This window comes from Shewanella violacea DSS12 (assembly GCF_000091325.1).
Lineage (GTDB): Bacteria > Pseudomonadota > Gammaproteobacteria > Enterobacterales > Shewanellaceae > Shewanella > Shewanella violacea.
The window spans coordinates 4,844,404-4,901,684 of record NC_014012.1 but is presented as its reverse complement, the minus strand read 5'-3'; the positions used below and the strand labels follow the sequence as shown (position 1 = coordinate 4,901,684).

56 protein-coding genes and 1 riboswitch (2 of these 57 only partly in view) are annotated in these 57,281 nt (G+C 46.1%); of the genes, 33 read left to right on the top strand and 23 right to left on the bottom strand.

Going from position 1 to position 57,281, the window contains the following annotated elements:
- Positions 1-927: the 3' portion of a methyl-accepting chemotaxis protein gene (locus tag SVI_RS20375; RefSeq protein ID WP_041420138.1), read on the top strand. Its footprint begins 732 nt before the window's first position; 927 of the gene's 1,659 nt are visible here — the last part of the coding sequence; its start codon lies off the left edge, out of view; it ends in the stop codon at positions 925-927.
- A gap of 24 nt (positions 928-951) precedes the next feature.
- Here SVI_RS20375 and SVI_RS20370 read toward each other — a convergent pair whose 3' ends face one another.
- Positions 952-1,131: a hypothetical protein gene (locus SVI_RS20370; protein ID WP_013053552.1), complete on the bottom strand. Its 180-nt coding sequence runs from the start codon at positions 1,129-1,131 to the stop codon at positions 952-954.
- 288 nt (positions 1,132-1,419) lie between these two features.
- On the opposite strand from SVI_RS20370, the gene SVI_RS20365 reads away from it, so the two are divergent.
- Together SVI_RS20365 and SVI_RS20360 are read left to right on the top strand one after the other, a co-directional pair.
- The gene (locus SVI_RS20365) at positions 1,420-2,433 is read left to right on the top strand and encodes a GlxA family transcriptional regulator (protein ID WP_013053551.1); all 1,014 of its coding nucleotides are present in this window, start codon (positions 1,420-1,422) and stop codon (positions 2,431-2,433) included.
- Between the two features lie 154 nt (positions 2,434-2,587).
- Positions 2,588-4,072: a hypothetical protein gene (locus SVI_RS20360; RefSeq protein ID WP_013053550.1), complete on the top strand. Its 1,485-nt coding sequence runs from the start codon at positions 2,588-2,590 to the stop codon at positions 4,070-4,072.
- 131 nt (positions 4,073-4,203) lie between these two features.
- Here the strand turns inward: SVI_RS20360 and SVI_RS20355 are convergent, their stop codons facing one another.
- The 3 genes from SVI_RS20355 to SVI_RS20345 all read right to left on the bottom strand — a co-directional run bounded on the left by SVI_RS20355 (position 4,204) and on the right by SVI_RS20345 (position 7,790).
- Positions 4,204-5,364, bottom strand: a complete 1,161-nt coding sequence (locus SVI_RS20355) for an ABC transporter permease (protein ID WP_041420494.1) — start codon at positions 5,362-5,364, stop codon at positions 4,204-4,206.
- Positions 5,365-5,443: 79 nt separating this feature from the next.
- Positions 5,444-6,178: an ABC transporter ATP-binding protein gene (locus SVI_RS20350; protein ID WP_013053548.1), complete on the bottom strand. Its 735-nt coding sequence runs from the start codon at positions 6,176-6,178 to the stop codon at positions 5,444-5,446.
- Positions 6,171-7,790, bottom strand: a complete 1,620-nt coding sequence (locus SVI_RS20345; protein ID WP_013053547.1) for an alpha/beta hydrolase — start codon at positions 7,788-7,790, stop codon at positions 6,171-6,173. Before SVI_RS20345 ends, SVI_RS20350 begins: the two co-directional genes overlap by 8 nt.
- Before the next feature lie 87 nt (positions 7,791-7,877).
- On the opposite strand from SVI_RS20345, the gene SVI_RS20340 reads away from it, so the two are divergent.
- From SVI_RS20340 to SVI_RS20325, 4 genes are all read left to right on the top strand, one after another.
- Entirely contained in the window at positions 7,878-8,246 is a 369-nt protein-coding gene (locus SVI_RS20340; RefSeq protein ID WP_013053546.1) for a GntR family transcriptional regulator, read from the top strand.
- Positions 8,247-8,286: 40 nt separating this feature from the next.
- Positions 8,287-9,144, top strand: a complete 858-nt coding sequence (locus tag SVI_RS20335; protein ID WP_013053545.1) for an ABC transporter ATP-binding protein — start codon at positions 8,287-8,289, stop codon at positions 9,142-9,144.
- Entirely contained in the window at positions 9,141-10,463 is a 1,323-nt protein-coding gene (locus SVI_RS20330; protein WP_013053544.1) for a hypothetical protein, read from the top strand. Before SVI_RS20335 ends, SVI_RS20330 begins: the two co-directional genes overlap by 4 nt.
- Positions 10,464-10,591: 128 nt before the next feature.
- On the top strand, positions 10,592-12,388 hold the full coding sequence (locus SVI_RS20325) for an AMP-dependent synthetase/ligase (protein WP_013053543.1): 1,797 nt from the start codon (positions 10,592-10,594) through the stop codon (positions 12,386-12,388).
- A gap of 2 nt (positions 12,389-12,390) precedes the next feature.
- Here the strand turns inward: SVI_RS20325 and SVI_RS21725 are convergent, their stop codons facing one another.
- Positions 12,391-12,576: a hypothetical protein gene (locus SVI_RS21725; protein WP_013053542.1), complete on the bottom strand. Its 186-nt coding sequence runs from the start codon at positions 12,574-12,576 to the stop codon at positions 12,391-12,393.
- A 114-nt stretch (positions 12,577-12,690) separates the two neighbouring features.
- On the opposite strand from SVI_RS21725, the gene SVI_RS20315 reads away from it, so the two are divergent.
- Positions 12,691-13,095: an acyl-CoA thioesterase gene (locus SVI_RS20315; RefSeq protein WP_013053541.1), complete on the top strand. Its 405-nt coding sequence runs from the start codon at positions 12,691-12,693 to the stop codon at positions 13,093-13,095.
- 159 nt (positions 13,096-13,254) lie between these two features.
- Here the strand turns inward: SVI_RS20315 and SVI_RS20310 are convergent, their stop codons facing one another.
- Positions 13,255-13,686 (bottom strand): acyl-CoA thioesterase, encoded by a 432-nt coding sequence (locus SVI_RS20310; RefSeq protein ID WP_013053540.1) that lies wholly within the window; start codon positions 13,684-13,686, stop codon positions 13,255-13,257.
- A gap of 127 nt (positions 13,687-13,813) precedes the next feature.
- On the bottom strand, positions 13,814-14,491 hold the full coding sequence (mtnC, locus tag SVI_RS20305) for an acireductone synthase (RefSeq protein ID WP_013053539.1): 678 nt from the start codon (positions 14,489-14,491) through the stop codon (positions 13,814-13,816).
- A 285-nt stretch (positions 14,492-14,776) separates the two neighbouring features.
- Here mtnC and SVI_RS20300 point away from each other — a divergent pair, with 285 nt between their 5' ends.
- Together SVI_RS20300 and SVI_RS20295 are read left to right on the top strand one after the other, a co-directional pair.
- A complete protein-coding gene (locus SVI_RS20300) occupies positions 14,777-15,961 on the top strand; it encodes an alpha/beta hydrolase-fold protein (protein WP_013053538.1) in 1,185 nt (394 codons plus the stop codon).
- A 684-nt stretch (positions 15,962-16,645) separates the two neighbouring features.
- Complete coding sequence (locus SVI_RS20295) at positions 16,646-18,772, top strand: TonB-dependent receptor family protein (RefSeq protein ID WP_013053536.1); 2,127 nt, start codon at positions 16,646-16,648, stop codon at positions 18,770-18,772.
- A 241-nt stretch (positions 18,773-19,013) separates the two neighbouring features.
- On the opposite strand, the gene SVI_RS20290 is transcribed toward SVI_RS20295, so the two are convergent.
- The 4 genes from SVI_RS20290 to hutI all read right to left on the bottom strand — a co-directional run bounded on the left by SVI_RS20290 (position 19,014) and on the right by hutI (position 22,572).
- On the bottom strand, positions 19,014-19,739 hold the full coding sequence (locus SVI_RS20290; RefSeq protein WP_013053535.1) for an AraC family transcriptional regulator: 726 nt from the start codon (positions 19,737-19,739) through the stop codon (positions 19,014-19,016).
- 155 nt (positions 19,740-19,894) lie between these two features.
- Complete coding sequence (locus SVI_RS21650) at positions 19,895-20,074, bottom strand: hypothetical protein (protein WP_013053534.1); 180 nt, start codon at positions 20,072-20,074, stop codon at positions 19,895-19,897.
- Positions 20,075-20,212: 138 nt separating this feature from the next.
- Positions 20,213-20,701 (bottom strand): nuclear transport factor 2 family protein, encoded by a 489-nt coding sequence (locus tag SVI_RS20285; RefSeq protein WP_041420137.1) that lies wholly within the window; start codon positions 20,699-20,701, stop codon positions 20,213-20,215.
- A gap of 644 nt (positions 20,702-21,345) precedes the next feature.
- Positions 21,346-22,572, bottom strand: a complete 1,227-nt coding sequence (gene hutI / locus SVI_RS20280; protein ID WP_013053531.1) for an imidazolonepropionase — start codon at positions 22,570-22,572, stop codon at positions 21,346-21,348.
- Positions 22,573-22,782: 210 nt separating this feature from the next.
- Here hutI and hutC point away from each other — a divergent pair, with 210 nt between their 5' ends.
- From hutC to hutH, 3 genes are all read left to right on the top strand, one after another.
- A complete protein-coding gene (gene hutC / locus SVI_RS20275; RefSeq protein WP_013053530.1) occupies positions 22,783-23,484 on the top strand; it encodes a histidine utilization repressor in 702 nt (233 codons plus the stop codon).
- Between the two features lie 135 nt (positions 23,485-23,619).
- On the top strand, positions 23,620-25,305 hold the full coding sequence (gene hutU / locus SVI_RS20270) for a urocanate hydratase (RefSeq protein WP_013053529.1): 1,686 nt from the start codon (positions 23,620-23,622) through the stop codon (positions 25,303-25,305).
- Between the two features lie 2 nt (positions 25,306-25,307).
- Positions 25,308-26,840 (top strand): histidine ammonia-lyase, encoded by a 1,533-nt coding sequence (hutH, locus tag SVI_RS20265; RefSeq protein WP_013053528.1) that lies wholly within the window; start codon positions 25,308-25,310, stop codon positions 26,838-26,840.
- A 140-nt stretch (positions 26,841-26,980) separates the two neighbouring features.
- On the opposite strand, the gene SVI_RS22025 is transcribed toward hutH, so the two are convergent.
- From SVI_RS22025 to SVI_RS20255, 3 genes are all read right to left on the bottom strand, one after another.
- Entirely contained in the window at positions 26,981-27,103 is a 123-nt protein-coding gene (locus SVI_RS22025) for a hypothetical protein (RefSeq protein ID WP_013053527.1), read from the bottom strand.
- 169 nt (positions 27,104-27,272) lie between these two features.
- The gene (locus SVI_RS20260) at positions 27,273-27,932 is read right to left on the bottom strand and encodes a DUF3157 family protein (RefSeq protein ID WP_013053526.1); all 660 of its coding nucleotides are present in this window, start codon (positions 27,930-27,932) and stop codon (positions 27,273-27,275) included.
- A gap of 212 nt (positions 27,933-28,144) precedes the next feature.
- Entirely contained in the window at positions 28,145-28,681 is a 537-nt protein-coding gene (locus SVI_RS20255) for an outer membrane beta-barrel protein (protein WP_013053525.1), read from the bottom strand.
- Between the two features lie 219 nt (positions 28,682-28,900).
- Here SVI_RS20255 and SVI_RS20250 point away from each other — a divergent pair, with 219 nt between their 5' ends.
- Positions 28,901-30,160, top strand: coding sequence for a mechanosensitive ion channel family protein (locus SVI_RS20250; RefSeq protein ID WP_041420136.1), 1,260 nt, complete (start codon positions 28,901-28,903; stop codon positions 30,158-30,160).
- Positions 30,161-30,434: 274 nt separating this feature from the next.
- Here SVI_RS20250 and SVI_RS20245 read toward each other — a convergent pair whose 3' ends face one another.
- Together SVI_RS20245 and SVI_RS20240 are read right to left on the bottom strand one after the other, a co-directional pair.
- Positions 30,435-31,061: a LysE family translocator gene (locus SVI_RS20245; protein ID WP_013053523.1), complete on the bottom strand. Its 627-nt coding sequence runs from the start codon at positions 31,059-31,061 to the stop codon at positions 30,435-30,437.
- 77 nt (positions 31,062-31,138) lie between these two features.
- Entirely contained in the window at positions 31,139-31,690 is a 552-nt protein-coding gene (locus SVI_RS20240) for a 1-acyl-sn-glycerol-3-phosphate acyltransferase (protein WP_013053522.1), read from the bottom strand.
- A gap of 182 nt (positions 31,691-31,872) precedes the next feature.
- On the opposite strand from SVI_RS20240, the gene SVI_RS20235 reads away from it, so the two are divergent.
- Positions 31,873-32,295: a YybH family protein gene (locus SVI_RS20235; RefSeq protein WP_013053521.1), complete on the top strand. Its 423-nt coding sequence runs from the start codon at positions 31,873-31,875 to the stop codon at positions 32,293-32,295.
- A gap of 87 nt (positions 32,296-32,382) precedes the next feature.
- Here SVI_RS20235 and SVI_RS20230 read toward each other — a convergent pair whose 3' ends face one another.
- The 3 genes from SVI_RS20230 to SVI_RS20220 form a co-directional block, all read right to left on the bottom strand.
- On the bottom strand, positions 32,383-32,805 hold the full coding sequence (locus SVI_RS20230; RefSeq protein ID WP_013053520.1) for a cystatin domain-containing protein: 423 nt from the start codon (positions 32,803-32,805) through the stop codon (positions 32,383-32,385).
- A gap of 84 nt (positions 32,806-32,889) precedes the next feature.
- Entirely contained in the window at positions 32,890-33,648 is a 759-nt protein-coding gene (locus tag SVI_RS20225) for an NRDE family protein (protein ID WP_013053519.1), read from the bottom strand.
- Positions 33,649-34,068: 420 nt separating this feature from the next.
- On the bottom strand, positions 34,069-35,619 hold the full coding sequence (locus SVI_RS20220) for a hypothetical protein (protein ID WP_013053518.1): 1,551 nt from the start codon (positions 35,617-35,619) through the stop codon (positions 34,069-34,071).
- A 294-nt stretch (positions 35,620-35,913) separates the two neighbouring features.
- On the opposite strand from SVI_RS20220, the gene SVI_RS20215 reads away from it, so the two are divergent.
- The 4 genes from SVI_RS20215 to SVI_RS20200 all read left to right on the top strand — a co-directional run bounded on the left by SVI_RS20215 (position 35,914) and on the right by SVI_RS20200 (position 42,132).
- Entirely contained in the window at positions 35,914-36,519 is a 606-nt protein-coding gene (locus SVI_RS20215) for a YhgN family NAAT transporter (RefSeq protein ID WP_013053517.1), read from the top strand.
- Between the two features lie 195 nt (positions 36,520-36,714).
- Positions 36,715-38,868 (top strand): MGH1-like glycoside hydrolase domain-containing protein, encoded by a 2,154-nt coding sequence (locus SVI_RS20210; protein ID WP_013053516.1) that lies wholly within the window; start codon positions 36,715-36,717, stop codon positions 38,866-38,868.
- 193 nt (positions 38,869-39,061) lie between these two features.
- Positions 39,062-39,454, top strand: coding sequence for a hypothetical protein (locus SVI_RS20850; protein ID WP_013053515.1), 393 nt, complete (start codon positions 39,062-39,064; stop codon positions 39,452-39,454).
- Complete coding sequence (locus tag SVI_RS20200) at positions 39,451-42,132, top strand: immune inhibitor A domain-containing protein (protein ID WP_041420135.1); 2,682 nt, start codon at positions 39,451-39,453, stop codon at positions 42,130-42,132. The genes SVI_RS20850 and SVI_RS20200 overlap by 4 nt, the downstream gene beginning before the upstream one ends.
- A 96-nt stretch (positions 42,133-42,228) precedes the next feature.
- Here SVI_RS20200 and SVI_RS20195 read toward each other — a convergent pair whose 3' ends face one another.
- Positions 42,229-42,792: a chorismate--pyruvate lyase family protein gene (locus tag SVI_RS20195; protein WP_013053513.1), complete on the bottom strand. Its 564-nt coding sequence runs from the start codon at positions 42,790-42,792 to the stop codon at positions 42,229-42,231.
- A gap of 98 nt (positions 42,793-42,890) precedes the next feature.
- Here SVI_RS20195 and SVI_RS20190 point away from each other — a divergent pair, with 98 nt between their 5' ends.
- Together SVI_RS20190 and rlmF are read left to right on the top strand one after the other, a co-directional pair.
- Positions 42,891-43,328 (top strand): flagellar basal body-associated protein FliL, encoded by a 438-nt coding sequence (locus SVI_RS20190; protein ID WP_172634448.1) that lies wholly within the window; start codon positions 42,891-42,893, stop codon positions 43,326-43,328.
- 64 nt (positions 43,329-43,392) lie between these two features.
- A complete protein-coding gene (rlmF, locus tag SVI_RS20185) occupies positions 43,393-44,613 on the top strand; it encodes a 23S rRNA (adenine(1618)-N(6))-methyltransferase RlmF (protein WP_013053511.1) in 1,221 nt (406 codons plus the stop codon).
- 53 nt (positions 44,614-44,666) lie between these two features.
- Here the strand turns inward: rlmF and SVI_RS20180 are convergent, their stop codons facing one another.
- Positions 44,667-44,849, bottom strand: a complete 183-nt coding sequence (locus tag SVI_RS20180; RefSeq protein WP_013053510.1) for a hypothetical protein — start codon at positions 44,847-44,849, stop codon at positions 44,667-44,669.
- A gap of 334 nt (positions 44,850-45,183) precedes the next feature.
- Here SVI_RS20180 and SVI_RS20175 point away from each other — a divergent pair, with 334 nt between their 5' ends.
- From SVI_RS20175 to SVI_RS20150, 6 genes are all read left to right on the top strand, one after another.
- Entirely contained in the window at positions 45,184-45,486 is a 303-nt protein-coding gene (locus tag SVI_RS20175) for a putative quinol monooxygenase (protein WP_013053509.1), read from the top strand.
- Positions 45,487-45,523: 37 nt separating this feature from the next.
- Positions 45,524-46,075 (top strand): GNAT family N-acetyltransferase, encoded by a 552-nt coding sequence (locus SVI_RS20170; RefSeq protein ID WP_013053508.1) that lies wholly within the window; start codon positions 45,524-45,526, stop codon positions 46,073-46,075.
- Positions 46,075-46,509, top strand: coding sequence for a GNAT family N-acetyltransferase (locus tag SVI_RS20165; protein ID WP_013053507.1), 435 nt, complete (start codon positions 46,075-46,077; stop codon positions 46,507-46,509). The genes SVI_RS20170 and SVI_RS20165 overlap by 1 nt, the downstream gene beginning before the upstream one ends.
- 95 nt (positions 46,510-46,604) lie before the next feature.
- A complete protein-coding gene (locus SVI_RS20160; protein ID WP_013053506.1) occupies positions 46,605-47,441 on the top strand; it encodes a PfkB family carbohydrate kinase in 837 nt (278 codons plus the stop codon).
- Between the two features lie 562 nt (positions 47,442-48,003).
- Positions 48,004-48,696 carry an MOSC domain-containing protein gene (locus SVI_RS20155; protein WP_013053505.1) on the top strand — a complete coding sequence of 231 codons (693 nt, stop codon included), beginning with the start codon at positions 48,004-48,006 and terminating at the stop codon, positions 48,694-48,696.
- A 105-nt stretch (positions 48,697-48,801) separates the two neighbouring features.
- Positions 48,802-49,128: a DUF4870 domain-containing protein gene (locus SVI_RS20150; protein WP_083779952.1), complete on the top strand. Its 327-nt coding sequence runs from the start codon at positions 48,802-48,804 to the stop codon at positions 49,126-49,128.
- A gap of 52 nt (positions 49,129-49,180) precedes the next feature.
- Here the strand turns inward: SVI_RS20150 and SVI_RS20145 are convergent, their stop codons facing one another.
- Positions 49,181-51,079 (bottom strand): methyl-accepting chemotaxis protein, encoded by a 1,899-nt coding sequence (locus SVI_RS20145; RefSeq protein ID WP_013053503.1) that lies wholly within the window; start codon positions 51,077-51,079, stop codon positions 49,181-49,183.
- Between the two features lie 300 nt (positions 51,080-51,379).
- Positions 51,380-53,029 carry an electron transfer flavoprotein-ubiquinone oxidoreductase gene (locus tag SVI_RS20140; protein ID WP_013053502.1) on the bottom strand — a complete coding sequence of 550 codons (1,650 nt, stop codon included), beginning with the start codon at positions 53,027-53,029 and terminating at the stop codon, positions 51,380-51,382.
- A gap of 224 nt (positions 53,030-53,253) precedes the next feature.
- Positions 53,254-53,388, top strand: a riboswitch (molybdenum cofactor riboswitch).
- Here SVI_RS20140 and moaA point away from each other — a divergent pair.
- From moaA to modB, 6 genes are all read left to right on the top strand, one after another.
- Positions 53,376-54,356: a GTP 3',8-cyclase MoaA gene (gene moaA, locus SVI_RS20135; protein ID WP_013053501.1), complete on the top strand. Its 981-nt coding sequence runs from the start codon at positions 53,376-53,378 to the stop codon at positions 54,354-54,356. (Overlaps the previous riboswitch by 13 nt.)
- Positions 54,357-54,532: 176 nt before the next feature.
- Positions 54,533-55,018 carry a cyclic pyranopterin monophosphate synthase MoaC gene (gene moaC / locus SVI_RS20130; protein ID WP_013053500.1) on the top strand — a complete coding sequence of 162 codons (486 nt, stop codon included), beginning with the start codon at positions 54,533-54,535 and terminating at the stop codon, positions 55,016-55,018.
- A gap of 19 nt (positions 55,019-55,037) precedes the next feature.
- Complete coding sequence (moaD, locus tag SVI_RS20125) at positions 55,038-55,289, top strand: molybdopterin synthase sulfur carrier subunit (RefSeq protein WP_013053499.1); 252 nt, start codon at positions 55,038-55,040, stop codon at positions 55,287-55,289.
- 1 nt (position 55,290) lies between these two features.
- Positions 55,291-55,758, top strand: coding sequence for a molybdopterin synthase catalytic subunit MoaE (gene moaE, locus SVI_RS20120; protein ID WP_013053498.1), 468 nt, complete (start codon positions 55,291-55,293; stop codon positions 55,756-55,758).
- Between the two features lie 48 nt (positions 55,759-55,806).
- Positions 55,807-56,640 (top strand): molybdate ABC transporter substrate-binding protein, encoded by an 834-nt coding sequence (gene modA, locus SVI_RS20115; protein WP_013053497.1) that lies wholly within the window; start codon positions 55,807-55,809, stop codon positions 56,638-56,640.
- Between the two features lie 3 nt (positions 56,641-56,643).
- On the top strand, positions 56,644-57,281 hold the 5' portion of the coding sequence (gene modB, locus SVI_RS20110) for a molybdate ABC transporter permease subunit (RefSeq protein WP_013053496.1). It continues 43 nt past the right edge of the window; the window shows 638 of its 681 coding nt (coding positions 1-638); the start codon lies at positions 56,644-56,646; its stop codon lies off the right edge, out of view.

The following is a 57,281-nucleotide window of genomic DNA, read 5'->3' as shown; positions in this document are numbered from 1 at the left end:
ACTCGCCGCATAGAAATCCAAAGCAAGGACGAATTCGCCGCTCTTTCCAGGGCATTTAATCTGATGCTGGATAAATTTCAAAGCAGTATCATTAGCGTCTCGGATACCTCGAAACAACTGGCTCTGTCGGCACAAGGCATGGCGAAGGTTACCTCTGAGACAGCCGCTTCAGTTCAGGGGCAGAGACATGAGCTGGATATGGTTGCCACTGCGATGAATGAGATGACGGCAACGGTTGTTGAGGTGGCTAAGAATGCTAATGATGCCGCCGATGCTGCCAATCAGACCGATCTTCAATCTAAAGAGGGAATGCAAGTCGTCAACAATACCGTGGAAACCATAGTTGGCTTAGCCGCCGAGATAGAAAGCGCTGCCGAAGTGATACAAAGTTTAGAGAAAGACAGTAATCAAATAGGCACTATTCTCGATGTAATTAAAGGCATTGCCGAGCAGACCAACTTGCTTGCATTAAATGCGGCCATCGAGGCTGCTAGAGCGGGTGAGCAGGGAAGGGGCTTTGCCGTGGTTGCCGATGAAGTTCGTACTTTAGCTAGCCGTACCCAAGAGTCTACCGAAGAGATCCAGGCCATGATTGAGAAGCTGCAAGGCGGAGCTAAAACTGCCGTGAGTGTCATGTCGGATAGCCGAAAGTATGCCGATGACAGTGTGAGTCACGCTAAATCTGCCGGTGAGGCGTTGCAGATGATCACTCAATCTATCGGTACCATTACAGATATGAATACTCAGATAGCCACAGCGGCAGAGGAGCAATCGGCAGTATCTGAAGAGATTAACGCTAATATCGTTAATATCAATCATGCCGCCGAAGAAGCCGCCGAAGGTGCTAACTCAACCTCTACCGAGAGTGAGCGCTTAGCCGAGATGGCCAAAGAGCTGCAGCGTCTTGTTCAGCAGTTTAAAATCTAGTCTCCTAGGGAAAGTATTATTTCCCTAGGCTCCATTTTTATTGATTTGGTAAGCGCTATACCCGGTAAACATGAGTAAGCTGGGTATCGCCACCAAGTGAGCAAATATATTGGGCTCGGTGCTGAAATGTAGCCAAAATAGCAGTGCCCAGCTTATTCCAAGGTAACTTAGACTCATCACCAGCTGCTTATTCGATTGAGACATTATTTACTCCTGTTAATTAGGTCAATTCATCACATCTATTTATTACGCCAAAATGATAATTCTCACCAAGACCTAGGTGCTTCAATAGAAGCTTTCCTTGCAAGTTCTCAGTGTTATCTCAGTATAAAAACTAGACAAAGCCTTATAAAGTGTCATTATTGACAAAATAAAGGTTAAAAGTGACAGTTTGTATTTTTGGCATCGTCTTTTAGCGAGTGTTTCATGCTGTTTCTTCGTGACGATCTTTTGTTATTGCCGAGCGATGTTGTAATTTGAGGAGAAACTAAAATGAAGCAGATCACGATATTGGCTGCAGGTAATGTTGTTGCCGGTGGTATTTTCGGTTTTCTCGACGTGTTTAGTTTCTGCAATGCTTACTGGCGACGTATTAATCCAGATGCGAAGGAAGACCTGTTTCATTGTCATGTGGTTTCATATGATGGTCTGCCAGTGAATACTAATCAAAATATTCAGATCCCCACCATAGGCCTGGATAAAGCAGAAGATATTCTGCAAGCCGATGCGGTTATTCTTGCATCAGCCTTTGTGACCAGTAGAGAGGATTTTCAACTCTACCTTAATGAGTTTGAACCTCTATTTGAACCCTTGAGAGTGTTCGCAGCCAGTGGCAAACCCGTAGCGGCTTATTGCTCCGGCACCTTGATGTTAGCCGCTTCAGGTGTGCTCAATGGTCGTAGGGCTACCACGGTTTGGTGGTTAAAGGAGATGTTCCAGCGAAACTTTCCTGATGTTAATCTCTGTATGGATAAACTGGTCATCTCCGACGAGCACATTCATACCGCCGGAGCGACAACTTCGAACCTGAGTCTGGCACTTCACCTGATAGGCATTCTTGCCGGTGAGCAGATAGCCCATCAGATGGCCAAAATCTTACTGATAGATCCCAATCGAACCTCACAGCAGGCCTTCATGTCCATGGATCTATCCATTGGAGCTAATAATCACCAAGATGAGTTGGTGACTAAGATCCAAAATTGGATGCAGGCACATATAGGGCAGAGTTTATTGCTTGATGATATAGCCGATAAATTTGCTGTGGGTAAACGCACCATGATCAGGCGCTTCAAGAAGGCGATCAATGAGACGCCAGCCAGCTATATGCAGCGCTTACGCGTGGATGAGGCTAAACGATTACTCGAAACCACCGAACTTGCCCTAGAGCAGATAGTAGGCCGGGTTGGCTACGAAGATGTGAGTTCATTTAGAAAGCTGTTTATTCAGTTGACGAGTCTCAGTCCCAGAGCATACAGAGAGAAGTTTAATACCCATGCTTGCTGTTAACGTTGAGAGCAGAGCTAGGTAAGTTGTAAAGAAGGGAATGGAGTCACTTAGTTTAATAAATATTTCATTAATTAAAATTGCAAATTTCACGGTGATTTATTGAACTCTAGCCTAATCTACATCTATGTAATAAATCATATATTGGCGGCTTGGTATGCAAAGTATTACTCATCCATCTCCTGAGCTATTGGCCGCATTGGGTTCTATTAGTGACTTTAAAGTTGCGGCAGCCTTCGGTGTGCGCCCTTACCAAGTGCGTGATCTTCGCGTTATTCACAATATTCCTACTGTTTTGGCAGCAATTGAGCGGCAGAGTTTTGATTGGGGAGAAGAGTCTGATGGCTTGTTAGGCACTATGCCTGATACTAAATTGGCTAGGCTGATTGGCACGAGCCGTTCAATCGTTAACGCTCGTAGAGATAAATTAAAAATATCTGCTTTTGTACCGTTAATATTTGAGTTATCGCGATCAGGTAGCAAGCAACATTGCTGGTTACCGGAGGAAGACCTTCTCTTAGGTACTGATTTCGATAATATTATTGCAGATCAACTCAATCTTAATCAACTTCAGGTAACACACCGACGTTATCAATTAAGTGTCGACCCTTTCCGCCGTAGTGCCACTATTCAATGGACTGAGCATATGCTGGATAATTTAGGAGAGATCTCGGATAAGGATTTTGCAGAATATTTTGAAATCTGTGTTGCTTCGGTCTATTTGAAGCGACTGCTACTCTCGATTCCTGCATTAAATGCAATTGATCCGCCATCGCCGCCTTGTATACCTAAAGCGGCGATTAAATTGTTAGGCATCAAAACAGATGTCGAACTTACACATGAGTTCAGTATTGGTCGCTGGCCTATAAGAGTTAATCGGTTATTTCGGGGGCTGGCGCCAGCTCAACGGCTTCCTAGAAGTAATCAAATCGAATGGAAGTTAGAACAAGAAGCTATGTTAGGTAAGGTGAGTGATCTCGATTTAGGTAAAATAATGAAGGTGAGTGCTTCGAGTGTGAAATATCGTCGAGAAGCCTTGCATATAAAGCCTTATGTGCGAGTAAAAGAGGTTGATTGGAATGAGTTTAAATTGAAGGGATTAGGTCGTAGCGAAGATCTTGCCCTAGCTCAGGCATGGAACTGTGATGTTTCTAAGGTGAGAGATAAGCGTGAGTCGCTTCATATTCCAGAGCATCACGGTCCACGATGTTGGTTAAATAGTGAGTTAATTATGCTAGGCAGATTATCGGATCCTGAGACGGCAAGAAGACTAGGGGTGAGCTCTACTGTGGTACGTAACAAAAGAATTGAAATCAATATCAAGCCACTATTAAGTCAAAAGAAGTTTATTTGGACTAAAAAACGTTTAGCCTTGCTAGGTACAATGGCTGATGAGCGCCTGGCTTATCAATTAAAAGTGACGCCGAATGTGGTCTCAAAAAAACGTGTTCAGCTCAATATTCCTATCTGGTCGAGTCCTCACAAAGGCACTTGGTCTAATCCTAAGGCTATAGCTAAGCTGGGAACCATGTCAGATCCCGATTTAGCTAAATTTTTGGGAAATACTGCTTCAGCTGTATATCGTAAACGCAAGCAGATGGGAATACCTGCGTACGTCGCCAAGATTGCAATGTTAAGCTAGAAAGTAGAAATAAAACTTGGATGTTGAAACTTTTATTTGTCAGATATTAAAGAAGGGCACTCACTAGTACCCTTCTTCGCTATATCTTAAACTCGCGACTTTCTTGTGTCAGAACTAGAAGCCGCTATTCGCTACAAACCGAAGACTATCTTCTCGCTCTTGAGTGATCTCTCCATGGCGAAAGTCAGGCCTAAGGCGATGATTAAGGTCACTACCGAAGACAGCACTAGCTGTAACATGGGGATTTCTCGTCCTTTAATAAAGGCGATCAGTGCCTGTTGCTGCCCAGAGACGGGGAGCCACTGTAAGGTTTCCGGGGCTATATTGTAGCTGGCAGCCATAGATAGCATCATGGGAACTATGAGTACTAAGGTCAGATAGGACTGAGCCTCTTTAAAGCTCTTGGCCATAAAGGAGACGAAGAGTTGTAGGCTGGCGGCCATCATGGCTATGGGTAAGCCAATCAATAGCATGAGCAGGATGAAGTCTGTGCTTATGTTGACCGTAAATCCAAGCTCATGCCAGGGGACATAGGCATAGGATATTTTGGAGATGATCAGGGTTAACAGTAGACCCAACATGGCGAACACAGTAACAGCAAATACTTTGGCCAGAACTATGCTACGGGTCGATACCGGATGACTGAGTAGCAAGGCTAATGAATTACGCTCTCGCTCGCCGGCACTGGTATCTATGGCTAAGTTCATACCCGAGATAAATACCGCGTAGATCATGGTCATGGTAGCGACACCTAAGATGACTCCGCCCTTGGAATCTGCTGTGGCTTGATCTTCTATTTTCACCTTAATCGGCTGCACTACACGTGGATCTATGCCTCTGGCTATCAAGCGTAAGCTGCCCATTTCTGCGCTATAAGTCCGCAGGTTACGCTCGAGACGACGAATAGAGTTTTGCAGTTTTTCGTTAGAGTTATCGGCGATAAGTGTGACTTCTGCGCTGAGACCTTTAGCCATCTGTGCGGCATAATCTTCGCTGATCACCAGACGGATATCTTTCACATCCAGGGGCTCACCTTGGTCATCAGTACTGTGACTATCACCATGGGTGATACCTTGGCTGGATAGGTACTTGACGAGATCTGGGGCGTTATCAATATTGTCTATCTTGATGTTGAGATCTTTCGGGCTCGACATCTGGCCTATGAGTAGCATAAACATGCCACACATCATCAGAGGCGTACCGATAGCGTAATAGAGTCCGGCCATAACAGAGCGCTTGTCTCTGGCGGCATCGATAAGTTCCTTGCGAACCATGGTCATTATCTTGCTCATCATGCTGCGATCCCCTCATCTGTGCCGATAAGCTGGCATTGAAAGTGTGCATCCTGCTGGTTATTTATTACCAAGTTCATCATGCTGCGATTCCCTCATCTGTTCCAATAAGCTGGATAAACGCGTCTTCCAGAGAATCTTTACCTGTCTGTCGACACAGCTCATCTGGGCTACCTATGGCAACGACTTTACCGTCTGCCATTACAATAACCTGATCACAAAGTGCGGCAACTTCCTGCATCACATGGCTAGAGAACAAGACGCAGTGCCCATGCTCCTTAAGCTCTCTCAATAGATCTCTCAGTACTCGGGTACTCATCACATCTAAGCCCCGCGTAGGCTCGTCGAGTATGATGTTAGTTGGCTGGTGGACTATGGCCTGAGCCAATGCCGTCTTCATGCGTTGGCCTTGGGAGAAACCTTTACAGCGACGGTCGGCAATATCATCCATATGCAGCTGGCTGAGTACCTTAGCGGTGGCTGTCTTGGCGTCATTACGTGATAAGCCATTGAGCTCGGCAAAATAACTCACATACTCTCTCGGTGTCAGCCTTTCATAGAGCCCGAAGGGATCCGGAAATAGTCCTAACTGCTGTTTGGCTTCGATAGGATATTTAGCCACGTCGATGCCATCTATCTCGGCGATACCTTTATCGGCCTGGAGTAGACCGAAAATGGTTCTCAGGCAGGTAGTCTTGCCGGCACCATTAGGGCCAAGCAGTCCGGTTATTTGGCCATTTTTGGCCTCGAAGCTCAGATCATCCAATGCCTGAACCTCTCCGATATGCTTAGATAGATTAGATACTTTAATCATGGCTCGCTCCTTGGGCTATGGCTTGCTTTGGCTCTTGTATGGGATCTTGTTTATGTTCCGGGGCGGGGATGGCCTCGACTGTACTGGCATTGAGGTAAAAATTACGACTCACATCCTTGTTCAAGCATTCGCCGTCTAACTCCTGCACACTGCCAGTGTCGACTAGCTCTGCGATAAGCTCGTTACCACAAGATTGATGGGCGACTCCGTGGGTAGCGTAGGGAGCGATAAAGTGTTTGGCATTAGTGAGTTTTTCCATGGCTAATTCCCCCCAGCTCGGCGGCGTGGCTGGGTCTAGTTCTCCCGATAACACTAAGGTGGGGATGTCGCTGCTAATTGGGGCAGAAAAATCGGCATCCACGGCTGGCATGTTCCAGATGGCGCAGGATTGTTCGAATGTGGTCACCATCTCTCTGCCAAAATAGGTCTGGTTGGCGTCGTCTCGCTCGGCAGTTGTGAGGCGTTGCCAATCTTCACCACAAATAACCGAGGCATGCATGCCCATGGCGATACCTGTGCTATCAATTGTGAGCGAATACAGGCCTAAGATAGGTTGGAAATTATCTTTAGCTGCCTCACTGATTGCATGTGGGATAAGCGCACGAACATTTGGCATATACAGGGCCATTCTGATGGCTCCCATAAATTTGGCTCGTGTCATGGTGAGTTGGGTTGCCTCGCCAGTTAAGGGGTCACGAATCTGGCTGACGATTGGCGCCAGGGCCAGCTTGGCATCGATACGGCTTAAGTCTGCTTTTAGGTTGGGAAACTGAGCGCCGCAGAGCTTGTTGGTGTTGCAATCCTTGATTAATAAATCGAAGGCGCGGCTAATAGCATTGCCTATGGCCAGTACACTCTGTTGCATGGGCACTACGCCGTCTATGGTGACAGTCGATAGTACTTCAGGGTAGTAACGTAGATACAGCTGAGCCATGCGAGTGCCGTAGGATATGCCATATACATCTAGTTTCTTATAGCCGAGATGCTTACGCACGGCTTCGAAATCATCCAGCGCATTCAGGCTGCCATATTGAGTGACATCGGCGTCGAGTTCATCCAGGCAGGCCTGAGTCTCGGTGGCCACGTCGAAATCAGCTTCGTTAATGGCCAAGGCATTTTCTAAGCCGTCTCCTTGGCAATTTAAGATGTTAGAACGGCCGGTGCCACGCTGGTCTATGAGTAATATATCCCTATTCTGACGTATTTTTCTGAACATCTGGCTGAAGCCCGCGGCGTTATCTATGGCCGATTGACCTGGGCCCCCAGCGATGGCAAGAAAGGCTTGGGAATGATTATCGCTTTTTATCGCAGGCAGCACAGCATAGTGGATCTCTATCTGCTTACCATCTGGCTTAGTGGGATTCTCTGGCACTGTGATAAAACCGCAGCTAACTTGCTCAGACAGACCATCTAGGTAGCAGGTTTGCTCATTCTGGCTAGCTGGAGCCCCAGTGTTATTCTCGCTGTTATTAGTATCTGCAGAGGCGAAGGCGGGAAGGCTTAAAATCATGCTGCTGATAACAATTGTGCCAAGCAGCGCCATTAATGGCTTGCCCTTTATTATATCTACCGCCTCTCTTGTCTCAGAACTGTCTAGCTTTCCATGAAACATACTGGTTATTCCTTTCTTGAAAATTACTCAATCTATGCTAGATTACGTTTCGGTGTATCAATGTATTAATACAGTGTCTAAAGGCTAATGTTAGAACTAATAAATGTCAACCCCAGTAGTGGCGAACCCATATATCGACAGTTGAGCGAACAGATAGTACGTTTGATTGTGGGTGGCCAACTAGAAACAGAACAAGTGCTGCCTTCGGTGCGGAAGATGGCCGAGCACCTGTCGGTAAACCCTATGACGGTTTCCAGAGCGGTACAGCTTCTGGTCGAGCAGGGCTGGCTGGAGAGGCGTCGTGGTCAAGCAACTAGGGTGGCTAAACGTGAACATAGCGAGACAACCTCGAGTGCCCAGCTGCTTAAGCCTGAGGTCGATGAGCTAGTGTCCCTGGCCAAACAGTTAGGCATAGGTCGTGATGAGCTAATCAAGCTTATCGATAGCTGTTGGTAGTAATGGAAGAATCAAAAAATATGTACAAAGGATTGAACAGATGGATATGAATCAAGCGCCGATTCTTGAGTTTAACAAGGTCAGCAAACACTTTTCAGTTAAAGATGGAGTCGGTAAGATTGCAATTAATGGTCTCTCAATAAAATTGTTTCCCGGCATGCTTGTGGGTTTATTAGGGAAAAACGGCGCGGGAAAGTCGACCCTGATGCGCTGTGCGCTTGGGATCATAGAGCCAAGCTCTGGCGAGATCACCACCTTAGGTGAGCCGATTAACCAACTTAGCTCAGAGGCTAAGGCGCAGATAGGCTATGTGCCACAGCAGCCCTTCGGTTATGAAGGCTTTAGTGTCTCTAGGGCTCTGGAGCTACATAGAAGCTTCTATCCTGCCTGGGATAGGGAGCTTGAAAATACCTGGCTTGAGCGCTTCGATCTAGATTCTAAACAACAAGTTCAACGCATGTCTGTGGGTCAACGTCAGTCTCTGGCCTTGATAATGGCCATGGCTTATCGACCTAAGCTACTGATTCTGGATGAGCCCGTTGCTAGCCTAGATCCCATAGCCAGACGTAAATTTATGGCTGATCTGTTCGAGCTTGCCCTTGAATCGGGTTCAGCCGTGCTGTTCTCATCCCATATCACCTCAGATCTGGAACGTGTTGCCAGTCATCTGGCACTTATGAGGTCAGGAGAGCTGGTGCTGTTTAAGGAGATGGACAGTGTGCGCGAAGAGGTCAAGCTGCTTACCTTGGCAAACGGTGAAGATATCCCGACAGGGCTAAACGTGCTCAACCATCAGGGTAACAAGGTGCTGGTGGATAATTTCAGCGATGTGAAGTATCCAGATATGGCGGCTGAATCACTGAACCTAGAACGGCTGTTTATGGAGCTGCATAGATGAGTAGCGCTAACCCAGAGCTGATCCAGGCCAAGAGTGACAATGGGACTCGGTTGGGTGTGCTGCAACGTAGATTAGCTGGTGTGAGCCGTTTCTGGTTCTACGATCATGGTAGTGCTAGCTTTATGGGGGTCGCACTACTGGGTTTATTGATGCTGGTGCCACTTATAGCACTCGATAAGCTGGAGATAGTTCCCATGATACTAGGCATGATGCAGATCTCTGTATCGGCGGCGGTGGCCTGGCAGCTGATTCGGTTGGCGGCGACAGAGTGGTCGATACTGATCCCAGAATATAGACACAACATATTCTTTCAGTGTGGCTTGATGCTACTGAGCTCATTTACTATCGGCACTCTAGTCAGCATGCTGGTAGGCGTGGAGGGGGCATTTAGCTTATTACTGTTAGCAACGGGTTTAGGCTTGAGCTTTATCTATCTGTGCCTAGTAAAGAAGGGGGTCTTTTATCTGTCTATCTTGCTGTATTTATTTTTAATCTTCCTAGACTCAATTGACGAACATATCTCTCCTGTGGTGATGGCGGCTGTGGCGCTTGCTAACCTGGCTTTAGTCTGGGTTATATGGAAAAAATCTGCGGTGAGCGGTTGGCATCCGGATGCCAGATCTGTCTATCTCAACGCACTGGAGATGGGAGGGGTTTGGCTGCCTACTGCTAAGTCTTATCCCTTGTTGCGTAAGCTTGAAAAGTATCTTCATCCGGTTAATTTCTTTATGGGTCCCTTGCTGGCCCTGTTAATCATAACCATGCCGATAATCACACTCATAGTGGCGGCGTTCGCTCAGCTGGTGGGTTTACAGATCCCGGCTCTGTTTATGTTAGCGCAGTTTAGCTGCATGGCTTGCACTATAGTGCATTGGAGTCGTATTCAGCGTTGGCGTGGGGTAGAAACCTTGTTCATGCTGCCAGGGTTTAGTGGCAAGCAGGGAATGATAGACGCGTTTAATCGCTCTCAAACTCACTTGTTAATCTTATTCACCTTGATCATGGCAGTTACCGCAGCTCTGGTTTCCTTATTCAATCCAGCAATTACATTAGCCATCTGGTTCCATCTAGTTTTGAGCACTTTCTTTAGTTGTGGCTTTCTCTTGGGGCTTGGCTGCGCCTGTAAAACGGTACTACACTTGTCCATGATTATGCTGATATTTGTTGCGAATTCGGCTTGGGTTTCAAGCAGTTTTCGTGGATTTGTCGAAGAAACCGACGTTTGGCTATGGCTCGCGGGAGATCTGGCTCTAGTTGGCATATCAATTCTAACTATATGGTGGGGAAGCAAAAAGTTATGGAATGGCGATCTGGTCTAGCTGCACAGATTAGATAAATGTGTGGTCGAACTAACAAAATCCGAGCAATTGCTCTTATTTTTCTTAGGGCATTCGCGTAAAATGCCCCGAAACAGGAACACCTGTACGCTTAAAAAGGCCCCAAATATATGTCACTCGAGCAGTATCATTTAACACGTTTAATCAAGCAGCAGAGCCTGCAACTCGGCGATGCTATTGCACTCGAAGGATATGAAATGGCGGCCCCATGGTATCAGGTGAGCTGGAGAAATTTCGATAGCATTAGCACTCGGGTAGCCCAAGCCTTGATTCACTTTGGCTTCGAGGCTCAAGATCGCGTGGTCATACTTGCCCAGAACAGCCCTCAGTGGACCTGTGCCGATATTGGCAGCCTTAAGACTCGCGCCGTTGTGGTACCTATCTATCCGACAAGTACCTTTGGCCAGGCCAGTTATATTGTCGATGATGCCGAGGCGAAACTTATATTCGCTGGCGATCAAACTCATTATGAGATGGCCTGTAAACTGACCCAAGTCTGTAACAGCCTAGTACAGGTTGTGGTGTTCGATAAGAGTGTCACCCTAGAAGACAATGAAAACCATCATTACTTCGATGACCTTATTGCTGATACTTATCCGGAAAAGACGCTTATAGAGTTGGACAAGCGACTGGAGGCGGCCAACTTAGACGATCTGCTTACGCTGATCTATACCTCTGGAACGACAGGTGATCCAAAAGGCGTGATGTTGGATTATCGCAATATCGCCTCTATGGTGCGTCAGCACGATAACTTCCTGCCATTTACTCCCGGTGATGTGTCTCTGGCCTTCCTGCCTTTGAGCCATGTGTTTGAGCGCGGTTGGAGCTTCTATGTACTTTGTCGTGGCGGCCATAACGTCTATCTGAATAACCCTATGGCAGTAAAAGAAGCCATAGTCCAAGTGCGTCCACACACGCTTTGTGTGGTACCAAGATTTTTAGAGAAGGTGTATAGCGCGGTTCAGGATACAGTCTCTAAGGCGCCGAGTAGCCGTCAGAAGCTGTTTGCATGGGCCATGAATCTGGGTCATAGGCAATCTGAAGTGGGTCAGGGCCGTGAGAAGGCATCATTTTGTTTGAGCCTACAATGGAAATTGGCCGATAAACTAGTGTTTAGCAAGCTTAAGCAGGTATTGGGCGGACGTCTCAAGTTTATGCCTGTAGGTGGAGCGGCACTGGATCCTACCGTAAGCGCTTTCTTCCAGAGCATCGACGTACCTGTGTTGTGTGGTTATGGCATGACAGAAACGACGGCGACAGCCACCTGTAATACCTTAGCTAATCGCGTGCCTGGTTCTAACGGCAAGGTCATACCTGAGGTCGAGATAAAACTAGGTAAAGATAACGAGATTTTAGTGCGCGGCGATACTGTGATGCGTGGTTATTATAATCGCCCTCAAGAAACTGCCGATACCTTCGAAGATGGCTGGTTGAAGACCGGCGATGCAGGCCGTATAGATGAGCAAGGCAACCTGTTTATCACCGACCGCATTAAGGAGTTGATGAAGACCTCGAACGGTAAGTATATCGCTCCTCAGCGCGTCGAAGGTAAGTTGGCTTGTTGTCCTTTCATCGAGCAAGTAGCCATAGTGGCCGATGCTAAGAACTATGTCACCGCCTTGATCGTGCCAGCCTTTCAGCCGTTAGAGACTTGGGCTAAAGAGCAAGGGCTGCATTATGATTCGCCCATGGATCTGTTACGTCACAGCCAAGTTATTGAGCATTATGAGCAACGCCTCAAGATACTGCAGAGCGATCTAGCCGGCTTCGAGAAGATTAAGAAGTTTACTCTATTGCCGGAAGCCTTTTCTATGGAAGCGGGTCTTATCACGCCGACCATGAAGTTACGTCGTAAGGTGATTTATCATAAGTATGCCAGTGAAATCAGTGCCATGTATGGTCGATAAACTCAGGTTAAATCGATTCTAGTGATGATGAAGGGATGCTTAGGCATCCCTTTTTTGATTGAGAATTCTGAAGGATGCAGGGCTTCAAGTTTTAATTTTGTCCAGCATTCCGGCATTCCGGCATTCCAGCATTCCAGCATTCCAGCATTCCGGCATTCCAGCATTCCGGCATTCCAGCATTCCAGCATTCCAGCATTCCAGCATTCCAGCTTATAGCGGCCTATTGATTGAATCCTAATAAAAACTCAGTTAACGTCAGTGGGATAAAAATAATAACACCCCATTAAAATAGGATATTTATCGTGCCAGAGACCTTTTTCAGCTTAGATATTCAACCAAGATTCAACGAGACCGATGGTCTGGGCCATATCAATAACACAGTACTTCCTGTGTGGTTTGAGGCTGCACGTGAGCCGGTATTCGAGATCTTCAATCCAAGCCTGGACCTAAGTCAGTGGAACCTGATAGTGGCAGGTTTTACTATCGCTTATACTTCGCCGACGAATTATGGTTCTAGGGTATCGGTAAAAACTTGGATCAGCCGGGTGGGAAATTCTAGCTTCGAGGTGGCTCAGCAGAGCTGGCAGGGCGGTAAGATGACAGCAGAAGCTAAGACGACTCTGGTGCATTACGATTACGGCATAGAAAAGAGTCAGCCTATTTCAGCCGAGGTTAAATCTAAACTTGAAACGCTGACTGGAGAATAGTTAGCGCTCGTTGTTTATAGAAGCTTAGTTATTAACAAGAAGCTATAAAAAAATCATGTCCATACCAAGAGCTAGCCACTAGATCTAGGCTAGCTCACATCTAAGCCGCTTATCTAGCTGTTCGCCCCTAATTTAGGAATACTGGTGTCATTACTCTCGTTATGCCTCAGCATAGCTCCTGAGTGCATCGAGTAATTCAGGGGCCAGTGTCGCTTTCTTGCCTGTGTTGAAGTTAAACATCACCACTTGTGAGCTACCTAAGGTAGTTATTGCCGCTTGAGCCTTGCTGAAAACCGTGTAGTTCATCATGAAACGGTCGGCCTTGATATCGCTGATTTTAACACCGACTAACAAGGTGTCGGGAAAGGTGACGGGGCGTTTATAGCGGGCATTATTATCGCTCAGTACCGGACCGACTTGAGTGGCTTGCAGCTGGTCCATCAGGTTTATCTGGCTAAAAAAGTTGATCCTCGCTGTCTCAAAATATCTGAAATAGGCCACGTTATTCACGTGCTGCAAGGCATCCATTTCGCCCCAGGCGACGGTGATCTCTGTGTAGACAGGGTTCTCTGCAATAAACTTATCTAGCATGGTGCCTCTCGTTATTAAAACGCTTGTTTAACTTGAGAAGTAGCATAGCAGCATGTCAGGAAGCGAACAACAGGTGTAAAAAAGGGCACTCAAAGCTGAGTACCCTGTTTAAAGTTTATGCTGTTAATTAGAATTTGAGCTCAGCGAAGCTAGTGATCTGCTTGTGGCTGCCTGTACGCTGATCATCAGAGCGAACCATCTGAATAGTGCGCATACCTGCTTCTTCTGCCGCTTTAAGTTCTTCTACTACATCAGAGATATACAGAACCTGCTTAGGCGCTAAGCTGATGGTGTTGATTATGTTGCAGTAAGCCTGTTTGAACAGCTTGTTTCCAGTACGGGTATCGAAGTGACCATCAAACTTAGGAGTTAGGTCACCGCCATCACTGTGAGCAAACAGCAGCTTCTGGGCTTCAGCTGAGCCAGATGAGAAGCTGTAAATACGCATATTTTGCTGCTTAATGCCATCGATAGCCTGAATAAAATCAGGGAAGATATGACCGGTGAATTCTCCCTTGGCATAACCTTGCTTCCAGATTAAGCCTTGTAGTGTCTTAAGCGGCGTGGCTTTTCTGTCTTCGGCTACCCACTGCTGTAGGATTTCGACAACTCGCTCAAGTGAAGCATCAGGCTCTAGAGCGATATCTCTCACATCACAGATGCAGTTTTCTACTAAAACATTGTGTTGATTTTCTTTTAGAAAATCTGGGAGTGCCTTGGCTGAATAAGGAAAAAGCGTGTCCTTAATAAAGCTAAGATCGGTTGTTGTACCTGCTGTATCTACAATTATGGCTCTGATACCCATGATTACTCCACAATGTGTCCGGAATCGATGTTCCAGTAACTGATAATGTTATTTTCAACGTCGATCCTAAGCTGAAATCTTTGTTATTACTAGCCTAATAGGTGAACAAAATGTATTAAATTTACCAGATATGCCACATTAATTTGTATATAAAGCTTGATAGTGATCTATCAGTTACTTTGGCCCAGCATAAACTGGGATTTAACTGAGCTTGCTCAAGGAATAGTCAAAGACAAAAAAGGGTGTTAGCTTGGCTGCTTATCAAAAATCACAGGGATGAAAATAATGATAAAACAGCTGATATTAGCGCTGCCTCTATTCATTAGCTTGGTATTAAGCAGTGGAGCGAGTCTGGCTGATAACCTGGATAAGCAGTCACGGAACACGACTCTGGATGTCACCACTTCACTATCAGATAAGCCTATCTCTTTCACTGTAACCTTACCGCCAAGTTACTTTAAAAATACAGATAAGCGTTATCCGGTCATGTTCGACTTTCATCCCCGAAGCCAAGCATATCTCAATGGAATGCATGACTGGATGAGTCATAATGGCGACTGGCCCTGGCTAGAAACCATTATTGTGACCGCGCCCGACGACAATAAAATTTTAGGTGACTGGAAAAAATTAGCCATAGATGAACGAGGCGATACTAAGCTGCTGGATTTTATGCAGCAAGGGCTCCTTCCTGCTATCGACAAGCAATATAGAAGCAATGGCTTTCGCATCATGAATGGTTTTACCGGTAATGCGGGACTTGGCTTATATACCCTAATTAATCGTCCCGATTTGTTTAATGCCTACTTTGTCGCAAGCCCGGTATTGAGTGACGACTTCGCTTATGTCATCAAGGATGCACCAAAGAAGCTTGCCGCCATGAAGGGCAAGCCAAGATTCCTGTTTATGAGTACTAGTGATAGTGGCTTCGAGCAGAGACAGCTAGCCAGCTTCGCCGAGATGGAAAAGATAATAAAGGATAACGCCACGCCAACCTTGGATTATCGTATTAAACGCTTCGACGGTACTTATTATATGACTCAGCCGATTCTGGCGACGGCCTATGGCATAGAGCTGCTGTTCAACGACTATCACCAGGTGCTAAAACCAGACTCGCAGATATCACGTCAGGGGCCAGAGGCGATACTCGCTCATTACAAATACCTCTCACAAGAGAAGTATGGCTTCGAAGTGCCTGCAACCGATTCTTTGATAGCCTTAGCCAAGGCAGAGTCTGACAAGGGTACTAAAAAGGGAACTGATAAAGCCTTAGATATCTATCTGCTCGCAGTTAAATCATATCCGAATTCACATACTGCCCAAGACGCATTAGCGCTGGCGTATGCAGAGGAGGAAGAGTTTGACCTAGCCATACAGCATGAACAATTAGCCTTGGATAATACAGATCATCCATTTTGGACTAACAAGTATTCACAGAGTTTGGCGGCTTTTAAGGCTAATAAGCTGCTTTAAACAGGATGAGCGGGTTATCAGGGCATTCGATTGCAACTTAAGGCGACTCTTAGCTGGCATGATAGCTTTTAGTCGTCATGACAGCTTTGGTGCTTATACCTATTGGTATTAGGTTATTTGTCAGGAGTAAAACCATGTCACCTTTTAGGTATTCGCCTCCTAGGTAATCACTTATAGCAGTAAGATCCCCCTTGTTTTTTTAGTCATTGACTGCAATTTCGGCCCCTTCCTTTCCCATATCAAGATGAGTCACTGAAGAGCTTCCCTGGCTGCCTAAGATAGGGCATCTCCGAACACCTAGTAGAAAATCCGCCATAAGTGAGTAAGCAAGGTGACGGCCTAGAAACCTAAATAGCAATTATTCAGAATAACGCTCATTTACGTTCGTTAAGGTTTTGCTACGCAACTATAAAAGGGATTAAATATAGTTAGATACAAGTTTAATGACATGTAACATCCTGATAACCATAGGTAAATAAAATAGAAAAAACTTGACCGACCAACATAAATAATAACAATAACGATTATCGTTTAATTCGGTCTGGTAAATGTAGGCTTAAGCTTGGCTGGCATAGCTAAATTACTCGATGCCTGTGCCCTTGGGAGTCTTGTTTCTCGAGTGTCCAGATTGGAAATAGCCCGACAGGGCATTTAAACACTACGAGTTATATCAAGGAATAAACCATGTTCATGCCAAATCAGGGATTAAAATTAACCGCGCTTTCCGTGGCCATAACCGCCAGTATTGCCTGTCCTTTCGCCTTTGCCGATCAGGATGCACCCGCTATGGAAGTGATGCAGGTCAAGGGCAGTGTGCTGGGAAATTCGGAAATCGCCGATCTAAAAACCTATGCAGGTAACCGCAGTATCATTACCCATGACAAGATGGAACGTACCGCAGTGCGCTCCATAGATACCGCATTGCAGCAGATCCCGGGGATTAAAATTAAGGATGAAACAGGCACAGGCGTGTTACCTAATGTCTCGGTTCGTGGTTTAGATAGCAGTCGCAGTGGTTATGCTCAGTTCTTAATGGACGGCATTCCAATGACTCTAGCGCCTTATGGTCACACGGGGCAGTCGTTGTTTCCGGCAACCTTGTTTATGATCGATCGTATCGATGTGGCTCGCGGTGGTGCTTCGGTGCAATACGGCCCCAACAACGTAGGTGGGGTGATCAATCTGATATCAAAACCTATCTCCACCGATTGGGAGACCACGCTCAATGAGAAAATGACCTTTTTCGGTAGTGGTAAGAATCTTTACGACACTAACCTGAGTACTGGTGGTGCGGTTAATGATGATTTCTCCATGCGTTTTGACGCTAACTTCACTAAGGGTGAGTCATTCAGAGATCACTCTGACACAGATGTGAAGAACATCATGTTGAAAACCGTGTGGAACATAGACAGCAACAATAGTATCGATGCTAACTTCCAGTATTATGATGCGTTTTCTGAACTGCCTGGAGCCCTCAATACTCAGGCTTATGAAGATGACAGGACTCAATCTCTTAGGCCCAACGATGAATTTAATGCGGATACCAAACGTATCACGGTTAAGTACAGTCATACACTCGATGACTCGTCCCTATACGATTATGGCGAACTTGAATTGCTTACCTTCGGTAACAAGAGCTCACGTAATTTTCAGTGGGATTTCTATAACAAGAATAAAGACACTGATGGCGATTTAGGTAGTCATTGGGGTGACACCACTCAAACTGCTACAGATCTACGTAACTCCCCACGGGAATTCACCGTTTTTGGCATAGAGCCCAAGGCCAACATTTACATCGATGGTGACATCACTCAACACATAATCGCCGGTATTCGCTATGTTAACGAAGACATCAGTTATCAGCTCAATGAGACGGATAATACGACCTTAGTCACTACCAGTCCGAGAGACTGGCACATGGATACCAATGCCATGGCTTATTACATCAGTAATGAACTTGGGTTCTTCGATGACAAACTCACCTTAACGCCGGGCATTCGCTTAGAAGATGTGCGTATGGAGTTCACTAATCTGGGACAGGGCTACAGCCAAGATAACCATGTCACCGAATGGCTACCAGGTATCACCTTAGGCTATGAGTTTTCCGATTCATGGTTCGCCTATACCAACGCCCAGCGTTCACTGCGTACGCCACAGATATCACAACTATGGCCAGAAGGTCAGACGTTAGAGTCGGAGCTGGCATGGAACTATGAAGCCGGAGTGCGTTTCACTCCAACCGATACCAGCAGCCTGACCTTGGCCGCCTATCGCATCGATTTCGAGAATAAGGCCGAGTACGACAAGGATATCAGCTTGTTCGTAAACATAGGCGAGACCCGTAACCAAGGTATAGAGCTGGAAGGTACTTATTCGCCGGAGTCATTGCCGGATCTTAGTCTAACTGGTGCCTATAACTACCTGGATACGGAACAACTCGAGGGTGAGTTTGCCGGTAATCAGCTGCCTTATGTGTCTAAGCACCAGCTATCGGCCAGTGTGTTATACAGCTTTGACCAGGTTGATTTAGGCTTAATGGCCTATTACTACAGCAAGTCATTTGCAGATTTAGCTAACAGTGTCGAAGAGAATGATGCGGGTACAGCTGGGGAAATACCTGACTATACCGTGGTGAACTTCAACATAAGTACTGAGATATTCAAGCAGAATGATCAGGGATTAAAAGTAGGCTTATCGGTCAACAACCTGTTCGACAATGAATATTACTTCAGAGGATTAGACGTCTCTCCAGCAGGACGAGTAGCGGCTCCAGGACGCTCATTCAGCCTAGACTTAACCTATAATTTTTAAGTAACTTTACTCCATAAAAAATAGATAACCATGAAGTTATGGTTATCTATTTCCTGTGATAGCTTATTTATAGCACTAGTTGATAGACCCGTGCGATGGATCAACGCATAGCTGCTGCCATAGACAAACTTATTCCAAGTAATAATAATTTAGACATACTGATTTCCTCTCTATCAATAACAAACATGATAGCGAAATCAGCTAATACGCACCGTCACTTAAACGACATCAGCTTTAGAGTTTACGCCAAAGTCTCATCAGTAGTTCTACGGTAGGCATGAAATGCTGCGGAATATGCTGAGAGGCTGGCATAGCCCAACTCAAAAGCTATCTGAGTCGCCTTTTGCCCGTCTCGTTGTAATTGTTTGGCTTTTTCCATCACTACGCGACTTCTAACGTCACGGAATGAACATTGAAAGTGCTGTTTGAATAATCGATTTAAGGTACGCGTTGATGCTCCACAGGTTTCAGCATATTCATCAAGCTGGATCTTAATATTCGGAACCTTAGTTAAGGCATTAATCACTGGGAGTAAACGCCGGTCAAGCTCGCCTTTTGAGGCCATCATGCTGGCGGATGGAGAAGTTCGTGCAATTTGATCTTTAAGGACCCAGTCGTAATGCAACTGGGCCTGAGAGTCGTGCGGCAATAATCCATTTTTCTTCATCGACATGATTTGGATAATCAGTGGTGTCAGTTCAAGGCTGCAAATACTGTCACCCAAATTCATCATGTCAGCGTCTGTAGAATACATAAGAGACAGGGTCGAGTGTTTCAAGCCTTCCGCTTTATGCTCTACATTTGGGGGCAACCAAATTAATTGGCCCGCAAGAGCCAAGATACTGTTTGTTCGTGTATAAATCACTTGGCAGCCGATATGCACATAAACTAATTGGGCAGAATTATGGCAATGAAACGGTGCCTTTTCTTGTGCCCCAACAATTTGTAATGTATGAGAAAATAACATAGTGGTTAGCCCCTGTTTTTAGATGTTTTTGGGTTTCTCAAAATACACTTTTCGAATGTCATCGGAGACAGATCGTTATTACTAGCATGATTTCGTACAGGATTATAGAAATAGTCAATCTAGTTAATACTGATTTCAACGGGTATGTTGCACATTTAGGCACTGAAGATATTAGCGCCTTCTTTGTCAGGGAAGGCCTTCTTACTAGGCATAAGAAGGCATCTATCCAATGAGTCTATTTTAGGTGTGTTGTTCATTGACCAGCCATGGATATCAGTTAATGGAAATAGCCATTGGAGTGCCAATATTGTCGATGCCGCAGTGATAAAATCCAAGATGACCCGATCTGTTTTGGCGCGGGTCTATGCTAGATTTTGAATGGACTGAAATGTTTAAAAAGCATAGAGTCAGATGCTTGAACTCTTGTGGAATGGGCATAAGATAAAAAGCTTAGTGATTTACTCCGATGCTGACTATTCCGTCCTAGAGCCTAAGTCACTATCTTCACTGCTTCCTTTCACCAGAGTATTCAATTCATCAACCTTAGTTAATTTTCCATCCTTAAAATAGTAAAAGGCCAAGAATCTTAATACCGCTTCAGAGCCATCTTTCTTAGTTAAAGCAATGGTGTGAATTTCTGAAATAACACCATCGTTATCAACATTTACGTCTTCAAAATTTATCTTTGCACCTAATAGCGACTCAGTAAGAACTGTTGAGTGTGCTAAAAACTTATCTCTGTTATTTGTCCCGCCTGCAAAAACTTGCACAAAGTCATCAGAGAGCAGTCTATCTAATTCACTGGGGTTATTTAAAAAAATCTCAAATGTTTGTTTTAGAAATCGATTTGCTTCTGGGTGACTCAAATCATTGAATTTTATTTCGACAGGTATGGCCTGACTAAAAGCGCTAAATCCGAGTAATGATAAGCAGAATAATTTTGTATGCATAAACTTTTTCATGTCTATTCCTCTTTTAAAGTGTCTGCTTAATATATAAGTTAACTTGTCGTTAATCTTTCGAGATAACGCCACCTTATACAGGCCTTACGCCAAAATAATAAAGAGGAGGGGGTAACAGAAGAGGTAAATTATCCAGTGTAGATGGGGCTGCGAGCTTCCAAAACAGGGATGTTTTGGTAGAGCCTATAGGGACATATTTACGGCGTCTCGCAGAAGTATCTGCACATTAGGCGAACCGCAGGTTATAAATTACAGCAAAGTTATAGGCACCATAAAACTGCCAAGTACCCATATCGCCAGATGAATAAGTTAGCTATCCCCTTTGAAGCCAAATCGAAGATAAAATTATCCAATGTAGATGCGGTTGCGAGTTTCGGTTTCAGGGTGAGGTATCACGAAGTGATACTCTTCGAACGAGAGGCAGGGATGCCGAACTGGCTTTTAAACATGGAAGTTGTTTGAAATCACAGAGCCTACAGGGATTGTACTTCTTATGAAATCAAGAGCCGGCGTCTCGCAGAAGTATCTGCTGCAAGCAATTGATAACCATGAAGCTATGGTTATCAATCAAGCTGGCTAATTACCACAACCCTGTAGGGTTACAATAAAAACGATGAATCTGCCTCATCGCTCAGGCTGACAGTCTACTGGTGTACCAAATGTCCTGCCTTCACTACTTCAAGGCAAGCCCCAGCCCCATATGTGTAGGCTAACTCTGCCGGAGTGGTAATATCCCATAGACAGAAATCTGCCTGCATGCCGGCTTCGAGCACACCTACCTTATCCTCAATACCTAATGCCTTGGCGGCATTGCGCGTCATACCCGCAAGTGCTTCTTCGGGTGTCAGGCGGAACAGGGTGCAAGCCATGTTGAGCATCAAGAGGCTAGAGCAAAGTGGAGACGACCCTGGGTTATAGTCGCTGGCTATCACTATAGGGACCTTATGTTTGCGCAGCAGCTCTATAGGTGGCATCTGAGTTTCACGTAGGAAGTAGAAAGCGCCGGGTAGCAAGGTGGCGCAGGTGCCGCTTTTACTCATGGCGATAATGCCGTCTTCGTCCAGGTACTCGATATGATCCACCGACTTGGCGCCTAGCTTAGCTGCCATGGCAGAGCCGCCTAAGTTAGACAGTTGCTCGGCATGGAGCTTGATATCTAGGCCCGCTTTTTTAGCGGCGCTCAGCACCCGCTCAGTTTGTTCGACGCTGAAAGCAATATTCTCACAAAAGACATCGGCAGCATCGGCCAAGCCTTCTGCCATGACCGCAGGCAACATCTCATTGATGACCAGATCCACATAGCCATCAACATCATCTTTATATTCAGGGGGGATGGCGTGTGCACCGAGAAAGGTAGTCTTCACATCTACGTGATGATGCTTGCCCAGTTCTCGGGCCACACGCAGTAGTTTGAGCTCTGTCTCGGTATCTAGGCCATAGCCAGATTTTATTTCTATGGTGGTGACTCCCTCTTTTGCGAGGGCATTGAGGCGCTTACGACCCAGCTCAAATAATTCGGCTTCACTGGCTTCACGGCAGGCTTTAACGGTCGAGATGATACCACCGCCGCTGCGGGCTATCTCTTCATAGCTAGCCCCTTGTAGGCGGAGCTCGAATTCGTTGGCTCGGCTACCAGCGAACACTAGATGAGTGTGTGCGTCGATAAGACCTGGGGTTATCCAGCCACCCTTGCCTCTGTAAACCGGCGTTGACAAAACATCAAACTCAGGCAGTTCGGAACGTGGGCCAACCCAGACAATCTTGCCCTCTTTTACTGCAATGGCTGCATCTGTTATCGCTCCATAAGGTGCTGAAACAGAAGGTGACATAGTCGCTACGTTGACGTCAATCCAGACCTGATCCCAAGACATATTTTTTCCTCACTTTTGCAGTGTTGTTATTTTTGCTGAAATAAAAGTGTGATCCAGCTTGTATTTACTTGTATATACAAGCTAGGATTATAGCGGTAATTTTAATCGTTTGAAAAGCATTATTAATACCGAGTTTACGTTTATAGGCATTAGCTTCCAAGTGCTAAATTCTAGGTTCTCATAACGAAAAATTCAAATATAAGGACATGTATGGCGACGCCCAAGTTTGCAGAGATTAAACAGTATATTTTAGCCCGCATCGAATCCGGTGAGTGGGAGGAGCATAGCCGTGTTCCTTCGGAGAACCAGATGGCTGAACTGTTTGAGTGTAGCCGCATGACGGCGCGCCGAGCATTGACTGAGCTCACCGACGATGGCGTACTCGAGCGCTCTCAGGGGTTAGGCACCTTCGTTGCCGAACTTAAGTCCCAGTCTTCCATGATGGCGATTCGTAATATTGCCGATGAGATCAAAGACAGGGGCCATGGTTACAGCGTCAAGCAGCTGGTACTCACCGAGATCCAAGCCATAGCGCCTATTGCCATCGCCTTGGGCTTAGAAACCGGCAGTCCTGTCTACTACTCGGTATTAGTACATTGCGAGCAGGATATTCCCTTACAGCTTGAGGAACGTTTCGTTAACCCTAAGCTTATTCCGGATTATCTACTCCAGGACTTCTCTGTTCAGACCCCCCACGAATACCTGTCTTTGGTGGCACCGCTCACCGAGGCGAGACATACATTAGAGGCTGTGGTAGCCAATAAACATAACCAGCAGCAGCTGCAGATTGAGGCGAGTGAGCCCTGTTTACAGATCTTGCGTCGTACCTGGTCACGCAAAGGTGTGGTGAGCTATGCCAGATTAATTCATCCGGGCAGCAGATTTAGATTAGGTGGTCACCTAACCTTTTAAAGCGCCGTAAATCAGGGCTTTAATTACTGCTGCACGGTAAAGCGAAAATATGTAAATACAATAAGAAACACCATAAAAATAACTAAGTAAAAATAACTTCAGCAACACAAGCAAATTGAAAAGAGGTTTTTTAAGATGGATAAGAGACACGACCCAAGCCGTCGCATAATCGCTCCTCACGGCAGCAAGCTAAGTTGTAAGAGCTGGATGACAGAAGCGCCTATGCGCATGTTGATGAACAACTTGCATCCAGATGTTGCCGAGCGTCCGGAAGATCTAGTGGTCTACGGCGGTATCGGCCGAGCAGCTCGTGATTGGCAGAGCTATGACAAGATCATCGAAGTATTACAGCGTCTGGAAGAAGACGAGACCCTGATGGTGCAGTCAGGCAAGCCTGTTGGCGTGTTCAAGACCCATAGCAATGCACCGCGCGTGATCATTGCTAACTCTAACCTAGTACCACACTGGGCAAACTGGGAGCACTTCAACGAGCTGGATAAGAAAGGTTTGGCCATGTATGGCCAGATGACGGCGGGTTCTTGGATCTATATCGGTTCTCAGGGCATAGTTCAGGGCACCTACGAGACCTTCGTTGCCATGGCTAAGCAACACTTCGGCGGTTCATCGGCGGGTAAGTGGATCTTGACCGGTGGCCTAGGTGGTATGGGCGGCGCTCAACCGTTAGCCGGCACTATGGCTGGTTATTCGGTATTGACCTGTGAAGTCGATGAGACCCGTATCGATTTCCGTATGCGTACTAAATATGTGGATAAGAAAGCCAGCTCTCTCGATGAAGCATTAGCCATGATCGATGCGGCTAAGGCGAGCGGTAAGCCGGTCTCTGTTGGTCTTCTCGGTAATGCGGCGGATGTGTTCGCCGAGCTGGTGGAACGTGGTATTACCCCAGATGTGGTTACCGACCAAACCTCGGCACATGATCCGTTAAACGGCTATTTGCCTCAGGGCTGGACCCTAGAACAAGCTATCGAGATGCGCAAGAAAGATGAAGCGGCTGTAGTGAAGGCGGCTAAGCAGTCTATGGCGGTTCAGGTTCGCGCCATGCTTGCCCTACAGGCGGCGGGTGCTGCGACTACCGATTACGGCAACAACATACGCCAGATGGCTTTCGAAGAAGGCGTGGAAAACGCATTCGACTTCCCGGGTTTCGTGCCTGCCTATGTTCGACCTCTGTTCTGTGAGGGCATAGGTCCTTTCCGTTGGGTGGCTCTATCCGGCGATCCTGAAGATATCTATAAGACAGATGCCAAGGTGAAGGAGTTGATCCCGGATAACCCACAACTGCATAACTGGTTGGACATGGCCCGCGAGCGTATCGCGTTTCAGGGCCTACCAGCGCGCATCTGTTGGGTGGGCTTGAAAGATCGCGCTCGTTTGGCATTAGCCTTCAACGAAATGGTTAAGAGCGGTGAGCTGTCAGCGCCAATCGTTATCGGACGTGATCACTTAGATTCCGGCTCTGTTGCTAGTCCTAACCGTGAAACTGAATCTATGCTCGATGGCTCGGATGCTGTGTCCGATTGGCCCTTGATGAATGCGTTATTAAACACGGCAAGTGGTGCGACTTGGGTTTCTTTGCATCACGGTGGTGGTGTGGGCATGGGCTTTAGCCAACACTCAGGTGTGGTTATTGTTGCCGATGGTAGTGATGATGCTGCTGCGCGTCTTGGACGCGTGCTGTGGAATGACCCTGCCACTGGCGTTATGCGTCATGCCGATGCCGGATACGAACTCGCTAAAAATTGTGCAAAAGAGCAAGGCCTTGACCTGCCAATGCTAGAACAGACTGAAGAAGGTAAATAGAAATGAGCCATTTAGTATTAACTCCAGGAACCCTGACCCTTGCTCAAATTCGCGATATCAGTCGTGGCAAGGTCAGCCTTGAACTTGCACAGAGCGCCATTGCCGGTATCAATACCAGCTCAGCCATAGTGCAGCAGATCTTAGATGAAGATCGTACCGTTTATGGTATTAACACAGGTTTTGGCCTCTTGGCTAACACCAAGATTGCCGCCGAAGATCTGCAATTACTGCAACGCTCTATCGTCTTGTCACACGCCGCGGGTGTTGGCCAGTACATGCAGGACGCCACAGTGCGCCTGATGATGGTGCTTAAGATTAACTCCCTAAGTCGTGGCTTCTCTGGCATTCGTCTCGAGGTGATCAACTTCCTTATCGCCTTGGTTAACGCCGAAGTTTACCCATGTGTACCTGAGAAAGGTTCTGTGGGAGCATCGGGTGACTTGGCGCCGTTATCACATATGAGTCTGTCGATACTGGGTGAAGGTGAGATGAGCCATAAAGGGGAGATCCTGACGGCTAAAGAGGGTCTGAAAATTGCGGGTCTCGAGCCAATCGAACTCGCCGCTAAAGAGGGCCTGGCCCTGCTTAATGGCACTCAGGCATCGACTGCTATGGCGCTGGAAGGTTTGTTTAATGCCGAAGACCTGTTCGCGGCAAGCTCAGTTATCGGTGCCATGAGCGTCGAAGCCGCTATGGGTAGCCGTAGTCCGTTCGATTCACGCATTCATGCGGCTCGTGGTCAACTGGGTCAGATAGATTCTGCCAGTTTGTTCCGTCTTCTGTTAGGTGAAGAGTCTGAGATTAGCTTAGATCACGCCAACTGTGAAAAAGTACAAGACCCTTACTCACTACGTTGTCAGCCTCAGGTGCTGGGTGCTTGTCTGACTCAAATTCGTCATGCGGCGGGTGTGCTTGAAGTCGAAGCGAACGGCGTGACGGATAACCCGTTAGTGTTCCAGGACACGGGGGATATTATCTCGGGTGGTAACTTCCACGCTGAGCCTGTCGCCATGGCGGCGGATAATCTGGCGATTGCCATTGCCGAGCTAGGTTCTATCGCCGAGCGTCGTATCGCTCTGCTTATCGACCCTAACTTGTCTAAGCTGCCGCCTTTCTTAGTGGAAAATGGCGGGGTTAACTCGGGCTTTATGATTGCTCAGGTTACAGCCGCTGCATTAGCCTCAGAAAATAAGACCTATGCCCATCCTGCATCGGTAGACAGCTTACCTACATCGGCGAACCAGGAAGATCACGTCTCTATGGCGACCTTTGCGGCGCGTCGTCTGCGTTATATGTCTGAAAATACTCGTGGCGTACTTGCCATCGAACTACTGGCTTCGGCGCAGGGACTTGATTTCCGTGCACCGCTGCAACCTAGTGTGGCTGTGGCTAAGGCGAAAGCCGAAATTCGTGAACTGGTTTCTTATTATGATAAGGACAGGTTCTTTGCCCCAGATATTGAAGCCTCGATCGATCTGCTAATGACTGCTAGCTTTAACAGTTACTTACCAGCAGGTGTTTTACCAAGTTTGTAAATAAACTAGGTGAAATTTTATCTGAAACTAGTTGGTTGATTTGAAATTATTGATATCACTATAGATATTGAAAGGGCCTTTGGGCCCTTTTTTATTGCTTGTTTTTAGCGTTAATTTTTATTGTTATCTGGTAGTGATTGTTAGATTTTACCTTCACTATCATCTATTGCCTGCAGCAAGCGAATGTCCTGATACTCCAGTGAATCGCCGCAAGCACAAGTCCCTGTGGGCTCGACGATGGCATCCCTGCCATCAACGTTCACTGGCGTATCAGAACTGGTCTAAACAAGCTGAGAAACTAGAATAAAAATTGTTGTGCCTATGTTTCTAGCTCTTAAAAGTAAAAGCCGGCGCATTTATGCTCCGGCTTTTTGTTTGCTTGTTTCTCTAGCTAGGAACTGTTTTTCTTCGTTGCTAACTACTTCTTTGAGATCACATTCTCGAATTCATTTCGCCTATCTTGAGGCTGAGTAGCTGTTTAGTCCATTGGCTGGCATTTATGCCCTGGATCCAGAAGGTTCGACTCTGGCGCTGCTCGCCTTTACGTAGGTAAGTATCAGGTGATCTGAAGATGGCTTTCCACACCTTGACGGTTTCTGTCTTAAGCTTGCTGCCTGAATCATCATATAAGCTGATATCCAGTTCTATCATCACATAATGCTCAGAGCTGGTACTGGCTAAGTCGAAAGTGAGGCCCAGGCGACCATCGTCATCCCATTCTGCTTTAGAAAAACTCACTTTTACACCTGATTTGGCTGTCGATTTAAGTAATTCGGCCTGGGACATGGCACTGGCTGTCATGGTCTGGCTGGTGGCTTTATTGGCCCCGGACGTACTCGCCAGATTAATTGTGCTTGTTGTATTTAGCCCAATAGCCGTAATAGCTGTGACAGCCTGGGGGCTTGTTTCGCTGCTTGTTGCTGGAAGGGTTTCGAGAATGACATATTCCCAGGTGAAGTCGTCGTTAAGACGTACCTTGGCGCCATTCTCTAAGGTGACTCTTGCTAAGGTCTCGGTGGCCGCTATAGCTAAGCTGGGGAATAGGAATACTAGCAGGGCGAGTGAGCTTAACAGTCTTAGTCGTTTATGCATGAGGATGAACCTAATAAAGAGGATTGCTCTAGTTTATACCAATTTATATCAAGGGAGCGTAAAGATGTGAGCTAGTTTTACATTGGGGAGGTCAATTCTTGTGCTTTATAGACAGGACTCCAAGACATTTATAAAAGTGTTGCAGTGGATGGCAAGTGCGGCTCTGTTGAGCCGCGAATCTTGCGAATGGTAGCCACTTAAGCAAGGGCTGGTTACATGGCCCAACCGACACTGATCACAGCGCTTTCAGAGGCTGAGTTGTAACCTGTGCTAAGCATCAGGCCTGTATCCATCATATATCTAAGTCCTAACTCTCCACCCCAAGTGGTGTCAGATGTCTCTTCCCATATGGGTTTTCCGTCGACAATCTTTGGTGCTACACCTGAGGTCTGGTGTGTTTCATGCTCGTATATGCTGGCGCCGCTGTAAATACTGAAATTAGTGGTTAGGCTATAACTCAAGCCGAAACGCCACATGGTGTCTTGGGTATAACCTTCGGCGGGTTTAATGAGGCTGATATCATCTTCTGTGCTTTGGGCATAACCTAAGTAGTAACCCCATTGATTATAGTTTTTATCGAAGTGATATGGCGCTATTGTGATGCCGTACATATCATTAGTGGCTGGGATATAATCGGCACTTATGCTGACTTTAGCCTTAAAATCTGGGGTGGACTCTTCTGAGAGTTGGTTTGCCGAAGCATGCAAACTTATGGCTAACAGGCCCAGCAGCATTAAATATTTAGTCATCTACTTCATCCTATTTCTGACTTTAGAGAGGGATTCTTGTTAAACTTTGTTTGCTCGTCAATATGTAGTGCTAGAAATTCTTATAAAATATAAGCTTGTGATTATCTAGTGTGACATTTTATCTTGGCTGATTGTGACTTTATTCTTGTTTTGGCTTCAGTCATGGCTATTTATAGTGAGCAGCGGCAATTAAATTATTAGAAATATGGAGAGTAAGGTTTGGATCATCAACTTAGATTGCAGATCTCTCAGTGGCTGTCTGACTGGGGGATAAACACTAGTCCATCGGATGGGATTTCTACCGCTGTGATGGTTATAGTCAGTATAGTATTAGCTAGTCTGGCATATCTGTTCGTCAAGCGGGGCGTGGTGCGGGCAATGAATATTGTCATACTTAGGTCTAAAGTTAGCTGGGACGATATCTTCATGGGCCATAAGGTGCTGGAGAAGTTTGCCGTCTTGATCCCAGCACTCATACTCAGCATATTGATCCCCTTAGCACTGACCGAGCATCAGCTATTGAGTAGCTCTATCGATCGCTTGCTGAATGTGAGTATTCTGGTGCTACTGATCCGCGCCGTGTACAGCGGCCTAGATGCCGCAAATGAAATTGCCGATATCAATCTCGTTAGCCGCCGTCTGCCCATCAAAAGTTTCGTACAGTTATTTAAGCTTTTCCTCTTCTTTGTCGCCATCATAGTGTCTATTTCGATACTGGCGAACCAGTCTCCGGTCTATTTTCTGAGTGGCTTAGGTGTCATGACTGGTTTGGTCATGTTGGTGTTCAGGGACACAATTCTTGGCTTCGTAGCCGGGATTCAGTTGGCGGCTAACCGTATGGTCAGTCCGGGTGACTGGATTCAGATGGATAAGTATGGCGCCGATGGTTCAGTGGAAGAGGTCTCTTTAACTACGGTTAAGGTTCGAAACTGGGACCAGACCATAACCATGATCCCTGCCTATGCATTAGTGTCAGATGCCTTCAAGAATTGGCGCGGCATGTCAGAGTCTGGTGGTCGCAGGATCAAGCGCTCGATACACATAGATATTCACTCGATTCGCTTCCTCACCGAAGAGGAGCTGATTCGTTTGGGTAAGATTAACCACCTGAAAGACTATTTGGGACGTAAAAATGATGAGATAGCTAAGTTTAATCTCGCTATCTCTGATGTTGATACGCCAGTAAACAGTCGTAAGCTCACCAATATTGGAACGTTTAGGGCTTATTTAAAGGAGTTTGTGGCTAATCACGAAAATATACACAAGGATATGACCTTACTGGTGCGCCAGTTGGCATCGACTAAGGAAGGGGTGCCAATCGAGATCTATATCTTCACCAACGATACTCGCTGGGTATATTATGAAGATATTCAGGGCGATATCTTCGACCATGTGTTCGCTATATTGCCTGAATTTGGCCTAAGAGCCTTTCAGGCTCCCACAGGATTGGATGTTAGAAGTTTGAAAGGACAAAGTTAAGAGATGCGAGCGTTAAGTTGACAGCTAAGAGTTATAAGTCGTAAGTTTTAAGCTACGAGCTACGAGCTACGAGCTTGATGGTCATTTTTCGTAACTCTGGATCCCGGCTAACAGCATTGCCGGGATGACACACTATTTTTATTAAGTAGATAATCTCTGTCATTCAGAACACTTTGCGCGAAACTCGCAGCTTTCTTAGCTCTGTCCTGAGCTTAAGGCTTACAACTTTCTTAGCTCTGTCTTGAGCTTACCGCTTAAGACTTTTCTGTTAAGGCTAGTTTTCCCTGGTAACTAATATCGCTGCGAGTGCGATAAACACTGCGCCACTGGTTCTATCGAACCAATGTAGCTTATTACTGGTTCTGAGACTTGGAGCCAGTACATTGGCCATGCTGGCGTACATCATCACGAAGCTGAAATCTATCACGGCCCAAGTCGCGGCCAAAATTGCCAGCTGGGGTCCTTGTGGCGCTGATATGTCGATAAACTGTGGAAACAAAGCAGCGAAGAAGAGCAGGTCTTTGGGATTGCTTATTCCCACCATGAAGGCCTGTTTGAACATATTTTTAGGCGTGCCCTTACTCTTGATATGTTGCAGGTCCAGGCCTTGGCCAGTGGCCTTTGTTAGTAGCAGTTTAATTCCCAGAAAAATCAGATAGGCGGCACCACAATATTTTAATATGCTGAAACCGTATTCGGTAGCACTCAGCAGTGCACCAAGGCCTGCCGCGGAAGCCATCATCAAGATTAATGCCGAAGTTACACTACCCAAAGCAGTAGCTAGGCTACGAGTCTTACCATAATGCATGCCATGGCTCATGGACAACACGGCCATGGTGCCTGGAGATATGGAGATCAGTAGTACGGCGAACAAATAGAGTAGCCAGGTATCAAAACTCATAGAAAGAACACTAATAGATACGGAGTGGCGGCACTATAGCCGTCACTCGGGAAAACGACAAGGGATTAAGGCTTGGCTCAGGGAGTGAAATCTGGGATCACCTTGGGGTGACGTCCCTTGATGGAGCGATAGAAGCCGATTATTTTATTCATATCTTGCTGCATATCATCCGTGGTCAGCCAACCCTCGGGGATTATCACTGTCTTAGTGTCGAAGTTTAGTCCAATAGTGATTATGGGCACACCTGCCTTGCTGGCAATATGATAGAAACCTGTTTTCCAGCGTTTCACTGGGCTGCGAGTGCCTTCCGGCGCCAATGCCAGAGAGAAGTTAGGATTCGATTGATAGAGCTGAACCACACCATCCACCAAATTATTAGTCTTGCTTCTATCTACTGGTGTTCCACCTATGGCCTTGAAGAACCAGCCCCACGGCGGAATAAAAAGCTGATGCTTGCCGAGAAAGTTAACTTTAGCACCTAATGCACCTCGGGTTAGTACCCCGACGATAAAGTCCCAGTTACTGGTGTGGGGACCAATAATAACGATGAATTGGTGATCCGTAGGCAGTAAACCGGAAATTTTCCAACCCGATAATTTTAAGATGAATTTACAAAAAGTCTGAAACATAACCTAAGATAAATATTCCTATGATCCAAGCTAGACATTTATTAACCGTTTTATCTGAGCAGAATTTTACCACTTAATAAGATGAGTCATAAATGCCAAGCCACTTTACTGGCTGCAGAGTTCTGCATCTTGAAGTGGTTTGAGTATATACTATAGCCTATCTCGTATTTATGGGAAAAACCATGTTTAAAAAAGGACTTACGGCTCTATTTATGCTGCTGTCATTTAGTGCCTCAGCAGTGCCAACCGACGATATTGCGCATATATTGTCTGAGCAGCAGGCGGCATGGAATCGAGGAGATCTCGATGGCTATATGCAAGGTTATTGGAATAACGAGAAGATGCGTTTCATTTCCGGAAAGAAAATTCGTTATGGCTGGGCTGAAACATTAGCGGCCTATAAGAAGAACTACCCGGATAAGGCGACCTTAGGTCAACTGAAGTTCACTATCAATGATACTAAGATGCTGAGTAATTATGCTGCCATCGTAGTGGGACATTGGCAGTTAACGCGAGCCAAAGACAAGCCTAGCGGCGTATTTACTCTACTGGTTGAGAAGCTAAATGACCGTTGGGTTATCACCCATGATCACACCTCAGATTAGTATTTAGATCGGATTGGTATAAAAAATTCGTCGCGGACTTAAGGTCAGAAACCGCGACTTAAACTTTATTCGCACAGCTAAAGCCTGCTAGCTCTTATGACAGATATCGGATAAATGCCCCTGTACAGCGGGTTTAGTCATAGAGTATTCGCCCTTTAGGCTGCGAAATACCTGAGTATGCCAGACTTCCCCATTATCAAATTCAAACTCTATGGCATAATTTATTCCTGCTACCACCTGAGTCTGTACTCTCAGAATCTGTTTAAGTTTGGCCAATGTATTCATTCGCATCAGCACAGAATCCAGTGCCTCCCTTACTTGAGGTGATACCTCTGACTCTATCCAGCCGCCAGCCATCTGCTCACATGCTGCTCTTGCCGGGCTAATAATAGCCTCAGATTTGGCCATTTGTTCTGTCCCTTTCTCTGTATGAGTTCGAACATTAGTTTGACTGATACATGCGCTCAATATGAGTACACTCAAGCCGACGAAGAATATTCCTTTTTTCATTTTGCCTCTTAGGGTGATACCAATTGCTTGTTAGTCTTTCACTATCTCAAATATCCTCAACTCACTTTGGGACAGGAGTCTCAACTATTTACTTATGATTTCGAAATGCTGCCGTCCTAAGTTGCGCCCCTTACGGTCATATCTCACCTCGATAAAGCGGGTATTACCTGAGTTATCCTGCAGCAAAATACTGGTTGAGCGCGTACCGTATTCCTCATGCTTAATATAGATAGATGAGAGAAGCCTTTCCCATTCCAATCCTATGCCTGTCTCTGGTAACTCTGTGTCTTTGGCTCGGGTTTCATCTTTCATTATGGTGAGTAGGGCGTCTATATCTGGCTCCTCACAAGTTGAAATAGACTCTTGGAGTGCGAGTGTTCCCCGAGCCATTTTGGGCCAAATATCATCTAATGCCCCATTGCTGATGGAGTGGTACCCCGAATCTAGCTGAGTGAGAGTATTGGCTATGCTGTTAAAGCAGTAGAGCTCTCTGACATCGCCAAAGATCAGATTGAAAGGGTTGTAGTTGCTGCTGTGCTCACGGAGCCAATTGGTGATAGAAGCTTGGGAATCGAGTGCCTTGAGTACTAGCTCGCCGCGGCTTCTCATCTCACTCTGTTGCCTCTGTGGATCTCTTAAATTAGTTAGTGCTGAAAACCCGCCTCGTTTATTGATGCCTAACCAAGTCCCTCCAGCCTCAAGATCTTTGCCTGCTAGTATCTCATTTTCTGGTGGCCAGAAGTGAGCCTGTTCAGTAGGCCTGTGGTGAAATTCATCGCGGTTGGCACACACGATTAACGGATACTTAGGATGCTGATTCAAAGCAATAAACAAAATACACATAGGGGCTCGACTCTAGGTAGCGGTGAACTCATCTATATCAGATGATAGAAGTTATCTGCTTGAAAGATGATGAAACACATTCATTTCACGTGACGTACATTGGGAGGCAATGCTTGAATTTATACCTGATTAAAATTGATTGCTATTTATTTGCAGCTTTTGGCGAGGGAAGAGCAAAGAAAGATACGAGTCTCGAGGGTAAGCCAAGATAAAAAAGCTGAGATGTTAGTGGTAAGTTTTAAGTAAAATCAAAAGTTTGGGGGGAGTCTCAGCCATCATTCAGGAGTGTTAAAGCTGGCTCCCAGCTAACAGTATTGCCGGGATGACAAGCTCGCAGCTCGCGACTTTCTAGGCTTTTATTGAGATGCCATGTCTTGAGCTGCTTTGGTTTATAACTTACAACTTAAAGCTGGTTTGGCTTTAGTGCTTATGTCCGTGATCATGTGAGCCATGGTCATGGGCTTTGGGCTTTATCAACATGATGCGGGCCAGAAACTTTCTCGGGCCCAAACGTAGTAGGCTAGCGGCAAATAAGCAGGCTAGAACTATCAGAGATATCATGCTTAAGGACTCTGGCATAGTTATCATGCTCCAATGAGGCTGGAACAATGACGTTAGGGCTAAGATTACTAAGATGAGCCCTATAACAGCTACTCTCTGTGTCCAACTCATCAGCTTGAGCTGAGCCAAGTTGAAGATAGGTGCAGCGACCAGAGCTAACATAACGGCGGGTATACTCCAACCGCTATATGCCAAAGAGAGCGCTAAAACAGCGCCGCCTAAATTACAGAATCGCATTGGCAGGAAGAGCAGCATAAGCACGGCTACCTGAATAATCGGATTCTCTAATGGCACCGAGGGATGACCGATAAGGTTAGCCAAGACCAGGCTGAGCAAGATCCAGGGCGCACTTCGATCTACTATATGGGCGAAGCCAAAACGCAAGGGTGACTCGGGGACCGAAAGATGGGGGTCTGTTGGCTCTACCCGGCTAAAAGTGAGTAAGGAGCCGATAGCCAATAAGCCTATAAACTGGAATAGTGCGACCATAGGTCCAAGTAAGAAAGCTGTGATGATCAGAGCCTCTGGTCCCGCGAGTCGTTGTAACCAACGTTTACCTAGATGGCTACTCTGGGGCGACAGGCCTAGCTTAAATCTGAGTCCGGCGACCGCGTAGCTGAGTAAAAGCACAGGTCCAAGAGCCATCATCCAGTCGACGAGTTGCTCTGTGCTATTACCATGATGGTGGTGCTCATGCCCACCCGAGTCCATCATCAAGAGTAAAAACAGTAATCCTATGCCCAGTAGACTACCTATACCCGCATGATATTCATGTTTTTGCTGGTTTACTTTACTGGTTTCATCCTGTGAATGATGGCCATGGGGTTGATGTAGTACCACATGTAAAATAGAACCCGTCACGAAGGCCTGTAAATATACTGTGTTATCTAGGCTGAGATGAGTCAACATCTGCTCTCCGGCGAAATAACCTACGCCAGTCAGGAGCATCATGCCGGCTAAAACCGCCATGGCCCAACGGCTGCCTACTTGGGGTTTAACTAACCACCAGATAGCCAGACCCACAGGAAGGCGATGTAATATGATGCCCAAGGCGAGTAAAATTGAGACGTCGTCCTGCTGGGCAAGCACCATGGCACCGCCGTCGGTAATTGTGTGTAGCAGTAATCCGCCTACGCCTAAAATGAGGGTAAGGTTATGGGTGACCTCAGAATAACGATGAAATAGCTTCTCACTGGCAGTCGGTCCCCAGACGCCTATGATGACGAATATGATCGAAATGAAGCCGCCATGCTCCAGTAGCTCAGGTAAAATATGTAGCAGCACAAGTCCGCCCAAGGAGACGAATATAAATCCGTCCAGGCCTTTCTGTAGTCCGTGTTCAGTCGAAAAGAATCGATAGAAGACAGGACCTAATAATAGTGCGATACAGCTGGCTAATAGATAGAGCATGATTTGTTTCGCTAGGACCTTAGAAAACGACGAGACAGTATACCAGTTTCTGGAAAATAAGCTGGTAAGCCCACGCTATTTACATCGAGTGTGGCAATTTTTTAGAGTGAAGCTGACTTTGCACGCTTCAAACTGCTATTTAATCTATCAAAGTTTGTATCAGGTTGAGCAATAGGTGCTGCTAGCAGTGATGGCTTATGGGCTTTCCTGTGTAATTTATCTATCTGATTGTTTCCAAAAAGTTATAGAATATATAAACAACCCCTTATGCTCAAAGACAGGCCTAAGCCTACTATGGATATTTTCTCTGCCGCTGTAATGTTATTTCTCATCATGGATCCTCTGGGGAATCTGCCTATTTTCGCATCCATTTTACGTCATATAGAGCCGAAAAAAAGACGCAGAGTATTGATACGAGAGTTGTTATTTGCACTGGGTATTATGCTGTTATTTCTTTTTGCTGGTGAAGCCATTCTTAACTTTTTGAACTTGAGATCTGAATCGGTCAGTATTGCCGGCGGCATCATCTTGTTCTTAATCGCTATTAGAATGATCTTCCCTCAGCCTGGAGGTGTGGTCGGTCTGGCGGCGGGTGAAGAGCCTTTTATTGTGCCTATGGCTATCCCCTTGATGGCTGGACCTTCTGTGTTAGCGGCACTTATTTTATTAGCACACACAGACAGTACTAGGATGTTAGATTGGACTATTGCTTTACTGGCCGCTTGGGGCGCAAGTGCGGTTATCTTACTCTTCTATAAAGTATTCACTAGGGTGCTGGGTGAGAAGGGACTGACCGCGGTCGAACGCCTGATGGGTATGGTACTGGTGATGATATCGGTGCAGATGTTCCTCGATGGCATAGCTAGCTATATGACTCATATGGGACAGGTTAGCCAATAGAGCGGAATTTCTATCTACTAACTTAGATTTATCAGTTCCTAGGCACTAGACCCTAGGAACTTCTTTAACCCCCCGCTTACTTTTGTTTACCTTTTGTTGCTTTTCTTGCATCGAAATCCTGTTACCCACATACTCTGGATATTGTATTCAATTATTGGCAGCTTTATAAAGCTGTTTAATGGGATAGGTTTCTCTATGCTTTCTTGTCTTCTCTTATGTGTATCCAGTTTATCGGCACTCGACTCGGTCGAATATCGTGATCTTCTGCCTTATCAAGGCACGCCTACCTCTATGGAGGAGCGAGATGAGAGAGGCAACCTCAAGATTGTCTCAACCTATGTGGATAAAGGGGCCTGGCATGGTTTTAATTTGCCCGACACTGCAGATTTGTACGGCAGCTTCACCGGCCCTTTGTTTATCGCTCAAGAGTACAGTTTGCACTTGAGTGATAGTATGCAGAAATTGGCATTGGAGGATCTGCTTACAGGAAAGTTACTGGATTTTAGTGAGGCGAAGCAGAGTCGTATTTATAGCAAGCCTGACGGCCTTTACCAGGAGTTTCAGTGGCCAGAAGTCTCAGTGTCATTATCTTTAAACTATAGTGATAACCGTACTTCTGTGGTGACGACTAAGCTAGTTAACCACTCAGAAAAAGATCAGCAATGGCGACTAACCTGGTCTGGAACCCCATTTAAATCCCACCCAAAATTAGACAAGTATAAGTTAATTAAACGAGTCGATAGCTGGAGCAATGGCGTTGCTTGGCAGCTTAACCCCATCATGGATACCTGGAACATACAGCTAGCCGATGCCAGTTTTGAGCTTTGGTTTAGCCCCAAAACTGAGATCACTCTAGCTGGGAACAATAGCTATAGCGCCACAACTCAGGTGTTAACAGTAAAATCGGGTCAGAGCCTAGAAATATTGACTGCCCAGCGTTACTTCCATACTCAGCAGGAGCGGTTGGAACATGGAGATATTGACTGGGCTAAGCAGAAACAATTATTGGCAGATAATCGACTCCTATGGCAGCAGAGGCTAAGTAAGGGCATAGATAAAGGTAAACCTGAGTTTCGTAAGTTAGCCGCTAAGAGCATGGTGACCTTAATACATAACTGGCGCAGTCCGGCTGGGGCAATTAAACATGATGCGGTTACGCCTTCGATCACTTATAAATGGTTTAACGGTGTCTGGGCCTGGGATAGTTGGAAGCAGGCGGTAGCCTTGTCTCATTTTGATCCTGAGTTGGCTAAATCAAATGTGTTGTCCATGTTTGACTATCAGTTTACTGCTCAAGATAAGGTACGCCCCCAAGACGTGGGTAGCTTACCCGATGCAATTTTTTATAACCAAGATCCCGCCAGAGATGGTGAAGGCGGTAACTGGAATGAACGTAATGGTAAGCCACCGCTCGCAGCTTGGGCCGTGTGGGAAATATATCAGCAGAGCCTAGATCTTAACTTCGTCAAACTTATGTATCCTAAGCTGGTTGCTTATCATTCATGGTGGTATAGCAACCGAGATCATAATGGCAATGGCTTGGCGGAATATGGCGCCAATCTGCATCCGGCTCACCTCAAGGATGGTCAGCTAAATCGTGAGGCCATTATCGAGGCGGCTGCCTGGGAATCAGGAATGGATAACGCCCCTAGGTTTGATGACGATGGTAGCGTGCAGGTTTTGGTTAATCGAAATAAACAAGGTGAGACGATCGGTTACTCCTTGTCTCAGGAGTCGGTGGATCTCAATGCTTATCTATTTGCCGAGAAGGTGATCTTGGCGAAGATGGCGAAACTGCAAGATTTAGATAAGCAGGCCAGTGATTGGACATCAGCGGCCGATAAACTTAAAACTCAGATCCAGACGCAGATGTTCGATGAGAAAACTGGCTTCTTCTACGATATTCGTTTCCACGGCAAGGAGAGTCATTTACTGATTGCTGCAGGCAAGGGAGTCGAAGGCTGGTTGCCCCTATGGGCCGGAGCGGCTACTCAGGAACAAGCGAAAATGATGGTCGAACATCAGCTCAGCGATAAGCAGTTTTCGACTAAAATCCCATTTCCTACCGTGAGTGCCGACAGTCCTAACTTTGCAGCGACTAAGTATTGGCGTGGTCCAGTTTGGCTAGATCAGGCTCTTTTCGGCTTAGTTGGGCTGGATAAATACGGTTATCACAGCGAGGCTGAAATCTTGGCAAAACGCTTGGTAGAACAAGGAGAAGGAATTCTTTCTCAGGCAGCAATCAGGGAGAATTATGACCCTCTGACCGGAGATGGACTGCATTGCACTAACTTTAGTTGGTCTGCCTCAGTATTATTGTTAATTTACCAGCAGTGGCTGAATAAATAGTCTATAGATATACATTTTTATTGTCATTGGTTACTGTAAGGCATTGTTTGGTTTGTATTTGTTTATAACTACATGTTTTTCTGTGGCTTAGGGGGAAACAATCTAAATTAGCTGAGGGAATATTGGCTTTTAGTTGTAATTCAGACGAAAGTGCTGTTAATATTTTGTATTGTTTGTGTTATCCCGGTGATTTATGAGAAGACTTCTCAGCTTAACTCATTTTATATCAGCTATGCCCACAATGCTGGGCATTTTCTTCTTAGCTATTCTGACTTCATGTTCCTCAATTCCCGAAGACTTTGCCGATAATAAGGCTGAGAACAATATTGAATCGAGCAACTCCACAAGCTCAAATTCCCATTCTGTAGACCTGGCCAATGAGAAGAAAAGGATAATATCCTGCGGTGCTATGCCACCTATTAAGGATAGGTCTAAACTTAAATTGAGTCTGATAAATACTGGCATCATCACATCAGAGATGAGTCCAGAAGAGGCCGATGAGAAAGTAGCCGAATTTATCCGCAAAAAACAGCAAGGGTTTAATAATTGTCACAAGTTTAAGCCTGAAGGGACTAAGCCATTATGAAGAAAATAACTAGTATAAGCAGGCGTTCATTAATCAGCTTGTCATTATCGCTTGTGTTAAGTCTTACCGCCTCGACATCTCTATTTGCTAAAGAGTTAGATGCTAATCTTGAGCTTTCATCCACCTTGTCTTCGGGGGCACTTTCTGCTGCTACATTGGCCGATGCTGGGATGATCAACAAGGAGCGGGTCTTATATTGGCTTATCAAGCGAGGAGAGATCTCTGCCGACGCCAGCGAAGCTGACAAGCGTGCCGCCGTGGATAAATTTACTCATAGAGCTACCAGCTTTCAGAGTAAGGGGCGATTAATAGAAGCTCAGTTTGAGAAGCGTCGCCTAAACAAACAAGCTAATAAGATACGGGCTCAAAAAAGTCGCGGCGTAACAGCTAATGTGCTGAGTGCACAAATGGCTGATGGGGATATCACTAAGACGGTGAAGGTCTTAGGTATCTTGATCGATTTCCCGGATCTGCCATTCGACAATAATCAGTTATCTGCCGGCGATACGCCTATGTTTTATCCTAGTTATCCTGTATCCCATTACAAGAATCTTATGTTCTCCACCACTGGCTTTACCGGGCCTCAGGGACAGAATCTAATAACTGGCTATCAATATTATAAGGCTGAATCCGGTGAGCGTTTCAACTTTACCGGTGATGTAAAGGGCTGGTTTACTGCGGCAAATAATGCGGCCTTCTATGGCGGCAATGACCCAGATAACAATAATGACGATAAGGCCGTAGATGTTCTAGTTAAAGAGGCCGTGACTCTGGCCGTGGCTAGCATGTCAGCTAGTGAACTGGCCAGCTATGATGTTGAAGACCCATTTGATGTCGATGGTGATTTTAACTTCAATGAGCCGGATGGTGATATTGACCATGTGATGCTGTTTCATTCAAGCATAGGTGAAGAAGCAGGTGGCGGTGCTGTGCTTGGTGCAGATGCTATCTGGTCACATAGATTCTTTGTTTATACCGGTAATACACCAGGTTACGCAATTCCAGGTACGGGTAAAAAAGTATATGGCTACACAATACAGCCCATCGATGCCGCGGCAGGTGTAGTTGTACATGAGTTTGGTCACGACCTGGGTCTACCCGATGAATACGATACTACCAATACTGGTGATGGCTCTCCGGTTGGATCTTGGTCTGTGATGTCTGGAGGCAGCTGGACAGGTAGTATTTCTGGCACTGAGCCAACAGGGTTTAGCCCCTATGCACGCTCTTATCTGCAGGACAGATATAAGGGACGTTGGATTAACGAGCAGCAAGTCTTGCTCGCTAGCTTAGGGACCTCGGGTGTGGATGTCGTCATTAATGAGGCGGTAAATCACTCATCGGTCAATCAAATATCTATTCCACTACCTGTTGCTACTATTCCTTTTAAACTGGCCTATGGGGGTGTTTATCAGTATTATTCAGGCCAAGGGCATCTAATTAATAATGCTCTGTCATTCGAAATTGATTTGCCAAGCTCGACGCCATTGACGCTGAAAATGAAGGCTCACTGGGATATCGAACAGGATTATGATTATGCTCAGATCATGGTCGATGGTGTGACGATTGTCGGTAACCATACCAAGGCTAGCAATATGAGGAATACAGCTAGAGACATAATTACCGGCAACTCAGGAGATATCGCTGGCGCCGAAGGTGCTAACAACTGGGTCGATCTTGAATATGATATTAGTGCCTATGCTGGTAGGGCTAATGCCCAGATAAGTATCATTTATAGAACCGATCCGGCCGTAGGAGGTTATGGTTTTGTCTTCGATAACTTGGAAATCGCCAGCGGTGCTAGCCTGGTTTACAGTGATGATGCTGAAACGGCCAATGCTATGATGCTAAATGGTTTCTCGCGTATCGATGACGAACGCCCTGGTGCTGCTCGGCGTTACATCATTCAACTTCGAAGCCATAACGGCGTGGATGTGGGGCTCGATAGTCATACCTATGAGCCTGGTGTGTTGATTTGGTTAGAAAATTTAAGTTATTCTGATAATGACTCTGCCAATCATCCTGGGGTTGGCTTGATTGGAGTCGTCGATGCAGATCAGAATTTAATTAGTAATCAAGTTTCTGATGTGCAGATCCGTGATGCTACTTTTAGCATGTTTAACCAATCTACTTATATCGGTGATGCGCATTTAACTTCTGTTTCTTTATTTGATGACACACAAGACTACAGTGCACCAACCAAACCTATGGCTGGAATTATATTGCCTGTACTTGGGTTAACTATAGAGGTGGTTGCCCAAAGCAGTGACTCTAGTTCTGCGACCGTTAGAATGAAACTAGATACTCCCGTCCAGCCTACGGCTAGCTTTGCCTCTGCAATTGATGACCTTAGGGTTATATTTACCAATACAACCAGCAATGGTGTTGGTGAGTTGACTTATAGGTGGGACTTTGGTGATTCAGGCACAAGTACTGCTCGCTCTCCCACTCATACTTATCTTACTGGGGGCACTTATACTGTAAGCCTTACTGTTACCGACTTTGCTGATAATGAAAGCACTGCTATGGAGACAGTTGTGGTTACTGAAGCGGCTGTGACCCCTCCTGTGATTATTCCGCCAGTGACGCCTCCTTCCAGTGGCTCTGGCGGTGGTAGCCTAGGTTGGTTAAGCTTAGGTTTATTGGCTCTATTGGGATTTAGAAGAGCCTCTAGTTAAATTGACAGCTCATTTAGACTTTCTATGTCTTAACTAAAAAAACGCCCATTTGGGCGTTTTTTGTTTTCTATGATTCTTTAACTAAAAACCAAAAGTTTACATCTGTTCTATGATTTTCCGGGCCGCAGGTAAAAAGGTTTCACTGACGATAAGCTGCTCATCATCATATGAGAAGTAGCGGCGACGCCCCCATAGTTCACGTGTTACCGGCTGTTTAAGGGATTCAGTTAATTGAGCTAACCTATGGCAGGGAGTAAAGTGAGCCACTTCTATCTTGCCGGGAGTGAAGTCATTGTTGGAAAAAAGCAGTTCACCTAAAGGGCGGGCCCCTAAGGTGAGGAATTCGGTTTCCTTCTTATCGAGCAAGTTAGCCGGGATCAAGGTTCGGGCAAAAATCCAGGCAACTCCATCCAGACATAACAATACTTCACGCACCCAAGCTTGTCTCTGGGCTGGGAATTCACCATTGAAAGGGGTTAGAGTTCCCTCTCCGAGTACTTTTACTTCGAACTTAGTACAGTGGGAGCGCAGCTTTTGGGTTAAACTTCCAGATGAAAGTAACCATTCACTTAGTGGGGAATCTGGGAGTTCAGAGATTTGTTCTGGCGAAAACCATTGAATTGATTCACCATAGGGGAAGCTTAACCTAGTCACACTCATCTATTTCTCGGTACAGTACGGCTTGAACAGCTGCAGTCTAACATGCCGTTATAGGATAACCAGAAAGATTAGTGGCCACAAAGGAGATACAGTTCAATATGAAAAGGTTCGATATGAGATCAGGTTACCTTAGAAAATTCGCATCCCTCTTGTTAATTTTTACTGTTAGCATCTTTAGCGTAGGCGTTTATGCGGCAGACGAGAAGATAGTAGATAACTATGCCTACTATGGGTTTGAACCCGAACTCATCACTAACTATATCTCCAATGGTAAGAAGCTAGGCTTCGTACGCATAGGCATAGAGTTGATGGTGAAAGACCCCGAAGACTTGTTAGCCCTAGAGCATCACGATCCTCTCCTGCGCGCGGCGATATTGGAGATCATGGGCAGTCAAACTGCCGATAAGGTTAAGTCGTTAACGGGGCGTGAGGAGATCCGCCGCGAGTGTTATGACACAGTCAATCGACTCATAGAGCAAGAGGTCGGCCGGCCTATTGTGGTTAATCTATTGTTCACCAAATATCTTTACGACTAGTTAAGCCATATAAAATCAGCTTTTATTTATGAGCCGTTGTTAATCGAGCAACGGCTGAGATCCTATGACAAAATCAGCTCCCAAACAGGCACCTAAATCGAATGTAAGCAATGCTTCGGTTAAGGGCAAGCCAAACCAATCTCAGACTAAATCTGCTTTTCATAAGCAAAATTCTAATAAGCAGAAGCATAAGAGCAAGCCTGCAGCTCCTAAGCCTAGATCGGTGAAAGCGGCCGATAAAAAAGGGCTTCACGAGAGAAACTTGCATAGGGATGGCTATGACTTCGATAAGTTAATAGCAGCTAGCCCTGAGCTAAAGCCATTCGTTAGGCCAAACCCTTACGGCAACCTCTCAATAGACTTTGCCGACCCCTTGGCTGTAAAGGCGCTTAACCTAGCCTTACTGATGGCTCATTATCGAATAGAGTCTTGGGATATTCCTCAGGGATTTCTGTGTCCACCAATTCCGGGCAGGGTTGATTATCTGCATTATGTTGCAGATCTATTGGCTGGAAACCTGCCAATACAAGGGGATGAAGTTCAAAGTGGACAAAATGACCCTGCTTTAACTGAAACTAGGGCTAAAACTGCCACTAAAACCAATAGAATCCCGACAGGTCTCAAGATTAAGGCGTTGGATATAGGCACCGGGGCTAATGGTATCTATCCCATCTTAGGCATTCAATCTTATGGTTGGCAGTTTACCGCCAGCGATGTCGACTCGCTTTCTATTGCGAATGTAGAGCTGATAATTAAGGCCAATCTTAGCTTGCAGGGTAAGTTTAAGACTCGGTTACAAATCGATCCTCAAAAAATATTTCATGGCATCATCAATGCTGATGACAGATTCGATGTGACCCTATGTAATCCACCATTTCATTCGTCCCTAGCCGAGGCGAGTGAGGGTAGTCAGCGTAAGCTAAAGAATCTCGCGGCTAACCGTGCGGCTAAAGGGCATAAGAGTGAACCAGCTAAGGCTAAGGACGCAAATGCAGGTCTCAACTTCGGTGGTCAGAAGGCAGAGCTCTGGTGTGAAGGTGGCGAGAAGCAGTTCCTGCTTAATATGATCCGTGAGAGCAGCGACTTTAAGACCCAATGTCTGTGGTTTACTAGCCTAGTATCCAAGCAAGAAAATCTGAAGCCTAGCTATGCCGCCCTCGAAAAGGCGGGTGCAGTTACTGTAAAGACCATAGATATGGCTCAAGGTAATAAACTCACTCGAGTGTTAGCCTGGAGTTTCTTGACCCCCAAGCAGCAGGCGTTATGGGCCAAGTATCGTCTGTAACTAGGTTTGATTGAATAAGTCTACTCCGAATGAGTTATTCAATCACTCTCGGCTCAAGAGCCACAGGCTTTCACCTGCGCTTCGAGATGAACTATCTCATTGCGGATCTGTTTGATGAAAGGATCATCATACTGGAGGCGATCAAACTCTCTGAGACAGGCACGATAACGTCTGAGTTTATTTTCTGGGGTACCGACAAGATCTAAGATCTCTTCAAAATTAATTATTGATTCCATTCAACAATCCTACAATTCCATTCTTGGTCTACAGGTATTTTACAAAATAACCTGTGATTAAATGTAGCTACTCATATTTTTTTTTTGTGTGACATTAATGACACATTAAAATTATCATTTTAAAACAAGTGTTTGAGTGTTTTCTGTTATTTCATTTTTAAGTTTGATTCCAAATGGATGGCAAGAGCTTGAGAGATCTCTTACAAGTCAGTGAGAAAAACAAAACTATTGAAAGCTATAGTTTATAGAAGATATTTCTCTCGCCACTGCTGCTCACAATAGATGGAATCTATTGAAATTAATTTCGTTTCAGGTAGTTTGGAATGTACTAATAATGCCACAAGGTAAGGAAGCTAAGATGATTGTGCGTATCGGGGAGTTTCAGGCTGCCGAAGGAAAGAGCGAAGATTTATACGATTTTTTACAATCGCTTAGTTCGTACATAACCCAGTCTAAGGGATGTATTTCATATGACGTATTTCGTAAATATGATAGCCCGGAATCCTTTGCCGTCATCGAACGTTGGCTAAGTGTAGAAGCGCATAAAGCTTCAGTTGATAATTTCCCGAAAGATCAGATGAAGGCCGCAATGCCACTCTTTGGCAGGGCTCCTAAGGGGAGCTATTATCAGTCTTGATTAATCTCTTTTAAGCAAAACTTTGTGGATGATAAATATGAAGGTTCTATTTGAGACAGAGCGCATTATCTGTCGTGAGTTTGAGCTCAGTGATTTGCAATCTTTCGCCGATTACAGAGCCTTGCCCGAGGTATCTAAGTATCAGAACTGGAGTGAATATGGCTACCAGGATGCTCTGTCTTTGTTCGAAGATATGCAAAGGGTGCCATTTGCTGCGGTTGGTCACTGGTTTCAGTTGGCTATCACGACAAAAAACCTTGAGGAGAGCCAGTTATTGGGCGATCTTGCTGTTCATTTCATCGATGAAAAGCAGATAGAGATAGGTTTTACCTTCGCGCCTGATTTTCAGGGGCAGGGGTTTGCATCAGAAGCTGTGCTCGGTTTGCTGACGCATCTGTTTACTGAGCTAAAGCCCCATAGAGTGATAGCGACTACGGATGCCGAAAATATTCCATCCTGGCTCTTGTTAGAGAGAGTGGGCTTTAGACGGGAAGCGCATTTTATCGAGAATGTATTTTTTAAGGGGGCTTGGGGCAGTGAATTTCAATATGCCATGCTAGCTTCAGAATGGAGACCCTTTGTTGGTTAATGCCTATGCCTGAGCTTGTTGCTAACTTATCAGTGGTACAGAAAGTCGCACCTGTAGATGACTTTATCAGATTAAGACTCATATCAGGGCTGACACCTAGACCGAGAGATGCCGTGGTGAAAGGCTTGCCTCGCAGTCTGTTTGGCGTACATATAAGCCTGAATGATGAGAGTGCTAAGTACAAGGTTATTGCCATGGGGCGTGTGGTTGGTGATGGGGCGCTGAATTTTGAAATCGTCGATATCGCTGTGGACCCTGATTATCAGGGCCAAGGTTTAGGGCGTGAAATAATGCAGCAGATCATGAATTATCTCGATCGTGAGGCACCTACCGGCGCTTATATTACCTTGATGGCCGATGTGCCTGCCTTGTATCAGAAGTTTGGCTTCAAGCTCAGTCGCCCTGTGAGCGAAGGCATGTATATCGTTAAGTAATTTTAATCTAGGGCCTAATTGAACAAAATCAGAGTTGGCTACACAGAAAAAATCCCTTACCATCGTTTTATGACATTTCTATTGCGAACCTGTTAATGGCTAATATTCTTCTGATTGCTAACTTGAACTGTGATCGTATTTTACGGCTGGATAAACCCCTACGGACTGGCGGACGCTTTCATTATCAGGATGGAGGGCAAAGGCTAGGTGGAGGTGGTGCCAACACTGGATTGGGATTAGTCTGGGCGCATCATAGAGTCGCTCTAGTTAGTCAGGTGGGACGTGATAAAATTGGCGACTGGTTATTGGCTGAGGCCAGTACTCAAGGCATCGAATGTCAGCTTATTCAAAGGCACAATGAAACCAGTAATGAGATGTTATTGGTGATGACGCCAGACGGTGAACGTACCATTATCAGGCCACAAAGACCCATTTTTGAGCTTGCCGCACCACCTATATGGTCTCAATGGGATGCGGTGTATTTTAACTCATCCGCCGAAGGCGTGGTGAGCTGGGCTAAAACCGCCTTAAATCATAGCTTAGTTTTTGCTCAGCTGGCGAAAGATGACAGACTCAGACCTTGCCATATTTTGATTGCGTCTAAGACTGATATGGCTGGACGAAGTGAGCTATCTCCTTGGGAATATGGCTTGAGCATAGCCGGGGAGTCTCTTAAGCACTTTATCGTTACCGATGGTGCCACTGGCGCAATGCTTTATTCCGGTAACGATAGCATCCATATAGCAGCGATTACCTCTACAGTTGTCGATACCACAGGAGCCGGTGATGCCTATGCATCGGGTCTTATTCACGGCATGACGACAGGACTTCCCATCATAGAGGCCATGAAAGAGGGCGCGCAGTGGGCCGCATTCGCCGTGGCGACGAAAAGCTCAATCCCCGGAGAAGCGCTAAAGGCATATCTTGAATAGAGGAAGCTATAAGCTAAAGCTAACAAAGTTATAAGGCTGGAGTGTCACAAGATATGCGTCATTCCGGTATTGTTTTGGCCGGAATCCAGCTTGAGTGCTTGAAAGTTTGTCTGCTTTAAGCAAGAGCTGTCTTACAGCTTTCTTTATAACCTTCCAGTTTCTTTCCTGCCCTATCTTGAGCTTCTCTTAGTGTCATAAATAACTCATCCCTTAGTCATCCCCCTGTAATCTAGTCGTTATATTCTAAGGCCATAGAGTGTTTATCTATCTTTACTTTTCCAACTATTATTCGTTTTATCATGTGCTTTGCCCCGTCTCTCAACGGGGTATTTTTTTATGCCCGCATCTAGTGTCATATAAGGTGTCGCGGCATATAAATCTAATGAAACTCCTGTCGAGATAATAAATAGCGTCGATATACCTTATACCCAGTCAAGAGCTCAGTAGGAATTGCCTAGTGTTATTTCTGCAGCATCTAAGCTTAGCAAGATGTCGATAGCCTCTGAGTCAGATTTGTATTAGCCTATTGAACTTACTATTCGATACATAAAGGATCACTTGGATGTCGGCAACCTTGCTGGTGAAACGTTTGTCTGGCCTTTATCTAGGGGAGCTGCTCAGCGAAACTGCGGGGATCTCCAGTGGCATATCTCATAAAAATCCCTCGGCTGCCCTAAGAGTCGAAACCGCTCGAGTCATAGGTGATTCTCAGGCCGATCCTAAGCATCATGGCGGTCTAGACAGAGTGCTGCATCATTTTCCCCGGGAGCATTATGGCCAGTATCGTCGTTGGGACATGATGGCCGGTTTTAAAGATGCGCCTGCTATGGGTGAGAACATAAGTACTGTGGGCTTGGATGAGACTCAGGTTAATATCGGTGACATCATATCCATCGGTGACGTCGAACTGCAGGTTACCCAGCCAAGATCACCTTGCTTCAAGTTAAATAGCCAGTTTGGTCATAAAGAGTTTGCCCTAGTCATGCAGACCAGTGGTTTGTGCGGCTGGTTTTATCGTGTAGTTAAATCCGGTGAGATCCGCCAAGATGCGAGTGTCTATCTGCAAGAGCGTCGCACGGATATTAGTGTTCGAGATGCCATGAAAATCTATTTTTCTACCGAATTCGATGCCCAAAGTTATGATCGTCTGGCCAGTTGCGAAGGCCTAGCAGCTTCTTGGGTTAATAGCTTGCATAGGCGATTAGAGAGTCAAAAAATTGAAAGTTGGCAGATGCGTCTCATTGGCCCAGCGTAAGGCGAATGAAGACAGTCAGTTGTTATTAATGTGATATTTCAAGGAGAGAAGCGAGTGACAGAGCAAGCGGAAGAAGTACAAGGGCTCACCAGAGATGAGATGAATATGGGGCTCTTGGTGCAGGTGGCCAGCTTCGCTGGTTATTTGATTCCATTCGGTAGCGTGATCGGGCCGCTCATTGTCTGGTTGATGAAGCGTGATGAGATGCCGTTTGTCGATAAATGTGGTCGTAACTGTTTGAACTTTAAGATCAGTATGATTATCTGGGTGATGATAAGTTGTGTGCTGATGTTTATCGGTATAGGTTTCATCCTGATTGTACTACTGGCGATAGCCGATATCGTGCTAACGATTATAGCGGCCATGAAGGCCAGCGAAGGGATCAGTTATAAGTATCCCTTGTCGATCACCTTCATAAAACCACGAAGCTAGGCGACTTAAACGATTAAAGGCCTAGTTCCTAGGAACTAGGCCTCATACAATTTTATACCTTAAATCCAGCCACTAAGGTATCCAATCGGCTCGCCAACTGATTCAATGATTGGCTCGCTTGTGCAGCCGCATGGGCGGTATCGGATGTTCTCTGAGTGATATCGTTGATCTCTGTGACATTACGATTAATGTCTTCAACTACTGTCGATTGCTCTTCCGTTGCTGCAGCTACTTGAATATTCATATCGGTAATATGGCCAATCTGTTCGCTTATGCCAGTCAGTGACTGGCTGGCCTCGTCGACAGCGGCGACACCTTCTATGGAGCGAACCCGACTTTGGGTCATGGCCTCGACGGCGCGTGCAGCCTCCGCTTGTAGGTTATTGATCATGCTCTGCACCTCATCTGTTGAGGCTGAAGTGCGGGATGCAAGATCGCGTACCTCATCGGCAACCACGGCAAAGCCACGGCCAGCTTCTCCGGCTCTTGCCGCCTCGATAGCCGCATTGAGAGCCAATAAGTTGGTTTGGTCTGAAACCGCGCGGATCACATCTAAGATACTGCCGATAGAAGTTGTATGTGTGGCCAGCGACTCGATGACATTACCAACTTGCTCAACATCATGTGAGAGCTGATTGATGGTCTCACGGGCGCGAGTGACAACTTCTTGGCCTGTATTAGACTGATCGTCGGCATTCCTGGCTGTATCGGCAGCTAGGGCAGCATTGCCAGCGATCTCATTGACCGTGGCACCCATCTCGTTGATAGCCGTAACAACCATCATGGTCTGATCTTTCTGCTGCTGGCTATCGGACAGAGTTTGCTGTGCCTGATTGGCGACATCTTTTGCCGACTGACTCAGTTGCTCGCTAGTTTCCCCTACTTCGATAATCGATGCCTGGATCTTGCTGATGAAGCTGTTGAACCCCGTGGCTAATTGAGCCAGTTCATCATTGCCTTTAACGGGGAGACGCTGACGCAGATCGCCTTCACCTTCACCGATATTTTGTAGCATGCTAGCGACCTTAGATATTGGCTGGCTTATTGAGCTAGCGACTAAGACTGCCAGAGAGATGAGTATGATAGAGATTATCAGACTCCAGATCAGGATTTGATAGGCCGACTCTTCGAGCATGGCGAAGACTTCGTTTTGTGGCACTTGGGCAATCAGATACCAGTCCATGGAGGGGATATAGCTGCTGGCCACCAAGATGGTTTGACCATTTTCATCGATCTTAGCTAGGCTAAACTCATTGCGGTTTAGCAGGTTCTTGCCTTGATTATTGTATATGCCACTCAAGTTTTTACCTATATGGCGAGTTTTCTGATGTAGTTTTACCTCGCCCTTAGCATCGACCAGGTAGACGAAGCCGCTCTTTTCAATCTTGAATGAACTGAGCAGGCTAACCATATCGTCCAGAGATTTAGCCAGTCCGACTAAACCTCGTCCATAGGGCTGCTGGTAATTAATAAACAGCTTTACCTCGCCACTGGCCTCTGTAAACACATTGAGCATACGCTCTTGACCACTGTTCTTATAGTCGAAGAACCAGGCGTCTTGGTCTGGGGTCAGCTCTCTTAGGAAGCCGTCTTGGGTGTAGTAGGCGCCTGTATCTTTGTCGGCGAAGGAGGCTTGTGCCAGATCATACTGGCGAGTGATCATCATCAGCTGATTGACTACCAGAGCTTCTTCGGCCTTAGGCCTGCCATTTTCCAGCCATTGAATCAGCATAGGGCTGTTGGCTAGCTGCTCGGCGGCATTCATTAAGCTTGAGATATCCAGCTCAACCTTATTGCGGATCTGCAGCAACATGTTAGGCAGTTCGGATGTCAACATACGCTGTTCTATGACTTGTTTAGCGCTGCGTTGACTCAGCACACCAACGAGTATGGTGGATAACAGCACGGCTAACGTGACCGTCAGTAATATCTTCTGTTTGATAGTAAGCATATTTGGTTTCTTTTTCGCAACTTGTATGTATTTGAAGCGAAAGCTATCGCGTCAATGTCATTAGGTTTGTGACCCGGGGATCTAAAATTGAGCACAGGCTTGCTTGCTCGATTAGATTGGTTTTGTAGGATATTGAGGTTCAGATAGAAATTTAGCGTTTAAATATTTGTTAACGCTTTTATTAGATTGGGGGATTATGGTTATTAATTATAATAAGTGCAATGGTTTTTCACTGCTTTAGAGCTTATTTACGCTATAAAAAAACGCGCCGTTAATCAGCGCGTTTTAGTGTTTATAGGGCTACATGTTGGGGTAGTTAGGGCCTCCGCCGCCCTCAGGAGTAACCCAAGTGATATTCTGGCTGGGGTCCTTGATGTCACAGGTCTTGCAGTGAATGCAGTTTTGTCCGTTGATGACGAACTTGCTCTCGCCTTTCTCCTCGACGATCTCATAGACACCAGCAGGGCAGTAGCGTTGGGCCGGTTCGTCGTATTTCACTAGGTTGATATCTACAGGAATGCGTACATCTTTGAGGCGAAGATGACACAGCTGATCTTCCTCATGGAAGGTATTAGACAGGTAAACCGATGACAGCTTATCGAAGCTGAGTTTTCCGTCTGGCTTAGGATAATCTATCTTATTATAGGCACCCACTTCCGCCATCTGTGCGTAGTCTGGTTGCTCATCTCTTAAGGTGATAGGGAACTTGCCGCCAAACCAGTTCTGATCGATAAAGTTAAATGCACCACCTAGATAAGTACCGAACTTGTGCATGGCTGGACCGAAATTGCGGGAAGTGTATAACTCATTGTGGAGCCAGCTCTTCTCGAAGCGTTCGTTAAAACAGTCGAGATCTTTACCACCCTCTACACCTACCTGTAAGGCATGGGCTATGGTTTCGGCCGCTAGCATGCCGCTCTTCATTGCCGTATGGGTGCCCTTGATCTTAGCGAAGTTCAAGGTTCCTGCATTACAGCCTATGATGAGGCCACCGGGGAAAGTCATCTTAGGCAGTGAATTTAATCCACCCTTAGTGATGGCTCGGGCACCGTAACAGATGCGCTCACCGCCTTGCAGATGCTTGGCAATCACAGGATGTGTCTTATAACGTTGAAACTCGTCGAAAGGACTCAGGTGGGGATTTTTATAGTTGAGATCGACGATCAGGCCCACGGCAATCTGGTTATCTTCTAAATGATAGAGGAAGCCACCGCCGGATGAACCCTCGGTGAGGGGCCAGCCACCAGTATGAACCACCTTACCTAGTTCATGTTGTTCACTGGGTACCTTCCAGATCTCCTTGAAGCCTAGTCCGTAGTGCTGTGGTGTCTTACCCTTGTCCAGTTGATACTTCTCGATTAACTGTTTACCTAAGTGACCACGGCAACCTTCGCTAAATATAGTGTACTTAGCATGTAGCTCCATGCCAGGTTCATAACTGTCTTTAGGTTGACCATCGGCGCCTACACCCATGTCGCCGATTATGATGCCTTTGACACTATTGTCTTCATTGAAAAGGAGTTCACTAGCGGGGAAGCCTGGAAATATCTCCACGCCTAACTCTTCGGCGCGTTCGGCTAGCCAGCGGGAGAGGTTACCGACACTTATGATGTAGTTGCCATCGTTATGCATGGTTTTAGGTACGAGGGAATTTGGCATCAGACGAGCGTTCTGATCTGAACTTAGCATGTAGATTTCGTCGTCAGTGACCTGAGTGTGAAGTGGTGCGCCTTTTTCTTTCCAGTCACTAAATAGTTCCCCGAGCACCTTGGGCTCGAATACTGCTCCTGAAAGAATATGAGCCCCCACTTCGGAGCCTTTCTCAACCACACAAACAGTAAGCTCGTTGCCACTGTCTCGGGATATCTGCATCAGTCGACATGCCGTTGCTAAACCGGCCGGGCCGGCTCCAACTATGACGACATCGAATTCCATCGATTCGCGTTCCATCACTTCACCTCTAGGTCACGTTTCCCCGTTAAACGGGTGTTTTAATCGTTAACAATACCTTACATTAAATTCACTTAATGGCACAGAGAATAAACAGTGATTTTAGTCTAGTTGAATTGAATAACTGATGTGAGCACTGTCACATATTATTAACGCCCAATTATTCTGGAACAAGAAATGCACCTTTAAAACTAGGGGTTGAGGGCAAAAAAGCCTATAATTAGCCACTGACGGTTCTCCGAGCTTCTTGTCCTACGTCATCAGATACGGACGCTAAGCCGTGGCAATAACGCCACCGGGGTGTGAAAAGAAATGATCACACCTCCCCTTACTTGGAAAGGTGATCATGTCTCAACTACAAGACAAATTTGGTCGAAGGTTTCACTATTTGCGACTGTCGGTGACCGACGTTTGCAATTTCAAATGTACATATTGCCTCCCCGATGGCTATCGTCCCGATGGTCGTGCTCAGTTTCTTGGGCTCAATGAGATCGAAAATCTGGTGGGCGCATTCTCGGAAGTCGGTACGCAAAAGATCCGCATCACAGGTGGTGAACCCACCATGCGTAAAGACTTCACCGATATCATTCGTGTGGTTGCCGATAACGACAAGATAAAGACAATCGCCACCACAACCAATGGCTATCGTTTGGAGAAGAACGCCAAAGACTGGTATGACGCAGGTTTAAGGCGCATCAATGTGTCGATGGATAGCTTAGATCCCCGTATGTTTTATCAGATCACCGGACAAAACAAGTTTGATGAGGTGATGCGAGGTGTCGATGCCGCTCTCGAGGCTGGCTTCGAACGAGTAAAGATCAATGCGGTATTACTCAAGGGCTTAAACGATACCGATCTGCCAAGGTTCCTGCACTGGATTAAGAGCACCCCCATAGATCTGCGCTTTATTGAGCTGATGGAGACAGGTTTAGGCCGTGACTACTTCAAGGCACATCATCTTGCTGGCGCCGATATTAGGACTAAGCTGGTCGAAGATGGCTGGAGCTTAGATACACCTGCAGCGGATGATGGTCCGGCGCAAAACTTCAGTCGAGATGATCATAAGGGGCGCATAGGCTTGATCATGCCCTACGACAAGCACTTCTGCGCTAGCTGTAATCGCTTGAGAGTATCGGCAAAAGGTAAGTTGCACTTATGTCTGTTCACCGAAAATGGTGTCGATCTTAGAGATCTATTGCAGCATCAAGATCAAAGGGCTGAGCTGGTCGAGCGACTCCATGGACAGCTAGCCACCAAGAAGGAGACACATTTTCTTCACGATGGCATTACCGGTGTGACTCAACACTTAGCCTCCATAGGTGGCTAATCTTGTTTTTCAGCCTAGTTAAGTACCTGCAGATTAGGAGCTAATCCATTAGCTCCCGGGTATGATTTCTATATTCTTTTTTGAATAATTATCAAACAATATTCATATGCAGCCTAGACGCTCACTCTATGATGCATGTGAAAACGTTATTGCCGAATAAATTAAGGTCAAATCTAATGAGTAGTGAATTTACCCACATCAATGCCGATGGTAATGCCCATATGGTGGATGTGACTGATAAAGCGGTCACTGAAAGAGAAGCAAGAGCCGAAGCCTACATAGAGATGGCTGCGGAAACGCTGGAGATGATCATGAGCGGCAGTCACCACAAGGGTGATGTGTTCGCTACCGCACGCATTGCAGGAATTCAGGCGGCGAAGAAGACATCGGATCTTATTCCCCTGTGCCATCCATTGATGCTGACCAAGGTGGAAGTAGAGCTCGAGGCTCAGCCTGAGTTTAGTCGGGTTCGTGTTGCCAGCCTCTGTAAGTTATCGGGTAAAACCGGTGTAGAGATGGAGGCCTTAACTGCGGTATCTGTGGCGGCTTTGACCATATATGATATGTGCAAAGCGGTACAGAAAGATATGGTGATATCTCAGACTCGCCTGCTGGAGAAGCGTGGCGGTAAGTCGGGTAATTTCAAGGTTAAAACAGCTTAGATTGTTAAGGTAGATAAAGATGATAAACGTGCTTTTTTTTGCTCAAGTTCGTGAGCTATTGGGCCTAAGTACACTTGCCGTTGAAGCCTGTGAGTCTACGGTGACAGCCGAAGGTCTACGTGCGCAACTTGCCGCCAAAGATGATAAATGGGCTAAAGTATTAGCCGCAGATAAGTTATTGGTCGCGGTTAATCAGACAATTAGCAGCTGGGATACTCCTGTTGTAGACGGTGATGAGGTAGCATTCTTTCCTCCTGTGACCGGAGGTTAATGTGGCTACTGAGTTAAATGCTGTCAGAGTTCAGACTGAAGATTTTAGTGTGCCCAATGAGTATGCACTGATCGCCGCCGATAACAGTGATGGTGCCGTGGTGACTTTCGTCGGCAAGGTGCGTGATTTTAACGATGGCAGCGCGGTGACCGACCTGACCTTAGAGCACTATCCTGGCATGACAGAAGCTGTGCTTAATAAGATAGTCGCAGAAGCCCGTGAGCGTTGGAGCTTGAATCATGTCACCATCATTCACCGGGTAGGTACTATGACATTGGGCGAGCAGATCGTCTTTATTGGTGTCACCAGTGCTCACAGAAAAGCGGCATTCGCCGCCTGTGAATTCCTTATCGATTTCCTCAAGACTAAGGCACCATTCTGGAAGCTTGAGGCGGGCGACAAGGGGGCAAACTGGGTCGAGGCAAAAGATGCCGACGACCAAGCCGCTAAAATGTGGGAAAAAGAATAAGGGTATCTTCACTTGTTCAAGCTAATCTAAGTAACGTAAGGAAAGGCAATGAAGCACTGGTTTAAACTAGTATCTGCATGTGTGGTGTTAGTGTTTAGCTTGGTATCTACACCCGCTAGGAGTGACGATGTGCCGGCGATCGCCGCGGCATCGAATATCAAGTTTGCCCTCGATGAGATAGCGAACCAGTTTACCCAAGATAGGGGCCGTAAGGTGAATATCTCCTACGGTTCTTCGGGTAATTTTGTCGCTCAGATCAGACACGGTGCCCCTTTCCAGCTATTTCTCTCTGCCGATGAGAAGTATATTCACCAGCTACAGAAATACGATGCAAGCTTAGGTGAAGGTAGCCTCTATGCCATAGGCAGGCTGGCTATTGCCGCACCTAAAAATTCCCCGCTGGAACTCGACTCTGACTTGGAGGGATTAAAATCTCTGCTTAAATCGGGTAACTTGCATAGATTTGCCATCGCGAATCCAGATCATGCTCCCTACGGTGAGCGGGCCCGAGAAGTTCTCCAGAGGCTAAACTTATGGCAAAGTCTTAAGCCTAAATTGATCTACGGCGAGAATGTCTCCCAGGCGGCTCAATTTGCCGTCAGTGGCTCCACTCAAGGGGGGATCATCGCCTTATCTCTAGCTATTTCTCCGCAGTTTCAGGCCATGGGGAACTATAGGGTTATCCCCGAAGCGCTACACGCTCCTCTTACTCAACGCATGATATTGACCAAGAAGGCGGGAGCGACCGCTAAAGAATTTTACCAGTATCTAAAGTCTGATAGCGCCCGGAAGATATTCAGTGACTTTGGATTCGGTTTGCCAGATCTAGATACATCAGAGTCTGTTAAATCTGAGCCGTCTCAACTTGAGACGGGCAGCTAGTCTATGGATTGGGAAGCTCTCTGGTTATCGATAAAGCTAAGTTGCGTTACTGTCATCATCTTGATCCCCTTTGCAATATTGGCTAGTCGTTTTCTGGCTTATCATAACTTTACAGGTAAATCTTGGGTCGAAGCCTTGATCATGGTCCCTCTAGTGTTGCCGCCGACTGTGATAGGTTATTACCTGCTGGTGGGCCTGGGCAGCCAGTCCTGGCTTGGGCGTTTCCTGGAGGAGGTTCTAGGCTTACAACTTGTGTTCCACTTCTCTGGTTTGGTGGTAGCTTCGATTTTCGTCAATATTCCCTTCGCCATCCAGCCGATCCAGCGCGCTTTCGAGTCGGTTCCTCAAGACGTTCGTGATGCAGCGGCTTGCTGTGGCATGAGTCCCTTAAAAATACTCTTCAAGATTGAACTGCCTCTGGTGTGGCCTGGGGTGTTGACTGCACTGGTTCTGTGTTTCTCTCATGTGTTGGGGGAATTTGGTGTGGTCTTGATGATGGGCGGTAATATTGCAGGTGAGACCAAGACTGTAGCCATCTCTATTTACGACAGTGCCCAGGCATTTGATTTTGCCAGTGCCGGGCAAATGTCCTTAGTCTTGCTGTTATTTGCCATCACAGTGCTTGCGCTGACCACGAGCAT

What these genes read in the sequence shown, in the direction of transcription:
- SVI_RS20370 (WP_013053552.1), bottom strand. Translation starts at nt 1,131, where the DNA reads ATGTCTCAATCGAATAAGCAGCTGGTGATGAGTCTAAGTTACCTTGGA.
- SVI_RS20365 (WP_013053551.1), top strand. Translation starts at nt 1,420, where the DNA reads ATGAAGCAGATCACGATATTGGCTGCAGGTAATGTTGTTGCCGGTGGT.
- SVI_RS20360 (WP_013053550.1), top strand. Translation starts at nt 2,588, where the DNA reads ATGCAAAGTATTACTCATCCATCTCCTGAGCTATTGGCCGCATTGGGT.
- SVI_RS20355 (WP_041420494.1), bottom strand. Translation starts at nt 5,364, where the DNA reads ATGAGCAAGATAATGACCATGGTTCGCAAGGAACTTATCGATGCCGCC.
- SVI_RS20350 (WP_013053548.1), bottom strand. Translation starts at nt 6,178, where the DNA reads ATGATTAAAGTATCTAATCTATCTAAGCATATCGGAGAGGTTCAGGCA.
- SVI_RS20345 (WP_013053547.1), bottom strand. Translation starts at nt 7,790, where the DNA reads ATGTTTCATGGAAAGCTAGACAGTTCTGAGACAAGAGAGGCGGTAGAT.
- SVI_RS20340 (WP_013053546.1), top strand. Translation starts at nt 7,878, where the DNA reads ATGTTAGAACTAATAAATGTCAACCCCAGTAGTGGCGAACCCATATAT.
- SVI_RS20335 (WP_013053545.1), top strand. Translation starts at nt 8,287, where the DNA reads ATGGATATGAATCAAGCGCCGATTCTTGAGTTTAACAAGGTCAGCAAA.
- SVI_RS20330 (WP_013053544.1), top strand. Translation starts at nt 9,141, where the DNA reads ATGAGTAGCGCTAACCCAGAGCTGATCCAGGCCAAGAGTGACAATGGG.
- SVI_RS20325 (WP_013053543.1), top strand. Translation starts at nt 10,592, where the DNA reads ATGTCACTCGAGCAGTATCATTTAACACGTTTAATCAAGCAGCAGAGC.
- SVI_RS21725 (WP_013053542.1), bottom strand. Translation starts at nt 12,576, where the DNA reads ATGCTGGAATGCTGGAATGCCGGAATGCTGGAATGCCGGAATGCTGGA.
- SVI_RS20310 (WP_013053540.1), bottom strand. Translation starts at nt 13,686, where the DNA reads ATGCTAGATAAGTTTATTGCAGAGAACCCTGTCTACACAGAGATCACC.
- mtnC (WP_013053539.1), bottom strand. Translation starts at nt 14,491, where the DNA reads ATGGGTATCAGAGCCATAATTGTAGATACAGCAGGTACAACAACCGAT.
- SVI_RS20300 (WP_013053538.1), top strand. Translation starts at nt 14,777, where the DNA reads ATGATAAAACAGCTGATATTAGCGCTGCCTCTATTCATTAGCTTGGTA.
- SVI_RS20295 (WP_013053536.1), top strand. Translation starts at nt 16,646, where the DNA reads ATGTTCATGCCAAATCAGGGATTAAAATTAACCGCGCTTTCCGTGGCC.
- SVI_RS20290 (WP_013053535.1), bottom strand. Translation starts at nt 19,739, where the DNA reads ATGTTATTTTCTCATACATTACAAATTGTTGGGGCACAAGAAAAGGCA.
- SVI_RS20285 (WP_041420137.1), bottom strand. Translation starts at nt 20,701, where the DNA reads ATGAAAAAGTTTATGCATACAAAATTATTCTGCTTATCATTACTCGGA.
- hutI (WP_013053531.1), bottom strand. Translation starts at nt 22,572, where the DNA reads ATGTCTTGGGATCAGGTCTGGATTGACGTCAACGTAGCGACTATGTCA.
- hutC (WP_013053530.1), top strand. Translation starts at nt 22,783, where the DNA reads ATGGCGACGCCCAAGTTTGCAGAGATTAAACAGTATATTTTAGCCCGC.
- hutU (WP_013053529.1), top strand. Translation starts at nt 23,620, where the DNA reads ATGGATAAGAGACACGACCCAAGCCGTCGCATAATCGCTCCTCACGGC.
- hutH (WP_013053528.1), top strand. Translation starts at nt 25,308, where the DNA reads ATGAGCCATTTAGTATTAACTCCAGGAACCCTGACCCTTGCTCAAATT.
- SVI_RS20260 (WP_013053526.1), bottom strand. Translation starts at nt 27,932, where the DNA reads ATGCATAAACGACTAAGACTGTTAAGCTCACTCGCCCTGCTAGTATTC.
- SVI_RS20255 (WP_013053525.1), bottom strand. Translation starts at nt 28,681, where the DNA reads ATGACTAAATATTTAATGCTGCTGGGCCTGTTAGCCATAAGTTTGCAT.
- SVI_RS20245 (WP_013053523.1), bottom strand. Translation starts at nt 31,061, where the DNA reads ATGAGTTTTGATACCTGGCTACTCTATTTGTTCGCCGTACTACTGATC.
- SVI_RS20240 (WP_013053522.1), bottom strand. Translation starts at nt 31,690, where the DNA reads ATGTTTCAGACTTTTTGTAAATTCATCTTAAAATTATCGGGTTGGAAA.
- SVI_RS20235 (WP_013053521.1), top strand. Translation starts at nt 31,873, where the DNA reads ATGTTTAAAAAAGGACTTACGGCTCTATTTATGCTGCTGTCATTTAGT.
- SVI_RS20230 (WP_013053520.1), bottom strand. Translation starts at nt 32,805, where the DNA reads ATGAAAAAAGGAATATTCTTCGTCGGCTTGAGTGTACTCATATTGAGC.
- SVI_RS20225 (WP_013053519.1), bottom strand. Translation starts at nt 33,648, where the DNA reads ATGTGTATTTTGTTTATTGCTTTGAATCAGCATCCTAAGTATCCGTTA.
- SVI_RS20220 (WP_013053518.1), bottom strand. Translation starts at nt 35,619, where the DNA reads ATGCTCTATCTATTAGCCAGCTGTATCGCACTATTATTAGGTCCTGTC.
- SVI_RS20215 (WP_013053517.1), top strand. Translation starts at nt 35,914, where the DNA reads ATGGATATTTTCTCTGCCGCTGTAATGTTATTTCTCATCATGGATCCT.
- SVI_RS20210 (WP_013053516.1), top strand. Translation starts at nt 36,715, where the DNA reads ATGCTTTCTTGTCTTCTCTTATGTGTATCCAGTTTATCGGCACTCGAC.
- SVI_RS20850 (WP_013053515.1), top strand. Translation starts at nt 39,062, where the DNA reads ATGAGAAGACTTCTCAGCTTAACTCATTTTATATCAGCTATGCCCACA.
- SVI_RS20200 (WP_041420135.1), top strand. Translation starts at nt 39,451, where the DNA reads ATGAAGAAAATAACTAGTATAAGCAGGCGTTCATTAATCAGCTTGTCA.
- SVI_RS20195 (WP_013053513.1), bottom strand. Translation starts at nt 42,792, where the DNA reads ATGAGTGTGACTAGGTTAAGCTTCCCCTATGGTGAATCAATTCAATGG.
- SVI_RS20190 (WP_172634448.1), top strand. Translation starts at nt 42,891, where the DNA reads ATGAAAAGGTTCGATATGAGATCAGGTTACCTTAGAAAATTCGCATCC.
- rlmF (WP_013053511.1), top strand. Translation starts at nt 43,393, where the DNA reads ATGACAAAATCAGCTCCCAAACAGGCACCTAAATCGAATGTAAGCAAT.
- SVI_RS20180 (WP_013053510.1), bottom strand. Translation starts at nt 44,849, where the DNA reads ATGGAATCAATAATTAATTTTGAAGAGATCTTAGATCTTGTCGGTACC.
- SVI_RS20175 (WP_013053509.1), top strand. Translation starts at nt 45,184, where the DNA reads ATGCCACAAGGTAAGGAAGCTAAGATGATTGTGCGTATCGGGGAGTTT.
- SVI_RS20170 (WP_013053508.1), top strand. Translation starts at nt 45,524, where the DNA reads ATGAAGGTTCTATTTGAGACAGAGCGCATTATCTGTCGTGAGTTTGAG.
- SVI_RS20165 (WP_013053507.1), top strand. Translation starts at nt 46,075, where the DNA reads ATGCCTATGCCTGAGCTTGTTGCTAACTTATCAGTGGTACAGAAAGTC.
- SVI_RS20160 (WP_013053506.1), top strand. Translation starts at nt 46,605, where the DNA reads ATGGCTAATATTCTTCTGATTGCTAACTTGAACTGTGATCGTATTTTA.
- SVI_RS20155 (WP_013053505.1), top strand. Translation starts at nt 48,004, where the DNA reads ATGTCGGCAACCTTGCTGGTGAAACGTTTGTCTGGCCTTTATCTAGGG.
- SVI_RS20150 (WP_083779952.1), top strand. Translation starts at nt 48,802, where the DNA reads ATGGGGCTCTTGGTGCAGGTGGCCAGCTTCGCTGGTTATTTGATTCCA.
- SVI_RS20145 (WP_013053503.1), bottom strand. Translation starts at nt 51,079, where the DNA reads ATGCTTACTATCAAACAGAAGATATTACTGACGGTCACGTTAGCCGTG.
- SVI_RS20140 (WP_013053502.1), bottom strand. Translation starts at nt 53,029, where the DNA reads ATGGAACGCGAATCGATGGAATTCGATGTCGTCATAGTTGGAGCCGGC.
- moaA (WP_013053501.1), top strand. Translation starts at nt 53,376, where the DNA reads ATGTCTCAACTACAAGACAAATTTGGTCGAAGGTTTCACTATTTGCGA.
- moaC (WP_013053500.1), top strand. Translation starts at nt 54,533, where the DNA reads ATGAGTAGTGAATTTACCCACATCAATGCCGATGGTAATGCCCATATG.
- moaD (WP_013053499.1), top strand. Translation starts at nt 55,038, where the DNA reads ATGATAAACGTGCTTTTTTTTGCTCAAGTTCGTGAGCTATTGGGCCTA.
- modA (WP_013053497.1), top strand. Translation starts at nt 55,807, where the DNA reads ATGAAGCACTGGTTTAAACTAGTATCTGCATGTGTGGTGTTAGTGTTT.